Source organism: Streptomyces sp. NPDC005728 (genome assembly GCF_040630895.1).
Lineage (GTDB): Bacteria > Actinomycetota > Actinomycetes > Streptomycetales > Streptomycetaceae > Streptomyces.
Genome location: NZ_JBEXYL010000037.1, coordinates 1 through 55,763, shown reverse-complemented (window position 1 = coordinate 55,763; position 55,763 = coordinate 1). Strand labels below are relative to the sequence as shown.

At 71.3% G+C, this 55,763-nt stretch carries 51 protein-coding genes and 1 pseudogene; 28 read left to right on the top strand and 24 right to left on the bottom strand.

The features are described from left to right. The first annotated feature begins 147 nt into the window (after nucleotides 1-147). The gene (locus ABZ471_RS24605) at nucleotides 148-1,341 is read left to right on the top strand and encodes an RtcB family protein (protein WP_359068997.1); all 1,194 of its coding nucleotides are present in this window, start codon (nucleotides 148-150) and stop codon (nucleotides 1,339-1,341) included. On the opposite strand, the gene ABZ471_RS24600 is transcribed toward ABZ471_RS24605, so the two are convergent. From ABZ471_RS24600 to ABZ471_RS24585, 4 genes are all read right to left on the bottom strand, one after another. Next, nucleotides 1,313-2,977 carry an alpha/beta hydrolase gene (locus tag ABZ471_RS24600; protein ID WP_359068996.1) on the bottom strand — a complete coding sequence of 555 codons (1,665 nt, stop codon included), beginning with the start codon at nucleotides 2,975-2,977 and terminating at the stop codon, nucleotides 1,313-1,315. The genes ABZ471_RS24605 and ABZ471_RS24600 overlap by 29 nt on opposite strands. Nucleotides 2,978-3,114: 137 nt before the next feature. Then, the gene (locus ABZ471_RS24595; protein ID WP_359068995.1) at nucleotides 3,115-3,261 is read right to left on the bottom strand and encodes a hypothetical protein; all 147 of its coding nucleotides are present in this window, start codon (nucleotides 3,259-3,261) and stop codon (nucleotides 3,115-3,117) included. Next, nucleotides 3,261-4,037 carry an SDR family NAD(P)-dependent oxidoreductase gene (locus ABZ471_RS24590; RefSeq protein WP_359068994.1) on the bottom strand — a complete coding sequence of 259 codons (777 nt, stop codon included), beginning with the start codon at nucleotides 4,035-4,037 and terminating at the stop codon, nucleotides 3,261-3,263. Before ABZ471_RS24590 ends, ABZ471_RS24595 begins: the two co-directional genes overlap by 1 nt. Nucleotides 4,038-4,089: 52 nt before the next feature. Next, nucleotides 4,090-4,428, bottom strand: a complete 339-nt coding sequence (locus ABZ471_RS24585; protein ID WP_359068993.1) for a YnfA family protein — start codon at nucleotides 4,426-4,428, stop codon at nucleotides 4,090-4,092. Nucleotides 4,429-4,561: 133 nt separating this feature from the next. On the opposite strand from ABZ471_RS24585, the gene ABZ471_RS24580 reads away from it, so the two are divergent. Both ABZ471_RS24580 and ABZ471_RS24575 read left to right on the top strand, forming a co-directional pair. Beyond that, complete coding sequence (locus ABZ471_RS24580; RefSeq protein ID WP_359068991.1) at nucleotides 4,562-5,032, top strand: hypothetical protein; 471 nt, start codon at nucleotides 4,562-4,564, stop codon at nucleotides 5,030-5,032. A gap of 54 nt (nucleotides 5,033-5,086) precedes the next feature. After that, a complete protein-coding gene (locus ABZ471_RS24575) occupies nucleotides 5,087-5,566 on the top strand; it encodes a MarR family winged helix-turn-helix transcriptional regulator (protein ID WP_359068989.1) in 480 nt (159 codons plus the stop codon). A gap of 40 nt (nucleotides 5,567-5,606) precedes the next feature. Here the strand turns inward: ABZ471_RS24575 and ABZ471_RS24570 are convergent, their stop codons facing one another. Both ABZ471_RS24570 and ABZ471_RS24565 read right to left on the bottom strand, forming a co-directional pair. Next, the gene (locus tag ABZ471_RS24570) at nucleotides 5,607-7,013 is read right to left on the bottom strand and encodes an MFS transporter (protein ID WP_359068988.1); all 1,407 of its coding nucleotides are present in this window, start codon (nucleotides 7,011-7,013) and stop codon (nucleotides 5,607-5,609) included. Between the two features lie 139 nt (nucleotides 7,014-7,152). After that, the gene (locus tag ABZ471_RS24565; protein WP_359068987.1) at nucleotides 7,153-7,557 is read right to left on the bottom strand and encodes a helix-turn-helix domain-containing protein; all 405 of its coding nucleotides are present in this window, start codon (nucleotides 7,555-7,557) and stop codon (nucleotides 7,153-7,155) included. Between the two features lie 134 nt (nucleotides 7,558-7,691). Between ABZ471_RS24565 and ABZ471_RS24560 the strand changes: the two genes are divergently transcribed. From ABZ471_RS24560 to ABZ471_RS24530, 7 genes are all read left to right on the top strand, one after another. Then, entirely contained in the window at nucleotides 7,692-8,582 is an 891-nt protein-coding gene (locus ABZ471_RS24560; RefSeq protein WP_359068986.1) for an NADP-dependent oxidoreductase, read from the top strand. 33 nt (nucleotides 8,583-8,615) lie between these two features. Continuing rightward, nucleotides 8,616-9,044 (top strand): GNAT family N-acetyltransferase, encoded by a 429-nt coding sequence (locus ABZ471_RS24555; protein ID WP_359068985.1) that lies wholly within the window; start codon nucleotides 8,616-8,618, stop codon nucleotides 9,042-9,044. Between the two features lie 80 nt (nucleotides 9,045-9,124). Next, on the top strand, nucleotides 9,125-10,210 hold the full coding sequence (locus tag ABZ471_RS24550) for an LLM class flavin-dependent oxidoreductase (RefSeq protein ID WP_359068984.1): 1,086 nt from the start codon (nucleotides 9,125-9,127) through the stop codon (nucleotides 10,208-10,210). Further along, nucleotides 10,207-10,830 carry an FMN reductase gene (locus ABZ471_RS24545; protein WP_359068982.1) on the top strand — a complete coding sequence of 208 codons (624 nt, stop codon included), beginning with the start codon at nucleotides 10,207-10,209 and terminating at the stop codon, nucleotides 10,828-10,830. Before ABZ471_RS24550 ends, ABZ471_RS24545 begins: the two co-directional genes overlap by 4 nt. 117 nt (nucleotides 10,831-10,947) lie before the next feature. After that, on the top strand, nucleotides 10,948-11,682 hold the full coding sequence (locus tag ABZ471_RS24540) for a response regulator transcription factor (RefSeq protein WP_359068980.1): 735 nt from the start codon (nucleotides 10,948-10,950) through the stop codon (nucleotides 11,680-11,682). Then, nucleotides 11,682-13,133 carry a HAMP domain-containing sensor histidine kinase gene (locus ABZ471_RS24535; RefSeq protein ID WP_359068978.1) on the top strand — a complete coding sequence of 484 codons (1,452 nt, stop codon included), beginning with the start codon at nucleotides 11,682-11,684 and terminating at the stop codon, nucleotides 13,131-13,133. Before ABZ471_RS24540 ends, ABZ471_RS24535 begins: the two co-directional genes overlap by 1 nt. A 123-nt stretch (nucleotides 13,134-13,256) precedes the next feature. Beyond that, nucleotides 13,257-14,525, top strand: a complete 1,269-nt coding sequence (locus ABZ471_RS24530; RefSeq protein WP_359068976.1) for an ArgE/DapE family deacylase — start codon at nucleotides 13,257-13,259, stop codon at nucleotides 14,523-14,525. Between the two features lie 16 nt (nucleotides 14,526-14,541). Here ABZ471_RS24530 and ABZ471_RS24525 read toward each other — a convergent pair whose 3' ends face one another. Next, the gene (locus tag ABZ471_RS24525; RefSeq protein ID WP_359068974.1) at nucleotides 14,542-14,712 is read right to left on the bottom strand and encodes a hypothetical protein; all 171 of its coding nucleotides are present in this window, start codon (nucleotides 14,710-14,712) and stop codon (nucleotides 14,542-14,544) included. 195 nt (nucleotides 14,713-14,907) lie between these two features. Between ABZ471_RS24525 and ABZ471_RS24520 the strand changes: the two genes are divergently transcribed. Next, entirely contained in the window at nucleotides 14,908-19,377 is a 4,470-nt protein-coding gene (locus ABZ471_RS24520) for a hypothetical protein (protein ID WP_359068973.1), read from the top strand. Here the strand turns inward: ABZ471_RS24520 and ABZ471_RS24515 are convergent. Together ABZ471_RS24515 and ABZ471_RS24510 are read right to left on the bottom strand one after the other, a co-directional pair. Beyond that, nucleotides 19,346-21,130, bottom strand: coding sequence for a phosphatidylglycerol lysyltransferase domain-containing protein (locus tag ABZ471_RS24515; protein WP_359068972.1), 1,785 nt, complete (start codon nucleotides 21,128-21,130; stop codon nucleotides 19,346-19,348). The genes ABZ471_RS24520 and ABZ471_RS24515 overlap by 32 nt on opposite strands. A gap of 99 nt (nucleotides 21,131-21,229) precedes the next feature. After that, a complete protein-coding gene (locus tag ABZ471_RS24510; protein ID WP_359068971.1) occupies nucleotides 21,230-21,511 on the bottom strand; it encodes a hypothetical protein in 282 nt (93 codons plus the stop codon). Between the two features lie 79 nt (nucleotides 21,512-21,590). On the opposite strand from ABZ471_RS24510, the gene ABZ471_RS24505 reads away from it, so the two are divergent. Beyond that, nucleotides 21,591-22,415: a M55 family metallopeptidase gene (locus ABZ471_RS24505; protein WP_359068970.1), complete on the top strand. Its 825-nt coding sequence runs from the start codon at nucleotides 21,591-21,593 to the stop codon at nucleotides 22,413-22,415. Nucleotides 22,416-22,424: 9 nt separating this feature from the next. Here ABZ471_RS24505 and pstB read toward each other — a convergent pair whose 3' ends face one another. The 8 genes from pstB to ABZ471_RS24465 all read right to left on the bottom strand — a co-directional run bounded on the left by pstB (nucleotide 22,425) and on the right by ABZ471_RS24465 (nucleotide 33,833). After that, nucleotides 22,425-23,261 carry a phosphate ABC transporter ATP-binding protein PstB gene (pstB, locus tag ABZ471_RS24500; RefSeq protein WP_359068968.1) on the bottom strand — a complete coding sequence of 279 codons (837 nt, stop codon included), beginning with the start codon at nucleotides 23,259-23,261 and terminating at the stop codon, nucleotides 22,425-22,427. A gap of 25 nt (nucleotides 23,262-23,286) precedes the next feature. Beyond that, nucleotides 23,287-24,195 carry a sortase gene (locus ABZ471_RS24495; protein ID WP_359068967.1) on the bottom strand — a complete coding sequence of 303 codons (909 nt, stop codon included), beginning with the start codon at nucleotides 24,193-24,195 and terminating at the stop codon, nucleotides 23,287-23,289. Between the two features lie 74 nt (nucleotides 24,196-24,269). Beyond that, entirely contained in the window at nucleotides 24,270-26,267 is a 1,998-nt protein-coding gene (locus tag ABZ471_RS24490; RefSeq protein ID WP_359068966.1) for an Ig-like domain repeat protein, read from the bottom strand. A gap of 131 nt (nucleotides 26,268-26,398) precedes the next feature. Continuing rightward, nucleotides 26,399-29,041, bottom strand: a complete 2,643-nt coding sequence (locus tag ABZ471_RS24485) for a hypothetical protein (RefSeq protein WP_359068965.1) — start codon at nucleotides 29,039-29,041, stop codon at nucleotides 26,399-26,401. Continuing rightward, nucleotides 29,038-30,708 (bottom strand): phosphate ABC transporter substrate-binding protein PstS, encoded by a 1,671-nt coding sequence (locus tag ABZ471_RS24480; protein WP_359068964.1) that lies wholly within the window; start codon nucleotides 30,706-30,708, stop codon nucleotides 29,038-29,040. The genes ABZ471_RS24485 and ABZ471_RS24480 overlap by 4 nt, the downstream gene beginning before the upstream one ends. Next, a complete protein-coding gene (pstA, locus tag ABZ471_RS24475; protein WP_359068962.1) occupies nucleotides 30,708-32,009 on the bottom strand; it encodes a phosphate ABC transporter permease PstA in 1,302 nt (433 codons plus the stop codon). Before pstA ends, ABZ471_RS24480 begins: the two co-directional genes overlap by 1 nt. A 1-nt stretch (nucleotide 32,010) precedes the next feature. Further along, nucleotides 32,011-33,078 (bottom strand): phosphate ABC transporter permease subunit PstC, encoded by a 1,068-nt coding sequence (gene pstC / locus ABZ471_RS24470; protein WP_359068960.1) that lies wholly within the window; start codon nucleotides 33,076-33,078, stop codon nucleotides 32,011-32,013. Between the two features lie 149 nt (nucleotides 33,079-33,227). Next, nucleotides 33,228-33,833, bottom strand: coding sequence for an ABATE domain-containing protein (locus ABZ471_RS24465; protein ID WP_359068958.1), 606 nt, complete (start codon nucleotides 33,831-33,833; stop codon nucleotides 33,228-33,230). 93 nt (nucleotides 33,834-33,926) lie between these two features. On the opposite strand from ABZ471_RS24465, the gene ABZ471_RS24460 reads away from it, so the two are divergent. From ABZ471_RS24460 to ABZ471_RS24450, 3 genes are all read left to right on the top strand, one after another. Continuing rightward, nucleotides 33,927-34,709: an MBL fold metallo-hydrolase gene (locus ABZ471_RS24460; protein ID WP_359068956.1), complete on the top strand. Its 783-nt coding sequence runs from the start codon at nucleotides 33,927-33,929 to the stop codon at nucleotides 34,707-34,709. Between the two features lie 129 nt (nucleotides 34,710-34,838). Continuing rightward, entirely contained in the window at nucleotides 34,839-35,846 is a 1,008-nt protein-coding gene (locus ABZ471_RS24455) for an ATP-binding cassette domain-containing protein (RefSeq protein WP_359068955.1), read from the top strand. Further along, nucleotides 35,843-36,682: an ABC transporter permease gene (locus ABZ471_RS24450; RefSeq protein WP_359068954.1), complete on the top strand. Its 840-nt coding sequence runs from the start codon at nucleotides 35,843-35,845 to the stop codon at nucleotides 36,680-36,682. Before ABZ471_RS24455 ends, ABZ471_RS24450 begins: the two co-directional genes overlap by 4 nt. A gap of 34 nt (nucleotides 36,683-36,716) precedes the next feature. On the opposite strand, the gene ABZ471_RS24445 is transcribed toward ABZ471_RS24450, so the two are convergent. Together ABZ471_RS24445 and ABZ471_RS24440 are read right to left on the bottom strand one after the other, a co-directional pair. Then, on the bottom strand, nucleotides 36,717-37,214 hold the full coding sequence (locus ABZ471_RS24445) for a hypothetical protein (protein WP_359068953.1): 498 nt from the start codon (nucleotides 37,212-37,214) through the stop codon (nucleotides 36,717-36,719). 93 nt (nucleotides 37,215-37,307) lie between these two features. Next, a complete protein-coding gene (locus tag ABZ471_RS24440; RefSeq protein ID WP_359068952.1) occupies nucleotides 37,308-37,853 on the bottom strand; it encodes a hypothetical protein in 546 nt (181 codons plus the stop codon). A gap of 205 nt (nucleotides 37,854-38,058) precedes the next feature. On the opposite strand from ABZ471_RS24440, the gene ABZ471_RS24435 reads away from it, so the two are divergent. From ABZ471_RS24435 to ABZ471_RS24415, 5 genes are all read left to right on the top strand, one after another. Further along, nucleotides 38,059-39,024 (top strand): cyclase family protein, encoded by a 966-nt coding sequence (locus tag ABZ471_RS24435; protein ID WP_359068951.1) that lies wholly within the window; start codon nucleotides 38,059-38,061, stop codon nucleotides 39,022-39,024. A gap of 102 nt (nucleotides 39,025-39,126) precedes the next feature. Further along, entirely contained in the window at nucleotides 39,127-40,716 is a 1,590-nt protein-coding gene (locus tag ABZ471_RS24430) for a GMC family oxidoreductase (protein WP_359068949.1), read from the top strand. 164 nt (nucleotides 40,717-40,880) lie between these two features. Continuing rightward, nucleotides 40,881-41,720 carry an SDR family oxidoreductase gene (locus tag ABZ471_RS24425; protein ID WP_359068948.1) on the top strand — a complete coding sequence of 280 codons (840 nt, stop codon included), beginning with the start codon at nucleotides 40,881-40,883 and terminating at the stop codon, nucleotides 41,718-41,720. A 41-nt stretch (nucleotides 41,721-41,761) separates the two neighbouring features. Then, nucleotides 41,762-43,189: a cytochrome ubiquinol oxidase subunit I gene (locus ABZ471_RS24420; protein WP_359068946.1), complete on the top strand. Its 1,428-nt coding sequence runs from the start codon at nucleotides 41,762-41,764 to the stop codon at nucleotides 43,187-43,189. Continuing rightward, nucleotides 43,186-44,226, top strand: coding sequence for a cytochrome d ubiquinol oxidase subunit II (locus ABZ471_RS24415; RefSeq protein ID WP_359068945.1), 1,041 nt, complete (start codon nucleotides 43,186-43,188; stop codon nucleotides 44,224-44,226). Before ABZ471_RS24420 ends, ABZ471_RS24415 begins: the two co-directional genes overlap by 4 nt. Before the next feature lie 10 nt (nucleotides 44,227-44,236). Here ABZ471_RS24415 and ABZ471_RS24410 read toward each other — a convergent pair whose 3' ends face one another. Together ABZ471_RS24410 and ABZ471_RS24405 are read right to left on the bottom strand one after the other, a co-directional pair. Continuing rightward, complete coding sequence (locus tag ABZ471_RS24410; protein ID WP_359068944.1) at nucleotides 44,237-46,075, bottom strand: glycoside hydrolase family 15 protein; 1,839 nt, start codon at nucleotides 46,073-46,075, stop codon at nucleotides 44,237-44,239. A gap of 171 nt (nucleotides 46,076-46,246) precedes the next feature. Further along, on the bottom strand, nucleotides 46,247-46,774 hold the full coding sequence (locus tag ABZ471_RS24405) for a gluconokinase (RefSeq protein WP_359068942.1): 528 nt from the start codon (nucleotides 46,772-46,774) through the stop codon (nucleotides 46,247-46,249). A 273-nt stretch (nucleotides 46,775-47,047) separates the two neighbouring features. On the opposite strand from ABZ471_RS24405, the gene ABZ471_RS24400 reads away from it, so the two are divergent. Beyond that, a complete protein-coding gene (locus ABZ471_RS24400) occupies nucleotides 47,048-47,383 on the top strand; it encodes a hypothetical protein (protein ID WP_359068940.1) in 336 nt (111 codons plus the stop codon). A 23-nt stretch (nucleotides 47,384-47,406) separates the two neighbouring features. On the opposite strand, the gene ABZ471_RS24395 is transcribed toward ABZ471_RS24400, so the two are convergent. After that, a complete protein-coding gene (locus tag ABZ471_RS24395) occupies nucleotides 47,407-48,396 on the bottom strand; it encodes a CorA family divalent cation transporter (protein ID WP_359068938.1) in 990 nt (329 codons plus the stop codon). A 123-nt stretch (nucleotides 48,397-48,519) separates the two neighbouring features. After that, nucleotides 48,520-49,419, bottom strand: a complete 900-nt coding sequence (locus tag ABZ471_RS24390) for a LysR family transcriptional regulator (RefSeq protein ID WP_359069041.1) — start codon at nucleotides 49,417-49,419, stop codon at nucleotides 48,520-48,522. Between the two features lie 78 nt (nucleotides 49,420-49,497). On the opposite strand from ABZ471_RS24390, the gene ABZ471_RS24385 reads away from it, so the two are divergent. The 3 genes from ABZ471_RS24385 to ABZ471_RS24375 all read left to right on the top strand — a co-directional run bounded on the left by ABZ471_RS24385 (nucleotide 49,498) and on the right by ABZ471_RS24375 (nucleotide 51,829). Then, nucleotides 49,498-50,577: an EamA family transporter gene (locus ABZ471_RS24385; protein ID WP_359068937.1), complete on the top strand. Its 1,080-nt coding sequence runs from the start codon at nucleotides 49,498-49,500 to the stop codon at nucleotides 50,575-50,577. 23 nt (nucleotides 50,578-50,600) lie between these two features. Further along, entirely contained in the window at nucleotides 50,601-51,245 is a 645-nt protein-coding gene (locus tag ABZ471_RS24380) for an NAD(P)H-binding protein (protein WP_359068936.1), read from the top strand. A gap of 149 nt (nucleotides 51,246-51,394) precedes the next feature. After that, on the top strand, nucleotides 51,395-51,829 hold the full coding sequence (locus ABZ471_RS24375; RefSeq protein WP_359068935.1) for a hypothetical protein: 435 nt from the start codon (nucleotides 51,395-51,397) through the stop codon (nucleotides 51,827-51,829). A gap of 212 nt (nucleotides 51,830-52,041) precedes the next feature. On the opposite strand, the gene ABZ471_RS24370 is transcribed toward ABZ471_RS24375, so the two are convergent. Continuing rightward, on the bottom strand, nucleotides 52,042-52,479 hold the full coding sequence (locus tag ABZ471_RS24370) for a hypothetical protein (RefSeq protein WP_003974483.1): 438 nt from the start codon (nucleotides 52,477-52,479) through the stop codon (nucleotides 52,042-52,044). Between the two features lie 42 nt (nucleotides 52,480-52,521). On the opposite strand from ABZ471_RS24370, the gene ABZ471_RS24365 reads away from it, so the two are divergent. The 4 genes and pseudogenes from ABZ471_RS24365 to ABZ471_RS24350 all read left to right on the top strand — a co-directional run. After that, nucleotides 52,522-52,779, top strand: coding sequence for a hypothetical protein (locus ABZ471_RS24365; protein ID WP_359068934.1), 258 nt, complete (start codon nucleotides 52,522-52,524; stop codon nucleotides 52,777-52,779). Between the two features lie 276 nt (nucleotides 52,780-53,055). Beyond that, on the top strand, nucleotides 53,056-54,372 hold the full coding sequence (gene hemL / locus ABZ471_RS24360) for a glutamate-1-semialdehyde 2,1-aminomutase (protein ID WP_359069040.1): 1,317 nt from the start codon (nucleotides 53,056-53,058) through the stop codon (nucleotides 54,370-54,372). Between the two features lie 50 nt (nucleotides 54,373-54,422). Beyond that, nucleotides 54,423-55,070 (top strand): histidine phosphatase family protein, encoded by a 648-nt coding sequence (locus ABZ471_RS24355; RefSeq protein WP_359069039.1) that lies wholly within the window; start codon nucleotides 54,423-54,425, stop codon nucleotides 55,068-55,070. A 145-nt stretch (nucleotides 55,071-55,215) separates the two neighbouring features. Further along, nucleotides 55,216-55,763 (top strand): annotated as a pseudogene (locus tag ABZ471_RS24350) (hypothetical protein); the annotation flags it as partial.

Here is a 55,763-nt window from a genome sequence, read left to right as displayed (position 1 = left end):
GCAGCGGGGCGCTCCCTGGAGACAATGTGTATCGCACGCACTGCTGTGAACGCCGGTCCCCTGTCCCTTTTCGTAGACCTTGGCGTCGCTTTTGCGTTTTGATGTTTCTAAGCCATTTGTTGTCTTTTTCGGGGGAATGAGGAACGTATGTCGTACGTGGAGATGCCGGGTGCGAAGGTCCCGATCCGGATGTGGACCGACCCCGCGACCGTGGAGGACGTGGCCCTGCGCCAGCTCCAGAACGTGGCGACCCTGCCCTGGATCAAGGGCCTGGCCGTGATGCCGGACGTGCACTACGGAAAGGGCGCGACGGTCGGGTCGGTCATCGCGATGCAGGGGGCGGTGTGCCCTGCCGCGGTGGGGGTGGACATCGGGTGCGGGATGTCGGCGGTGCGGACGTCGCTGACCGCCGACGACCTGCCGGGGGATCTGTCACGGCTGCGCTCGAAGATCGAGCAGGCCATTCCGGTGGGGCGGGGGATGCACGACGATCCCGCGGACCCCGGGCAGTTCCACGGACTGGCGACCAGCGGGTGGGACGACTTCTGGAAGCGGTTCCACGGCGTCGCGGAGGCGGTGCGCTTCCGTGAGGAGCGGGCCACCAAGCAGATGGGCACCCTCGGCTCGGGCAACCACTTCATCGAGGTCTGCACGGACACCACCGGTGCCGTCTGGCTGATGCTGCACTCCGGTTCCCGCAACATCGGCAAGGAACTCGCCGATCACCACATCGGCGTGGCCCAGAAACTCCCGCACAACCAGGGCCTGGTCGACCGCGACCTCGCCGTCTTCGTCGCGGACACCCCGCAGATGGCGGCCTACCGCAACGACCTGTTCTGGGCGCAGGAGTACGCCAGGTACAACCGCACGATCATGATGGCGCTCCTGAAGGACGTGATCCGCAAGGAGTTCAAGAAGGCGAAGCCGACCTTCGAGCAGGAGATCTCCTGCCACCACAACTACGTGGCGGAGGAGCAGTACGAGGGCATGGACCTGCTGGTCACCCGCAAGGGCGCGATCCGGGCCGGCTCCGGCGAGTACGGGATCATCCCGGGCTCGATGGGCACCGGTTCGTACATCGTGAAGGGTCTCGGCAACGAGCTGGCCTTCAACTCGGCCTCGCACGGCGCCGGTCGCCGCATGAGCCGTAACGCGGCCAAGCGGCGCTTCTCCACGAAGGACCTGGAGGAGCAGACCCGGGGCGTGGAGTGCCGCAAGGACTCCGGCGTGGTGGACGAGATCCCGGGCGCGTACAAGTCCATCGACCAGGTCATCGACCAGCAGCGGGACCTGGTCGAGGTGGTGGCGAAGCTCAAGCAGGTCGTCTGCGTGAAGGGCTGACGACCGGCACCGGCACTCCTTCTGCCAGCGCCCCGCCACCGGCGGCGACGCCGCCGGTCGGCTTGGGCGCGGGGAAGGGTGGCTCGTCCTGCCGGCAGGTCGTCCCGGCCGGCGGGAGGGTGCCGTCGACGAAGTAGCGGCTCTCGTACGTCTTCACGCAGCTGCTGGGGTTGACCAGTGCGGTGTGACCGTATCCGTCGTGGGTGAGCAGGCGGGCGTCGGCCAGTTCCCGGGCCAGCGCCTGCGCGTCCGCGTAGGGAGTGGCGGGGTCGTAGGTGGTGCCGACCAGCAGGACCGGGTGGGCCGTCGGCCTGTTCCACGGGCCGCGGTAGCGGTCGGCCGCCACGGTCGGCCACGAGATGCACCCCACGGCGGCCCAGGTCCACAGGCGTCCGGCGTCGCCCGCACGGGCGGCGGCGGCCTCCTCCAGGGCGGGGTAGACGGCGGGGTCACGCGGATTGGGGCTGTCGCCGCAGAACACCGCACCGGCCTGTTCCTCTCCCGTGTACGGATGCGGATGCGGGACCGGTTGCGCGGGTGGGGGCGGGGACGGCTTCGGGACGCGGCCCTGCCAGAGGTCCTGCAGCCTGCCGGCGAGGTCGGTCCAGCCGGGGTGGACGACGTAGAGGCCGCTCACCACGTCGGCGACCGTACGGCCGTAGGTCCACGCGCCCACGGGATGCGCCCGCAGCCGCTGCATCAGCTGGTCGAACCTGTCCCGGGTCGCCTTCGGGCTGCCGGCGGAGAAGGCGCAGCCGGCGCTGGTCGTGGACCCGCACAGGGTGAGGAACCGGTCCAGTACCGCTGCCGCGCCGCCGTCCGAGCCCATGCGCAGGAACGTCGTGAGCCGGGGTTCAGCGTCGGAGGCGTGGTTCGTCCAGGCCTGCGGGTCGATGTTGCTGTCGAGGGCCATGGCGCGGACCTTGCCCGGGAAGAGGTTGGCGTAGGTGGCGCCCAGGAAAGTGCCGTAGGAGGTTCCGAGGTAGGTGAGTTGCGGGTCGCCCACCGCCCGGCGGAGCTGGTCGAGGTCGTGAGCGGTGTCGGCGGTCGACACATGGCGCAGCAGCTCGGGGTCACGCTGCCGGCAGCGCCGGGCCAGATCCTCGTACGCGGCGGTCAAAGCCGCCCGCTGCCGTTCGCCCACCGGGACGCCGGCCGGTTTGCCCGCGGTCCACGCGTCGGCTTCCCGGGGAGTCGCGAAGCAGTTCACCGAGGTGCTGCTGCCGACTCCGCGTGGATCCCAGCTGACGATGTCGAACCGCTCCCGCACCTCGCGCGGGAAGAACCCGTAGTTCTGTGGCATCTGCACGGTTCCGGGCCCGCCGGGTCCGCCGGGGTTGTAGAACAGGGTGCCTATGCGCCGTCCGGGGCCGGTCGCCTTCCGCTTGACGACGGCCAGTTCGATGGTGCGGCCGCCGGGGTTGCGGTAGTCCAGCGGCACCTTCGCGGTCGCGCAGTCGAACGGGCTGCCCTGGACGCAGGGCGTCCACTCCAGCTGCGGGGCGGGCACCGCGGGTGCCGGCGTACCGCCGGCCACGACGAGGTCCGGCCCGGTCAGTACCGTCGAGCAGGCCGCCACCGCGGCGACGACCGCGGCACAACGCCCGCGGCCCGATATGGGTCCGGCTGTGAGCACGCTGGGTCCCTTCACGGCTGAGCACCCGGTGCCGCCCGTGCGCTGCACGGGCGGCAGGTGTCCGGGTCCACCCCACCGCGGTCCGGCGCGGCGCGCGAGTCAACCGCGTCCGAACGGCTGGGCCACCAGCGCCCCGGTCACTTCGCGTGGCGCACCGCGTAGATCATCACGAACGCCACGAAGTGGATGCCGAAGAGGAAGTACGCGAGGAAGTACCAGACCTGGCGCTCGTTCTTCGTCTCCTGTTCCAGGCGCCGCTTCTCGAGGGAGTCCTCGTCCGGCATCACAGCTCCCGGTGGACCTTGGTGTTGGAGGCCTGGGCACGGGGACGCAGGACCAGGAGATCCACGTTGACGTGGCTGGGGCGGGTGACCGCCCAGGTGATCGTCTCGGCCACGTCGTCGGCGGTGAGGGGCTCGGCCACGCCCTGGTAGACCTTCGCCGCCTTCTCCTCGTCGCCGCCGAAGCGGGTCAGGGCGAACCCCTCCGTCTTGACCATGCCGGGCGCGATCTCGATGACGCGGACCGGCCGGCCGACGATCTCCAGGCGGAGCGTCTCGGCGAGGACGTGGGCGCCGTGCTTGGCCGCGACGTAGCCCCCGCCGCCCTCGTACGTGCCGTGGCCCGCCGTGGAGGACACCACGACCACCACTCCGTCGCCGCTCGCCTCCAGCTTCGGGAGCAGGGCCTGCGTGATGTTCAGGGTGCCGAGGACGTTCGTCTCGTACATCGTGCGCCAGTCGGCCGGGTCGCCGGTGGCCACCGGGTCCGCGCCCAGGGCTCCGCCGGCGTTGTTGACCAGGACGCCGATCGTTTTGAAGGCCGTCGCGAATTCGTCCACGGCCGCGCGGTCCGTCACGTCCAGCTGGTACGCCGTGGCCGAGTGGCCCGCCGTGGTGAGTTCCTTCGCCAGGGCCTCGATGCGGTCCTTGCGGCGGGCCGTGAGGACGACGCGGTAGCCGGCCTCGGCGAGCTGCCGGGCCGTGGCGGCACCGATACCGCTGCTCGCACCCGTGACGACGGCGATACGGGAAGCGGCGGACGGGGCGGCGGTGGCCATGGACTGCTCCTGGGGTCGGTCTGCGGTCGGCTCCGTCCAGCGTAGGCGAGGCTCAGGCGCCGTTCCGCGGCGCCCACATGATCACGGCCATCCCGGCCAGGCAGATCAGGGCTCCGGCGATGTCCCAGCGGTCGGGGCGGAAGCCGTCGGCGACCACGCCCCACAGGATCGACCCGGCCACGAAGATCCCTCCGTAGGCGGCCAGGATGCGGCCGAAGTGGGCGTCCGGCTGGAACGTGGCGACGAAGCCGTACGCGCCGAGGGCGAGGACCCCGCCGGTGATCCACAGCCACCCGCGGTGTTCGCGCACGCCCTGCCAGACCAGCCAGGCGCCGCCGATCTCGAACAGTGCGGCGAGCACGAAGAGGGCGGCGGAGCGGAGGATCGACATGGGCGCAGCTTCGCACGCGGGCGCGGTGCCGCCCGGTGGCGGGCGTGCTGTCACCTGTTGGAGGGCGCCTGGCGGGCTCGTCCTCGTGGCATGCATCCGTACGGCATACGGGACGAGGATGAGGTGAGGTGGCATGCGGATGAGAACGTGGGTACTGGGTGCGTGCGGTGCCGTGGCGGTGGCCGTGGGTGCGGCAGGGCCGGCCGGGGCGGCCGACACGCCCGAGGCCGATCTGGCCTTTCACGGGAGCGCGGTCATGAGCGGGGACCAGGTGGAGGTCCGGCTCACCCCGAGCAACAGCGGCCCCTCGGCCGTGCCGGACGCGACGGTGCTGCTGCGCTGGTCGGCCCCGCTGGCCGAGCAGCAGCAGTTGCCGTCCGGCTGCGCGCGGACGGACGAGCGGACGGTGGTGTGCGGGACCGGGACGCTGGCCGCGGCCGAGACGGGGGACCAGATCAAGGTGACGGTGCGGCTGAAGGGGAAGCCGTCGGAGGTCACGCTGGAGGTGGACACCGCCTGGAACGGGGGCGTGGTGGACAAGGACCGCGCGAACGACCAGCTGAAGGTGCTGGTCCTGGACACCGGGGACGCGTACGCCTTCTGAGACGCCGGGACCGTCGTACGATCTCTGCACCACGCAGACGAAGGAGAGTGCGGCATGGCCGGGAACGGGAGCGGGCGGTCCGGGCTGCTGGCGGAGCTGTCCGTGGTGTCCCGGCGGTACATGGCGTCGTACGCCCTGTTCAACCAGGCCGTCGCCGACCGGATCGGGCTGCACCCCACCGATCTGCAGTGCCTGAACCTGCTCACGCTGGAGAAGGGGCCGGTCACCACGGGCCGGGTGGCCGAGCTGACGGGGCTGACGACCGGGTCGGCGACCCGGCTGGTGGACCGGCTGGAGCGGGCGGGGTACGTCGTACGGCAGCGGGACGAGACGGACCGGCGGCGGGTGCTGGTGGCGACCGTGCCGGAGAAGATCGCCGAGTTCGGGCGGATGTGGGACTCGCTGGCCGGTGACTGGTCCCGCATCTTCGACGAGCTGGACGACACCGAGCTGGCCGCGATCGTCCGGCACATGGAGCGGACCGTGGAGTTCAGCGGGGAGCAGATCGCCCGGTTGCGGGAGGGGCGCGGCTAGGGGATGTCTCCCCCCGTCGGCATGATCCGGAGGACACCCCTCAGCGGGTGTCCTCCGGTGGGCGTGAGGCGTGGGCCACGAGGAGCAGCAGCAAGCCGCAGGCCGCGACGGTGATCCAGCCGGGCCGGGACGCGTGGGCGAGCCCCGCGGTGCTGGTCCCTGCGGCCAGGCCGCCGGCGATGGCGATGCCGAGCGCGGAGCCGAGCTGGCGGGCGGTGGAGGTGATGGCTCCGGCCACACCGGCGCGGGCGGGAGGCAGTCCGCTCACCGCGGTGTTGGTGATCGGGGCGTTGGCGAAACCGAATCCGGCGCCGATGAGCGCGTAGGCCGACAGGAGCAGCGGCAGGCCCGTGTGCTGGTCGAGCCCGACCAGGCAGAGGCCGCCCACCGTGAGGAAGCCGCCGGCCAGGAGAAGCGGCAACCGGGGTCCCGCACGCCCGACCAGGAGCCCCGACAGAGGTGCGCAGACGGTCGCGCCGAGTGCCATGGGCAGGGTCGCGATGCCGGCGGCCAGGGGGGTCCAGCCCCGGGAGTGCTGGAGGTAGAGGGTGTTGAGCAGCAGGGTCACGTTCAGGGCGACGAAGACCGCCACGGCGCCGAGGACCGCACTGCTGAAGGCCGGGCGCCTGAAGAGCCGCAGGTCCATGAGGGGCTCGCGGCGACGGGTCTCGACCCGCACGAAACCGGCCGTCGCCAGGGCGATGACCAGGTACGCGGCCAGTGCCGCGGGCGAGATCCAGCCGATGCGCGGTCCTTCGATGAGGACGGCGACGGTGACCCCGATGACCACGGTCAGCAGGGCCTGGCCCGGGAGGTCGAGCCGCCGCCCTCCGCGCGCGGCCCGGGACTCCGGCACGAACACCGCGCTGAGGACGAGGGCGGCCACGATGACCGGTGCGTTGATCCAGAACACCGACCGCCAGCCGAACGCCGCGACGAGTGCCCCGCCCGTGACCGGGCCGGCGGCCATGCTGAGGCCGAAGACCGAGGCCCAGACGCCGATCGCCTGCGCTCGCTCTCTCGGATCCGGCATGGCGTTCACGACGATGGCCAGAGCCACGGGGCTCAGCATGGAGGCGCCCACTCCCTGGACCGCGCGGGCCCCGACGAGCACGCCCGCCGACGGTGCGAGTGCGCACAGCAGCGAGGCGGCGCCGAAGACGGCCAGGCCGCACCGGAACACCCGTCGGCGGCCCAGCCGGTCCGCCAGCGCGCCGGAGGAGATCAGGAGACTGGCCAGGACGAGCGTGTACGCGTCGACGGTCCATTCGAGGCTGCGCGTGCCGATGCCCAGGCCCTGGCCCACGGCGGGCAGGGCCACGTTGACGATGGTGGTGTCCAGGCCCACCAGGAACATGCTCAGGCAGCAGACGGCCAGCACCGTCCAGCGTCTTCGTGCGCTGAGCAGGGGCGGCTGAACGGTCTGGGGCGCGGAGATCGCGGTCACGTCCTACCTCGCAGGTCGGGGAGCGTCTGTGCGGCCATGGTGTGGCCGGACAGCGACCGCGCCCCGGATCTTTTGCGAAGGCAGCAAATCTTTTGCGGAGACAGCAAAGGATCCGGGTCCGGACAGGCCCTGGGCGGCCCTAGGCGGGGTTCTCCTCGTCGTAGCGCTCGCGGGCCGCTCGTACGTCGTCGAAGTGGGTTTCCGCCCAGTCCTTCACCGCGGTCAGCAGGCCGGCGAGGCTGCGGCCGAGGGGGGTGAGTTCATAGTCGACCCGGACCGGGACGGACGGGGTGACCGTGCGGGAGATGATGCCGTCGCGCTCCAGGGTGCGCAGGGTCTGGGTGAGCATCTTGGGGCTGACGCCGGCGATCTTGCGGCCGATGTCGCTGTAGCGCCGGGGGCCGGGGGCCAGCGCGGCGACGACGAGGCTGACCCACTTGTCGCTGAGCCGGCCGAGGAGCTGGTTGGTGGGGCAGCTGCGCAGGAAGGCGTCGTAGTCGATACGGGCCTGCTCGCGCCGCTGGGTGGCGGTCATGGTCGCCATGGGGTCTCCTCCGGATCTCCTACGCACTCCCAGGTAACTACTTACGGATAGATAGTAGCTCTCCTAGGGTTGGTGCTGCGGCGGAGGAATTGCCGTAGAACCCATCAAATGCCTTGTGATCGAGGAGAGTTGACATGCGTGCTGCTGTGGTGACGACGTTCGGCGGTCCGGAGGCCGTGGAGATCGCGGACGTGGCGGTCCCGGAGCCGGGAGCCGGGCAGGTACGGATCAAGGTGGCGGCCGGTGCGGTGAACCCTGTGGACCTGGCCGTGCGGGCCGGTGTCTTCGGCGGGGCGGGGCGCACGCTGGGGCTCGGCTGGGACGTGGCCGGGACGGTGGACGCGGTGGGAGTGGCCGCGGCCTGGCAGGTCGGCGACGCGGTGGTGGCGCTGGCGGCGGGCGTGGCCGATCCGCTGGGCGCGCACGCCGAGTACGTCGTCGTGCCGGCGGATGCGGTGGCCAAGGCGCCGGCCACGGTGGACGCGGTGCACGCAGGCACCCTGCCGCTGAACGGGCTGACCGCCGTCCAGGCCCTCGACCTGCTGGACCTGGCGCCGGGTGCGTCGCTCCTGGTGACCGGTGCCGCGGGTGCGGTCGGCGGGTTCGCCGTCCAGCTGGCTGCGCAGCGGGGGATCGCGGTGACCGGGCAGGCCCGGGCGGTCGACGAGGAGCTGGTGCGGTCGCTGGGGGCCGCGGACTTCACGGCCGACGGGGTCGCGCCGGGCAGCGTGGACGCGGTGCTGGACGCGGCGATGCTCGGGGAGCCGGCGCTGGAGTGGGTGCGGGACGGGGGCGTCTTCGTCGGTGCCCAGCCCGGCCGGCAGCCCGCCCCGGTGCGCGGGGTGCGGACCACGGCCGTGGAGGTGAGCGCCGACGGTGCGCGGCTGGCGGAGCTGGTCCGGCTGGTGGACGAGGGAGCGCTGACCCTCCGGGTGGCCGAGACGTACGGCCTGGAGGAGGCCGCCAAGGCGCACGCACGGCTGGCTGAGGGCGGGGTGCGGGGACGGCTGGTGCTGGTGCCCTAGGGCGGGCCGGGCTGTCCCCCTAGGGTTGCCGGTATGAAGATCGTGGAGCTGGAGCCGGGGGATCCGCGGCTCGGTGCCGAGGTGCTGCCCGTGCTGCGTGAGCTGCGTCCGCATCTCACCGAGGAGTTGTTCGCCCGGGTGTATGAGGAGGGGAGTCCGCAGGGGCTGCGGTTCTCCGCGGCCTACGAGGGTGGCGGTGCCTGTGTGGGGGTGGCCGGCTGGCGGGTGCTGGTCAACACCGTCTCGCTGCGTCAGCTGTACGTCGACGACCTGGTGACCGCTCCCTCCGCCCGGTCCGCCGGGGTCGGCCGGGCGCTCCTCGTCCACCTGGAGGAGCGCGGCCGGGCGCTCGGCTGTCAGGAGCTGAACCTCGACTCCGGTACGCAGCGCACCGATGCTCACCGCTTCTACCTGCGGGAACGGATGGAGATCGGCGCCTTCCACTTCGTGAAGCCGCTGTAGCGGAAGCGGGGAATAGCCCGGGCCGGGTGGCTGTTCCAGGGGTATAGTTGAACAGTCAACAACCTGGAGGGTGAGCGACCATGCAGTTCGGGATCTTCACGGTCGGCGACGTCACGCCGGATCCCACCACGGGACGTACGCCGAGCGAGCGCGAGCGGATCAAGGCCATGGTCGCCATCGCGCTCAAGGCCGAGGAGGTCGGGCTCGACGTGTTCGCCACCGGCGAGCACCACAACCCGCCCTTCGTGCCGTCCTCGCCGACGACGATGCTCGGCTACATAGCGGCGCGCACGGAGAAGCTGGTCCTCTCCACCTCCACCACCCTGATCACCACCAACGACCCGGTGAAGATCGCGGAGGACTTCGCGATGCTCCAGCACCTGGCCGACGGCCGGGTGGACCTGATGATGGGCCGCGGCAACACCGGGCCGGTCTACCCCTGGTTCGGGCAGGACATCCGGCAGGGCATCAACCTCGCCGTCGAGAACTACGCCCTGCTGCACCGGCTGTGGCGCGAGGACGTCGTCGACTGGGAGGGCAAGTTCCGTTCGCCGCTGCAGGGGTTCACGTCCACGCCGCGCCCGCTGGACGGCGTACCGCCGTTCGTCTGGCACGGGTCGATCCGGTCCCCGGAGATCGCCGAGCAGGCCGCCTACTACGGCGACGGCTTCTTCCACAACAACATCTTCTGGCCCGCCGACCACACCAAGCGGATGGTCGAGCTGTACCGGACCCGGTACGCCCACTACGGGCACGGCACGCCGGAGCAGGCGATCGTCGGCCTGGGCGGCCAGGTGTTCATGCGGCGCAACTCGCAGGACGCGGTGCGTGAGTTCCGGCCGTACTTCGACAACGCACCGGTGTACGGGCACGGGCCGTCGCTGGAGGACTTCACCGAGCAGACCCCGCTGACCGTGGGCTCCCCGCAGCAGGTGATCGAGAAGACCCTGGCCTTCCGCGAGTACGCCGGTGACTACCAGCGCCAGCTGTTCCTCATGGATCACGCGGGGCTGCCGCTGAAGACCGTGCTGGAGCAGCTCGACATGCTGGGCGAGGAGGTCGTACCGGTGCTGCGCAAGGAGTTCGCGAACGACCGTCCGGCGAACGTGCCGGACGCCCCCACCCACGCGTCCCTGAAGGCGTCCCAGGAGGTGAGTGCCGCATGAAGCTCGTCGTCGTCTCGGCGGGGCTGAGCGTCCCGTCCTCCACCCGGCTGCTGGCCGACCGGCTGGCCGCCGCCGTGGACCGCCGCACGCCCGTGGACCTCCAGGTGGTCGAGCTGCGTGACCTCGCGGTCGAGATCGCGCACAACTTCACCAACGGCTTTCCCGGACGGAAGCTGGCGGCCGCGCTGGACGCGGTGACGGAGGCCGACGGTCTGATCGTCGTCACCCCGGTGTTCTCGGCGTCGTACAGCGGGCTGTTCAAGTCGTTCTTCGACGTGCTGGACAAGGACGCGCTGGCGGGGAAGCCGGTGCTGATCGCCGCGACCGGCGGTACGGCCCGGCACTCGCTGGTCCTGGAGCACGCGCTGCGTCCGCTCTTCGCCCATCTCCGTGCCGTGGTCGTCCCGACCGGCGTCTACGCCGCCTCGGAGGACTGGGGCGCGGAGGGGCTGCCGGAGCGGATCGACCGGGCCGCCGGGGAGCTGGCCGGGCTCATGGCCGGGCTGTCGGGCGCCCGTCCGGGCCCGTCCGAGGAGGAGCGGCCGGCCCCCGTCGAGGTCGCCGACTTCACCGTGGTCCCGTTCGCGGAGCAGCTCGCCGCACTGCGGTCCGCGGGGTGAGAGGACGGTAGGGGCATGTCCCCGGTTGCCCGTGCGAGGGTGAGAGGCGGGTAAAAAGGGTGATCGTAGGCCTGCTCGTCCCGGCCGAACCGCCGGAGGCCTTGGCAGACTGGTGACGTGCCCCAGACTGTGCTGCTCGCCGAAGACGACCGTGCCATCCGCCACGCCCTGGAGCGTGCCTTGACCCTCGAGGGGTACGCGGTGACGGCGGTCGCCGACGGAGTCGAAGCCCTGGCGCAGGCGCACCGGACCCCGCCGGACGTGCTCGTGCTCGACGTGATGATGCCGGGCATCGACGGACTCCAGGTCTGCCGGGTGCTGCGGGCCGAGGGCGACCGCACCCCGATCCTCATGCTCACCGCGCTGGTGGAGACCGCCGACCGGATCGCGGGCCTGGACGCCGGCGCCGACGACTACGTGGTCAAGCCGTTCGACGTGGAAGAGGTCTTCGCGCGACTGCGGGCACTGCTGCGCCGAACCAGCCCGGTGCCCGCCGGCGGCGGATCCGGTGCTTCCGGGGGCGAGAGCGCACGGGAGGTGCAGGTCTCCGACCGGCAGGTGGAGGCCGCCGGGGTCCGTATGGACCTCCAGGCCCGCCGGGCCTGGCGCGGCGGGCGCGAGCTGGAACTGACCCGCACCGAGTTCGAGCTGCTGGAACTCCTGGCGCGCAACACGGGCATCGTCCTCGACCATGCGACGATCTACGACCGCATCTGGGGCTACGACTTCGGCCCCGGCTCCAAGAACCTCGCCGTGTACGTCGGCTACCTGCGCCGCAAGCTGGACGAGCCCGGCGCCCCCCAGCTCATCCACACCGTGCGGGGCGTGGGTTACGTGCTGCGGGAGGACTAGTGAGCCGCCGCTGGCGGCTGCCGGCCGGGCCCCGGCCCAAGCTCGTGTCGCTGCGCACCACCTTCGCGGTGTCCTTCGCGGCCGTCACCGCGGCCGTGACCATCCTCGTCGGCATCCTGTCGTACAGCTCCGCCGCCCGTCTGGTCCGGGTCGACCAGCAGTCGGTGTTCACGCAGGTCGTGCAGGACGTGCAGGACGAGGTACGGCAACACGCGATGGTCCCCGAGGACTTCTCCTCCTCCCGCCCCGGACACGATCTGGTCCGGCCGGCCCGCACCGATGTGCAGGTGCTCGGCGCGCAGGGGCAGATCGTCGACCACGGCAGCCCGGTGCTGCCCGTCACCGCCGGGGACACGACCATGGCCGGCGCGCAGGCGGCCGGCAAGGTGGTCCAGCACAAGGACGTCAGGGTCGGCGAGGACCTGTTCCGCATCGCCACCGTCTCGCTCGGCCGCGGGAAGGGCGCCGTGCAGGTCGCCCAGGAGTTCAGCGACACCGAGGACCTGCTGCGGGCGCTCCAGCAGCGGACGCTGATCCTGATGGCGGCGGTCGTCGTCGCCGCGGGGCTGTTCGGCTGGTGGCTGGCCCGCCGGATCACCCGCCGCCTGGTGATCCTCACCTCCGCCGCCGAGGACGTGGCCCGCACCCGGCAACTGGGCATCGAGGTGCCCGTCGCCGGCCTGGACGAGGTGGGCCGGCTCGGCCGCGCCTTCGACCGGATGCTGGGCCGGCTCGCCCAGTCGGAGGAGGACCAGCGGCGGCTGGTCCAGGACGCCGGGCACGAGCTGCGGACGCCGCTGACGTCGCTGCGTACGAACATCTCGCTGCTGCGCCGGATCGACGAGCTTCCGCCGGCGACCCGGGAGGAACTCGTCGCCGACCTCGGCCAGGAGGCCCGCGAGCTGACCGACCTGGTCAACGAGCTGGTCGACCTCGCCGCCGGGCAGTCCGACGCCGAGCCGCCGCAACGGGTGGACCTCGCCGACATCGCCGAGGACGTGATGGGGCTGGCCAAGCGTCGTACGGGCCGGGAGATCGTGCTGCGCACCAGCGGCGACACGCGCGCCGACGGGCGGCCCGGGATGCTTCAGCGGGCCCTGTCCAACCTGGTCGAGAACGCGGCGAAGTTCGACCGCGACGGTACGGCGCCCATCGAGATCAACATCACCGGGCCCGCGCGGCCGGGCACCGTCCGGGTCGAGGTCCTCGACCGGGGGCCGGGCATCGCCGAGGGCGACCTGATCCGCATCTTCGACCGCTTCTACCGGGCTGCCGACGCGAGATCCCAGCCGGGGTCGGGGCTCGGGCTGTCCATCGTCCGTGAGGTCGCCATGGCGCACGGCGGGGCGCCGTTCGCGATGCGGAGGGAAGGGGGCGGGGCGGTCATCGGGTTCACGGTGTCACCTTCGGCGGCGGCGTCCCCACCCGCACCACCCGCGCGGCATGCGTAGCCGGGTGCGGATGGCCCCGTAGGGGTGCTCGTCGTCGGCGGCTTGTGAAGCGTCCGGGCCCTGTACTCGGTGTGTGGTGCCGGTCATGATCGGACCGGAAGTGCACCGAAGGAGGGAGTCCGCATGCTCACCGACCACGAGGCCGCCGCCCTCGCACAGATCGACGAGGCCGAGGTCGCGCGGATGCTGCTGGAGTTGATCTCGATTCCCAGCGTGACCGGGAGTCCGGCCGAGTCGGAGATCCAGCATCTGCTCGCCGGGTGGCTGGAGCGGCTCGGGCTCGAGGTCGATCTGTGGTCCATGGATCTGGCCGAGCTGCGCGCCGACCCGGGGTTTCCCGGGGCGGAGGCCGCCCGGGACGAGGCGTGGGGGCTGGTCGGGTACACGGCCCACGGGGGCGATGGGCCCACCCTCGTCCTTCAGGGGCATGCGGACGTCGTACCGCCCGGGGATCCGGGTGCCTGGGACGGGGATCCGTTCGTGCCGCGGGTGGTCGGGGGCGATGTCGTGTTCGGGCGCGGGGCCTGTGACATGAAGGCGGGGCTCGTCGCGCATCTGGCGGCGCTCGCGGCCGTCAGGGCGTCCGGCGTCCGGCTGCGAGGGCGCGTCGCCGTGCACTTCGTCGTCGGGGAGGAGGACGGCGGGCTCGGCGCCTTCGGGACCTTGCGGCGCGGGCACACCGGGGACGCCTGTGTGATCACGGAGCCCACGGCGGGGACGCTCATCACCGCCAACGCGGGAGCCCTCACCTTCCGCCTCACCGTGCCCGGCAAGGCGGCCCACGCCAGCTCGCGGGACGCCGGCGTCAGCGCCGTCGACGCGTATGTGCCCCTGCACCGGGCGTTGGCCGCCCTGGAGACCGCGCGGAACCGGGATCCCTCGCCGCTCATGGCCGAGCACCCGATCCCGTACGCCCTCTCCGTCGGCACCCTGCGCGCCGGTGACTGGGCCAGCAGCGTGCCCGATCTGCTCGTCGCGGAGGGGCGGCTCGGGGTGCGCCTGGACGAGGAACCGGCCGCCGCCCGCGCGGAGTTCGAGCGGTGTGTGGCCGAGGTCTGCGCCGGCGATGCCTGGTTGCGGGACCACCCGGTGCAGGTCACCTGGCCGGGTGGGCAGTTTGCGAGCGGACGGCTGGCGGACGGGCATCCGCTGCGGGAGGTCGTGGCGGATGCCGTGGCCGATGTGCGGGGTGGTGCGCGGCCGCGGGAGCGGGGGGCACCGTACGGGAGCGACCTGCGGTTGTACGCCGGGGCGGGGATACCGACCTTGCAGTACGGGCCGGGGGATGTGCGGGTCGCCCACAGCGCGCAGGAGTGCGTGTCGTTGCGTGAAGTGGTCGAGGTGGCAAGGGCGTTGGCGGTCACGGTGATGCGGACCGTCGGGGTGAGGTGAGCCGGGCCGGGACGGTTCACCGCTTGCCCCGCAGGGCTCGTACGACGTCGGCGACGCCGCCCAGGATCGACGCGCGGTCCTTCGAGTCGGCTCCGCCGAGCGCGGACCGGACGATCAGGACCGCGGCGAAGGCCACGATCAGGAGGGTGAGGACGCCGCAGAGGGCGGCGAGGAGGAGGGGGTCCATCGGGGGTCCTTTCGGCGTACGGGGCGACGCCGACGACCATGCCCGAGGTGCCCCGGCCCAGGGCCGGACGGATCTGCCCGTTTGCGGGTGATGTCGCAGGTCAAAGCAGTAGTGTGCGACTTCGCGAGTCGTACGAGTCGTACGAGTCGGGTGCTGGGTCGGTCCGAGCGGTGAGCACGGAGGGGGACGAGCGCGATGGTGGAACCGCTGCGGTACGAGGAGCATCTGAAGAGGCTGCTCACGGCAGCCGGAGAACCCACCTCGAACAGGCTGAGCCGGGAGATCGAGAAGAAGCACGGGCTGAGTGTTGCTCCCCAGACGATCGACGACTGGCGCGCGTGCAGGTTCTTCCCCCGTGATACGGGGAAACGGCATGCGTTCCTGGCCACGTTGGAGTCCCTGGCACGGGCGCGGAGCCGGGACCGGCTGCACTTCCCCGGGCCCGACGACTGGAACCGCCTTCTGGAGGAGGCGCGGAAGCGTCGCACAAGCCGAGCCGGGGACGACGCTCGAACCGTGTCGCCGCCACCCGTCCCTACCGCCTCCCGGCAGGACTGGCTCAGCGCCGTGGAGCAGTCGGAGGCCTGGAAGCTCGTCGTACGGGGGGCGGAGGACCGAGCCGGCGCACTCAAGGAGCAGACCGGCCAGATCGCGGGCCGACTCGCGGAACTGTACGACGAGAAGCGGAACTTATGCGCCGAGGACCCCTGGTACGACCCCGATCTGGCCCGGCGCACCACCCGTTGGGTCAACTACCGGCTGGCGGACATCAACTCCCGTCTGGGAACACGGACCTTGGCGGCGGCCGAGGCATCCCTGATCTCGCTTCTCCCGTTCCTGTATCAGGTACGAAACGCCTGGACGGTAGCCGCGCTCCGCCACGTCGATCCGACGAACCTGGACGAGCGGATGCGGGGCGGTCCGGAGCGTGAGAGCTACAACCGCCTGCTGCGCAACCACAAGCGGCTCCTCCGCCAGGCGCGACGCGGAGGCGAACTGCCGGACCGGCGTGACGGGCGCTCGGAGGTCGGTTGGTGGCTGTTCCACCAGTGGGTGAAGCAGCAGGTGGGACGGCCTGGACAGCTCGATGACATGCTGGACGCCCTGGACCTGGGCGCGACCGAGATGGGCACGGTGCTGGACCAGCCGTTGCTGTCCAGGCTGCTCTCCTGCGCGCACGTCGGACCGCGCAAGCTGTTCGCCGGAAGGCCGGAAGGACTGCTGCAGGAGACCCCGTTCGCCGTGGACTTCGACGGACGTGACGCGCAGCTGGTCCGGGAACCTCTGGTGGGTCCCCTGTTCGCGATCGCGCACGCCATGGCGATCGAGGTGACGGACCTGCCGTCGGCCGTCGTCAAGCACGTCGGCATTCCGGAACCGCTCGACCCGAAGCAGCTGCTGAGGAGGCTGAACAAGGCCAAATGGAACCCGGTCGGCGACACCCTGGCCCTGAACGCCGACTGTGATCACCCCGCCGCCGTGGCCGCGCTGACCGAACACGCCCGGCATCTGGACGCCCTGCTGCGCGAGGCGCGCCGCACGAGGCCGACCGAGGAGATCGGCGCTCTGCCCGTGTACGCGCACGCCGACGGGGTGCGCGAGGTGGACGAAGAGGGAGCGCCCAGGCAGGCCGGTGAGGTGATCCGGTTCCGGCTGGACGAGGAGCGGATCCAGGAACTCCTCATGGGGGAGAACCTCTACCGCGACCGCAGTCTGGCCATCCGGGAGCTGTACCAGAACGCGCTGGACGCCTGCCGGTACCGCCGTGCGTTCCAGCTCAAGCAGGACGGACGGGACACGTTCCAGGGCGAGATCACGTTCCGGCAGGGGTACGACCCGGACGAGCACCGGTACTACCTCGAATGCGAGGACAACGGCATCGGCATGGACGAGATCGTGCTGGCCGACGTCTTCTCCCGGGCCGGGGTCCGGTTCCGCGATCATTCCCGCTTCCAGGAGCAGGCACGGCGCTGGGAGGGCGACGGGATCACCGTCCACCCCAACAGCAGGTTCGGCATCGGCGTGCTCAGCTATTTCATGCTCGCGGACGAGATCCGCGTCACGACCTGTCCGTTGAACGCGGGTGAGGCACGGCCGGAGCAGCTGACGGTGCTGATCACCGGGCCGGGGCACTACTTCCGGGTCCGACGCACCGGGGAGCCGGGGAAGGTGGGCACCACGGTCCGCCTGTACCTGCGGGACGGCGACCGGGCGCCCTCCTGCGTGCGGGAGCTGCGTCGGCTGCTGGGCATCGCGGATTTCGAGACGAAGGCGGCCATGCGCGGGTCCGAGGATTCGGCGACGTGGCGGCCCGGTGTGCTCCGGGCGCGCGAGGCCACGGGGGGCCGGTCCGACGGCTTCGTCGCCCACGGGCGCACGGTCTCCTGGCCCGAGGGCGGCCGGCGCGTCGACGGTCAGGTGGTCTGGTGCGAGCACGGGGGCGGTCTCCTCGCCGACGGCATCTTCATCGAGCCCCGGGTGCGGCGTGGGGTGCTGGCCGGGCCGGGGGAGCCCGGTCGGCTGTGGGGAGTCGTGGTGAACCTGACGGGGGAGAGCCGGCCCAAGGACCTGTCGGTGGACCGTACGCAGATCCTGGACCCGGATGTGGGCATGGTGGTCGAGCAGTTGATCACGGCTGCCCTGCCGGCTCTGTTCGCCGCCGGTCCGCCCCTGCTGACGGGTGAGTGGCTGGCCGAGGTGGCCCGGCACAGCCCCCGGCTCGCGGACATCGTGACGAAGGCAGCAGGAGAGGCCGGCGTGGTCCTGGAATTGCACGGGCATCCTGCGCCGGTGGCGACGGTGGGGTTCTTTCCGCCCGACGTCACCCTGGTCCACGAGGCCGACAGGGGCGAGCAGTGGTCGCCTGCCGCCTACGTCGCCGGCCTGAACACGGACGACGCCACGTTGCTGTGGCGGCTGCTCGCTCACCGTCCGAACGCCGAACTGACGGCACTCGCCGGCGTCGTTCCGGAGTTGTCCCTGGTCCGGGCGGTGCTGCCGGCGAGACCGTCGGACGTACTGATGCGTTCCACGGACTCCGGGAGGACCTCCTCACGGGATTGGATCGATCCTGCGGAGGACGGGGAGCCCGTACGTCCGGGACACGTTCTCTCGGTAGCCGGCGCCTGCGGGGTGTCGTACGACGAGGCCTTGGCCCGCATGGACCGGCTTCGCCTGCCCGTTCCGGCGCGACCCGACGGCCCGGCGGTCGCCGTCGACGCCACCATGGTCGCGTTGCTGGACCGGGATCTTCGCGGAGTCGACGAGAGCTTCAGCGGACACCGCTGGCTCCGCGTCGCACCCCTGTTGCCGCCGGGGCACTTCGTCAAGGCGCACCTGATGCTGAACGTCGGTGTCGACGAGGCGGCAGGCCGCATGAAGGAGTTGGGCTTCTCCACGGCCGAGACGGAGATACGGACGGAATCGCCCGAGGACTGGGTGGTGCGCCTGCTCAGCGACAGCCTGGACGGCTCGCCTCCCTGGCTCACCCCCTCCGAACCGGTCCCCGCGGGACAGGTGCTGTGGGCCATGCGTGAGCTGGACCGTTCCCTGGAGGAGGTCGTCGGGCGACTGAGGGACTACGGGCTGCGCCCCGAGACGGGATCACTGGACGAGCGGTCGGCACGGGAGCTGCTGCGGCTGAGCGACGAGTGGGGCTGGCCGGACTCGGTGATGTGGCGCCTCGACGTCAGGGTGGACGTACCTCCCGGCTTCCTTGCCCTTGCATCCCTCCGATCGGGCGTTCCGCTGCACGACATCGCACGCCGTGTGGAAGAGCTGGGCTTCTCCACCGGCAGCCTGCCCGAGCAAGTCGCGGACACGGACGTGGTGTTCCTGGGCCTCCGCGAGCATGTCCCGTACACGCACGAGGCCGGAGCCGAAGTTTCCCTGGTGGCGCTGGTCGACCGTGCGGCGGACAGCGGGCTGCCGCCGAAGGCGGTGGCCGAACGGATGCGCGCATACGGGTTGAAGCCGCAGGACACAGGTCTTCCCGACCGTTTGGGGCCGGACGACCGGGAGATCCTCGGGGCGGTCTACAGCGCCCTGCCGTCGGGCGCAGATGATCTGACCGCCCTGACGATCCCCATGCTCGCGACGCTTGAGGCGGCCGAACGCACGCGGGTGTCCCCGCAGGCCGTCATCGACTGCCTGCACCGCTACGGCGTGCGCACCGCGCATGCCACCGCACCGGCGAGTCCGAGCAGGTACGACAGCGAGCTGGTCAGTCTCAGGACGAACGGCGCCTATCTCGACTGGAGCCGACCGGTGCCGCTGTTCCACCTGGTCACCGCCCCGCCCGCGCTCCTGATGTCGCAGGAGGATGTCATCGGCCGCCTGGTCGAGTTCGGGCTGGAGGTTCCCGCGCACGCACTCGAGGGCCTGGACGAGACCGATCTGAGCCTGTGCCGGGACGTCTTCGGGCAGCAACGTACGGAACTGCCGCTCGCGCTGGGCGACCCGATCGAGGACTTCCTGGCCATCGCCCGCCATGCCGCGCTGCCGCTCGAAGACCTCCTCCCCCGCCTCACCCGTCTCGACGTGGATCTCCCCCGAGTGGCCGAAGCAGTGCGGGCCGCCCTCCCCTACGTCCCCGGCCTCGTCATGGCCTCCGAGGGCGAGGACGACCAGGCCGCTACGACCGACGACTCAGCCCCGGCAACGTGAGAAACCCCTCCGCCCGGGCGCTCGCCAGCCCGATCCTCGGGATGTCGCTGCTCTTCGCGAAGAGCAGGAAGCGTGGCTCCCAGACCGGGCGGTACTTGGCGTTGGCGCGGTAGAGGGACTCGATCTGCCACCAGCGTGAGAAGAAGGTGAGGATCGAGCGCCACAGGCGCAGGACCGGGCCGGCGCCGAGGCGGGAGCCGCGTTCGAAGACCGAGCGGAACATGGCGAAGTTCAGGGACACCCGGCGGACGTCCAGTTCGCCGGCCCGCAGCAGGAGTTCCACGACCATGTACTCCATCAGGCCGTTCTCGCAGGCGCGGTCGCGGCGCATCAGGTCCAGGGAGAGGCCGTGCTCGCCCCAGGGGACGAAGCTGAGGAGGGCCCGGGGGACGTCGTCGGCGTCCCGGCACTCCAGCATCACGCAGCGGCCGTCGCCGGGGTCGCCGAGGCGGCCGAGGGCCATGGAGAAGCCGCGCTCGGTGGCGCCGTCGCGCCAGTGGTCGGCGCGGTCGACGAGGTGGGCCATCTCCTCGTCGGGGATGTCCTCGTGGCGGCGGATGCGGACCGTGTAGCCGGCCCGGCGGACGCGGTTGTGGGCCTGGCGGACCACGCGCATGGCGCGGCCTTCGAGGGTGAAGTCGGCGAGGTCGACGATCGCCTCGTCCCCGAGTTCGAGGGCGTCCAGGCCGTGGCGGGCGTAGATCGTGCCCGCCTCCTCGCTCGCGCCCATCACGGCCGGGGTCCAGGCGTGGCGGCGGGCCTCGGCCAGCCAGGCGTCGATGGCGCCGGGCCAGGCCTCGGGGTCGCCGATGGGGTCGCCGGAGGCCAGGCTGACGCCGCCGACGACGCGGTAGGTGACGGCCGCCTTGCCGCTGGGGGAGAACATGACGGCCTTGTCGCGGCGCAGGGCGAAGTAGCCGAGGGAGTCGCGTTCGCCGTGCCTGGCGAGGAGGCAGTGGAGCTTCTGCTCGTCCTCCTCGGCCAGCAGGCAGGCGCCGCGCGGGGCGCGGAAGCAGGCGTAGAGGACCAGGAGGAAGGTCGCCGCGATCAGGCTGTTGATGATCACGTCCGCCCAGCGGGGCGCGTCGACGGCGGCGACACGGTCGGCGAGCGGGCCGACGCTGATGCCGCGCAGCAGGGTGTAGGCGATCTCGTCCTTGAGGGTGGCGCCGGGGAGCTTGTTGGTCGCGTGCACCAGAAGGGTGCCGAGGGCGCCGCTGACCAGTGCGCCGCCCGTGCCGACGGCGAGGGCGAGACGCGGGTTGGAGCGGTCGCCGATCGCCTCGAACTCGCGCCGGCCGAGCAGCAGGGCGGCCACGAACAGGCCGGTCAGGGCGGCGGAGAGCCAGTTGAAGAGGTGCTCGCGGTAGGGGTCGCGGGTGAGGGCGAGGAGGTAGAGGCAGAAGAGCGGGCCGGCCAGGAGGAGATTGAAGACCCAGGCGGCGCGTTTGCGGCGGCGCATCACGACCGCGAGGAAGAGGGCGAGGGCCGCCGAGACCAGGCCGGCGGTGGCCAGGTACGGCGTGAAGAACGCGCCCGCGTTGTGCTCGTGCACCTCCTCGCGGAACGGCAGCGAGACGACCGCGGCGATGTTGAGCACAGCCTGCAGGCGCAGGTACCAGACGGTGGCCGCCGCCGCCCGCTTCCGCAGCCGGTCGTCGCCGGCGGGCAGGAAGGGGATGCGGGGGCGGGGGCGCGGGTTGCGCTGAGCGGGAACCTGTGGGGAGATCAGGGTCGACTGTCGTGCGGGCATGGTGACGGGCACCTTGGGGGAGGGGGACGGGGCAACGCTGACCCTACAGCTAGTAGGGTGATGCGCATACGGATGTGCACACACCCGGTGCACAGGTTCTCATCCCGAGCCCTCGGTGCCGCGCCGGGCCGCCGCCAGCGTCCAGGCCAGGTTGCCCACCGCCGCCCCGGCCGCCACCACGGCGACGATCACCCCGCCGGTCGCGAGGCCGTCGCTGAACAGGTGCGGGCGCCGGTCGAGGCTGTGCAGGCCGAATCCGCACAGCTCGTACACGCCGACGGCGGCGACGACGAGGCTGACGACCAGCACGGTCAGCGTCGGGGCGAGGCCGCGCACACCGTCCTCCGCCGATGGGCTCGGCTCCATTTCAGTGTCCTGCATGGTGTCCCCCGATGAACAGATGTGTGGCCGTTGGCGGTTGGGAACCTACATTACGTAGGGTCGGGTTAGGGTCGGTGCCGTGCGGATCTACATCAGCGTGGACATGGAAGGCATCACCGGACTCGTCGACGCCGACGACGTCCAGCCCGGCGGGCGGGACTACGAGCGGGGCCGCTCCATGATGGCCGAGGACGTGAACGCGGCCGTACGAGGCGCGCTGGCGGCCGGCGCCACGGACATCCTGGTGAACGACGCCCACGGCCCGATGCGCAACCTGCTGCCCGAGGCACTGCACCCGGCCGCCCGCCTGGTGCGCGGCAAGCCGAAGCAGATGGGCATGCTGGAGGGGCTCACCGCCGGGTACGACGCGGCACTGTGCGTCGGCTACCACTCCCGGGCCGGCGCCCTGGGCGTGCTCAGCCACAGCTTCATGGGCCACGAGATCGAGGACATCTGGCTGGACGGCCGCCCCGTCGGGGAGATCGGCCTCGCCCACGCCACCGCGGCGGCCCTGGGCGTCCCCGTGATGGCCCTCACGGGTGACGACGCCGCGTGCACGGAGATGACGGCATGGGACGCGTCGGTCGTCACCGTCCCCGTGAAGTACGCCCACGACCGGTTCGCGGCCAGGCTGCGTCCGGCGGACGAGGCGCGCGAGGCCATCGAGGAAGGGGTCGCGCGGGCGCTCGCCCAGGCGCCGGTGCGCCCGGCGGCCGCCGAGGCGACCCTCGCCGTGCGCTGGCAGTCCGCCTCGGTCGCGTCGACGCTGCTCGGCATCCCCGGGGTCACCGCCGACGACAGCCGGACGGTCCGGGCGAGCGGCGATCTTCCGTTCCTGTACCGGCTGTTCGGGGTGTGGATGCGGGTGGCGGCCTCGCTCACCAACCAGCCGCCGTACTGCTAGCCGCACCGCTCAGCCGAAGCGGCCCGCCACGTAGTCCGCCGTCCGCTGGTCCTCGGGAGCGTTGAACATCTGCTCGGTCAGGCCGTGCTCGACGATCCCGCCGGGAGTGCCCTGCTCGGCGAGGAAGAAGGCGCACTGGTCGGAGACGCGGGCCGCCTGCTGCATGTTGTGGGTGACGATCACGACCGTCACCTCACCCACGAGTTCGTGGATGGTCTCCTCGACCCGGCGGGTGGAGGTCGGGTCGAGCGCCGAGCACGGCTCGTCCATGAGCAGGACGCGGGGGCGTACGGCCAGCGCGCGGGCGATGCACAGGCGCTGCTGCTGGCCGCCGGAGAGCGCGCCGCCGGGCTGCCGGAGCCGGTCCCGGACCTCCTTCCACAGACCTGCCCGGGTCAGCGACTCCTCCACCAGCTCGTCCTTCTCGCGCCGGCCCACCCGCGTGCCCGTCAGCTTCAGGCCCGCCACCACGTTGTCGTAGATCGACATCGCGGGGAACGGGTTGGGCTTCTGGAAGACCATGCCGATCCGGCGGCGGGCGTCGGTCAGCCGGCGCTCGGGGGCGTAGATGTCCTCGCCCTCGAAGAGCACCTCGCCGCCGAAGGCCGCGCTCGGGATCAGCTCGTGCATGCGGTTGAGGGTGCGCAGGAAGGTCGACTTGCCGCAGCCGGACGGGCCGATCAGGGCGGTCACCCGGCCCGCGGGCATGGTCAGCGAGACCCGGCTGAGCACCTGGTGGCTGCCGAACCAGGCCGAGACCGAGCGGGCCTCCAGGGTGGCGGGCGCGGCGAAGGAGGCTGCGGCCGTGACGGGCAGGACGGCGGTGTCGGCGGTGTCGGTCGTCATGGTGGGCACCTCGGGTCGGAAGGAGTTACAGCAGGTTCGGGAGCAGTTCGGTGGTGCGCGTGGCGACCTGGAGGCCCAGCACCGCGACGACGGGCGCGAAGACGATCCACGTCTGATGGCGGCCCCAGCGGTGCCACGCCCACACCGCGGCGACCGCGGACAGGAGCAGCGCCTGCAGCCACATCACCAGCGGCCACGGCAGCCCGGAGGGGCGCGCCAACGGCTCCTCGGAACCGGGCAGCGTGCCGGAGCGGATCACGGCGGGCGGGGTCTGGAAGGCGGCGGAGACCAGGTCGGCGTCGACGCGCAGGATGCCGCCCGGCATGAAGTGCGGGCCGGTCGCGGTGATCAGCACCAGCCGGCCCTTGCCCGTGGCCAGGGCGGTGGGCGCCGGGTCGCCGGCCCGCCGTACACCGGTGACCTGGTACCGGGCCTTGCCCTGACCGGTGGTCACGGTGAACGTGTCGCCCGCGGCGAGGTCGGCCAGCTGCCCGAACGGGCCGCCGTACGCGGCCGCCCGGCCCATCAGCACGCTGGTCCCGGCCTGCCCGGGCAGGGGGGTGTCCCGGCGGTGACCGGGTCCGTCCGTCAGGACGGCGGAGTCGGTGCCCTCCAGCACCACCTGGCTCAGACCGAGCTCCGGTACGTCGATGAGCGCGACCGGGGTGCCCGGCGCGATCAGTTTGCCCTGCTGGTCGGTCTGGGACACCGGAGCGGTGCCCAGGGCGAGCTGCTCGCGCAGCTCGTCGAACGCGGCGTGCTGTGCGCTGTGCTGCTGGACGCCGCTGACCAGCAGCAGCTGGACGGTGATGCCGAGCAGCAGGGCGGCGAGGCTGAGCAGGCCGCCGCGGGCCAGGTGGCGGACGGCGGTGACGCCGCGGACGCGGCTGCGCGGTGCGGCCGGTGCGAGCGTGGTCGGTACGGCGACGGTCACGGCGGCCCGCCTCCTTCAGTGGTCGTAGGGGGCTGCCGGGGAGACGGGGCCGGTCTCCCCGGCAGCCGGGTGGGTCAGGTGGACTTGACGGTGAAGTTCGGGCCGCTCTTCGAGTTCACCGTCGAGGAGCCCGCGTAGAAGGCGTGCAGCGTGTGCTTGCCGCGGCTCAGCTTCGGCAGGGTGATGGTCACCTTGCCGCCGCTCAGCGTGCCGGTGGCGAGCACCTTGGAGCCCTCGTAGACGCGCACGGTGCCGCCCGGGGTGGTGCCGGCCGCGGTGACCTTCACCGTGACCTTGGCCCTGGCGGTGTGGCTGATGGAGGAGGGCGCGGTGGAGCTGACGGACGCCGTCGCCTTGGTGATCTTCAGGGTGGTCGTCGTCGAGGACGCGTTGAGCTTGGAGGTGCCCGCGTAGGAGACGGACAGCGTGTGTGTGGCGACCTTGAGGTGGTTCGACAGGCCGATGGTGACCTTGCCGGAGCCGTCCACGGTGCCGGTGCCGAGGACGGTGGAGCCCTCCTTCACCGTGACCTTGCCGGTGGGGGCCACGCCGTGCGAGCCCTTGACGGTGACGAGGACCTTCGGGGTCCTGCCGTACGCGGTGGTCGCGGCGGTCGCCGTGGTGGTGCTCGCGAACCTGACCGAGCCGCTCCACGTGGCGGCCGCGCCCTGGCCGTTGAGGTTGGCGCCGGCGACCGAGGCGGTGTAGCTGCCGGTGGCCAGGCCCGAGAAGGTGTACGAGGTGCTGCTCGCCGGAACGTCCTTGACGGCCACGACGGCGCCGTCCGAGCCGGTCAGCGTGACCCGGTAGTCGGTGAGCGGCAGACCGGTGGGCGCCGGGGCGGTCCAGGACAGCTTCAGGCTCGCGTCGCCCGGCGTGGCCTTCAGCCCGGTCGGCGCGGAGGGCGTCGAGGTGTCGATGCCCGACTCCTCCAGGCCGCCCAGCTTGGCGTGCTTGGCCACGCTGATCGAGCCGTTGTACGGCTCGTTCACGAAGCCGAAGGAGGCGATGACACCCTCGGCGGCGTCCGAGGCCAGCGCGGCGCTGTGGCTGCCGGTGGTCACGAAGACGTCGTAGAGGTCCTTGTCGAAGAAGATGCTGCGCGGGTCGATCGCCCGGGACGGCACGACGTTGTAGACGTCACGGCCGAAGGTGGCGTTCTCGTAGTAGGCGTTGACCGGGGCGAGCTTGCCGTTGACCGTCGTCACCGGGCTGGTGGCGCCGGAGTCGCCGGGCAGCTGCACGGCCGCGAGGTGGGCGCCGGCCGCCGCCGCGTCCTTGCTGTAGTCGGGGGCGACGTCGTTGTTCTGGGCGATCCAGCTGCCCACGGAGAACGGCACCAGCGCGCCGTCCTCGGCCAGCGCGCCGTCGGCCTGGTTCTCCTGGACCGTCGGGATGTTCGGGGAGATCGTGGCGTCGGTCAGGCCGATCGCCGACAGGAAGAACTTGCGGGTGCCCGAGCCGCTCTGCGGGATCTTCGGGTGCACGGTCTGGCCGCCCACCGAGGTGAGCGAGCCGGAGTAGATGTCGTGCAGCTGGTCCACGGTCAGGCTGCCCAGCGCCGAGCCCTTCGCCGCGACGCCGACCGCGTCCCGGGCGAACGGGATGTAGGTGAACGCGGTGCCGGAGGTGGACGGTCCGCTGGAGGAGCGGGCGAAGTCGATCTGGCCCTTGACGGAGACGCCGGAGGAGTCCGGGTACTTGTCGCCGGTCAGCGACTGGCTCAGGGCCAGACGGCCCTTGCCGGAGCCGTTGGGGCGCAGGAAGGACGGGCCGCCCGAGCGGGTGGTGATGTGCGAGGTGGTGGAGCCGGTGCCGGGCTCGATCGCGTCGTAGGAGGCGATGCCCGCACCGGTCGCCGACTTCACGGCTGTCCCGGTGTAGCTCTTGCCGTTGACGGTGTCACCGGCCAGGGCGTTGAGCACGTCCTGCGTGGTGTCGGAGCCCACGCCGACCAGCTGGCGGAAGGTTCCGGCGGGGGTGGGGTCGGCGTATGCGGGGCTCGCCAGAGCCAGGCCGCCGGCCACCACGGCGGCCGCGACGAGCGCCGCCGTAGAGCGCGTTCTGCGCATCGAGAGTCTCCTGAGAGTAGTGCGTGGGTGCGGGAGAAGGGATCTGGCAGGGTGGTACGGGCCGTCCGCCCCGACTGCCTTTCGGGGCGGGCGGCCGTCTGTGGGGGGCGCCCCGTGCGGGCGCCCCGGTCTCAGGGCAGCCGCCTGCGCAGCCGCTCCGGGAGAGTGAAGGCCGGGACGACCGTCACCGTGCGGCCGCCGGGCAGCGGCATCCGAAGGGGCAGCCGCAACCGGCCGCCGCCCGCGAAGGGCGCGCCGACGCCGGCGAAGGCGCCGAGCGCGGCACCGACCGGCACGGCGTAGCGCAGCGGGTTGGCCGGGTCGCCGGGCGTGTTCCCGGCGGCCGTGGTCGCCACGGCCTTGCCGCCGTCGTACGAGGGCCGGGCGCTGGGCGAGGCGCTGCTGCCGCCGTCCGGGCCCGTGCCGCCGCCGCCCGACGCGCCGCCGGAGCCGGTGCCGCCCGACCCGTCGCCGGTGCCGCCGGAGGTCCCGCCGCCGCCGGTGCCGCCCGAGCCCGGGTCACCGTCGGTGGAGGGCGACGCCTTGTAGTGCAGGAGCGCGTCGGCTGCCTGCAGCGCGCGCTTGCGCAGGGTGCGGGAGAGCGGGGCGTATCCCTCGGGCAGCCGGCCCGGGTCGGCGCCGCTGACCTGACCGGCGCCCGCCGCGTAGCGCAGCAGCGCCGCGTAGTCCGCGCGGGCGTCCGCCTTCAGCGAGCCCGGCCGCACGGCCGCGTACACCAGCTGGGCCAGCGGGTAGGCGCCCTTCGCCTTGGCGTTCGCCGGGGTGATCTCGGCGACGTCCTTGCCGGAGGCGCTCTTGGCCGCCTCGGCCAGGGCGGTGCCGGTGGGGGCGACGAACTTGCCCGCCGCGTTGCGCAGCTCGGCCGTCTGCAGGCCGTACCGGGCGGCGGAAGCCGCGTCGGTGACGGTGACGACGAACCGGGAGCCGACCGTCTGCGGGCCGGGGCTGCGGTACGCGGGCGGGTTGGACAGCGGGTCCCAGGTCGACTTCCACAGGGTGTCGGCGCGCCGGGTGTGCAGGGCGCCGGCGTGCAGGTCGTCGACGTACGGGTGGAAGTCGGTCATGCACTGCCGGGCGTCCTTGGGGGCGTCCGTGCCCGGCGGGACCGTGCACCAGGGGTCGCTCTTCGGGTAGTCGTCGACGTGCGACGGGTCGAAGGCGAGCCCGGAGGGGTTCAGGTCCGCGTTGGTGCTGTAGTACGGGTTGACCCGCATCCCCCAGTCGTCGGAGACACCGGAGAGGAACTGCCGGGCCTCCTTGTCCGACAGGATCCACTGCCACACCGCGCGGGCGCTGTCGCTGTGCCCGAGCGAGGTGAGCAGGTCGGTGTCGGTGGCCGGGGTCTCGGCGACCGAGAGATGCGCGAACTCGGGGTTCAGGGCGATGAACTCGGGGTCGCTCGCCAGACCGGCCGGGTTGTTCTTCGCCCAGCCGTAGCCCGGGGCCGCCTTGTCGCCGAGCACCGAACCCCAGGTGGAGTTGCGGTACGACTCGGTGAGCAGCTTGGTGACCAGCCGGGGCGTCAGCTTGATCGACTCGACCTTGGTGCCCGCGCGCCTCCTGACGTCCTCGGGCGCTCCGGCCTTGGGTCTGCGTTCGATCGTGAAGCCGATGACCGCTCCGGACAGGGCCACGGGCGCGTACGTCGTCGTACCGGAGGGCGCCGAGGTGCCGTCGTCGGCGCCCAGGGCGCGGGTGGTGAAGCCGAGGCCGAAGGTGTCGTCGGTGCCCAGCCGGCTGCGGGTGTCGGGCTCGCCGAGTTCCGTGTAGCCGTACACCTTGCCGGACGGGCACAGGGCCGCCTGCCAGCTGGTCACGGCGTCGGCGACCAGCTCGCTGCCGGTGGTGGGGCGCTCGTCGTTGCCCAGCGGGCAGTTGCTGCCCACCTGGTTGAAGTGCAGCGGGATCGCGATGCGGTTCTGCCAGTTGGTCGAGGAGACCGGGGAGCCCGCGTTGACCTGGCTGTGGTCCGCGTACGGCTTTCCGTCGAGGTCGAGGTGGCCCTGCGGGACGATCACCAGCCAGCAGGAGCGGGGTGCGGTCACGCCGTTCTGGGTGACCGGGGAGCCGCAGCCCAGGTGCGGGGCCTCGTTGGCGGTCTGCACCTCGAAGTACTCCTGGCCGGAGCCGCCGGCGCCGGTGCGGGCGAAGTCCACCTCGTTGGTGGTGTTGTGGTTGAAGAACCGGTTGTTCTGGGTGTCGGTGGTGACCGTCTCGCCGGTGACGGACTTGAACGGCACCTCGCCCGGGACGCCGGGGGGCTGGGCGGCCCCGTAGCGGTTGTCCTGGCCGTAGTTGGTGGGGTCGGCGCTGTAGAAGACCTGGCGGGTGTCGTCCAGCTGGTTGCCGGGCCAGTTGCCCCGGTCGGTGGTCGGGGAGGCGCCGTACTGGCACTGGGTGCGGGGCGGTCCCGGGTTGTCCGGGACGCTGTGGTCGTCCTCGCCCCAGCACTGCATGATCTGCACGAAGTCGGTGTTGAACCAGGTGCCCGCGAAGGTGGTCGGGGTGCCGCCGCTCCAGGAGACCTTGACGGCCTGGCTGGTGAGGTGGCTCGTCTGGTCGACGGTGAACTTCATGCCCTTGAACTCGCCCCGCCCGGAGACGGTGACCGCCGAACTCACGGGGGCGGCGGTCGCGGAGGGGGCCGCCTGGGCGACCGCGAGGCCCGCGAGGGCGCCCACGGTGGCGCCGGCGAGCAGGCGGATCAGGGCGCCGCGGATGCGGCCGTGCGGTCTGCCGGGTCTGCCGGTCATCGCTGCCCACCGTCCTTGGAGCCGTCCTGCGAGCGCGCGCCGACCAGGCGCGAGACGACCGAGGGCAGCAGGAGCAGCCCGAGCACCAGGAACGCGGCGAGCAGCATCAGCGTCTGCGTCGCGGTCCAGCCGTGGCCCGCGGCGACGGCGACCGGCTGGGCGAGGGCCACGGTGTTGTCGGTACCCGTGCCGGTGCCGCCCGTGGCGCCGCCGGAGCTGCCGCCGCCCGGAGCGAGGGTCTGGCCGGTGTCCGGGTCGACCGACGGGCCGCCGCTGCCGCCGGCGGCCGCCGTACCGGTTCCGCCGGCCGCGGAGGCCCCGCCGCTCGTCGTGCCGCCCGCCGCGGCTGCGCCGCCGGAACCTCCGTTGCCGTTGCCGGACTTGGCGCCGCCGCTGCCCGTGGTGCACGGCGGGGCGCCCTTCTTGTCGCAGGGCTTCGGGTAGGGCGCGGTGTCGGCGAGCCGGTTGTGGCCGTCCGGGGTGAACGTCGGGTTGTTGCAGCGCTTGATGTTGATGTTCTGCGCCTGCACGCCCGGAATCCGGCGGATCTGCTCGAAGCCCGCCCGGACCAGGTTGATCGGCAGCGGCGAGTAGCCGAGCTTGGGCGCCTGCTGCTGGCCCTGGCACATGAAGTAGTACGAGAACGCGCCCAGCGTCCTGCCCTTGACCTGGCTGAAGGTGCCCCGCACCTTCAGCGGCAGGATCATGTACGAGTAGCTGGACAGCGGGTAGTTGCGCCGGTCGGAGTCGTTGTAGACGCCGTCGAGCTGCTGGGAGAGGTAGTCCGGGGAGCGCTTGTTCGTGTTGATCCGCGCCTTGAGCAGCGAGACCGCCACGTTCTGCGGGGTGGGCTCGGTGTAGTAGCCCGCGTGGTTGAGGACCTTGGCGACCGGATAGTGCGCGTTGAGCGCGTAGGAGTAGTTGACGTAACCGATCCCGCCCTCGCCGTAGTTCTGGGCGACGTACCCGGCCACGCCGAGGTCGCCGGACTGGGCGATCATCCCGGGGACGGTCGGGTAGATCGAGGTCTGACCGCAGGCGCCGGAGCGGCCGACCTTGCGGCAGTAGGCCTGCCAGAGGGCCTTGTGCTGGTTGGTCATCCACAGCGTGAACTGGGCGGTGGAGCCGGAGCCGTCGGAGCGGACGACCGGGACGACCGTGCGGTGGGGCAGCTGGAGTCCGGGGTTGTCGGCCCGGATCGCCGGGTCGTCCCAGGTCTTGATGACCCCGGTGAAGATCTTCGTGACGACGTCGCCGGACAGGCGCAGGTTGGTGACCCGCTTGCCGTTGACGGTCAGGTGGTACATGAAGACGGTGCCGCCGGCGACGATCGGCATGTAGGCGTACGAGCCCTGCGCGGGCCGTTCGGCCGCGGAGCCGTCGGTGGGGTGGGTCTGGAACGGGATGTCGGAGACGGCGAAGTCGACCGTTCCGCTGAGGAACTGGCGGCGGCCGTCGGAGGAGCCGGTGCCGGCGTAGCTGATGCGCATGCCGTACTGGTTGACGGCGCGGCGCCATTCGTCGACGGCGTTCTCGGCCCAGGTGGAGCCGGCGCCGGAGATGGGGGTGTAGCTGTCTGCCGACGCGGGCGTGGCTGTGGTGAGGATGCCTATGAGTGCGGCCAGGATGCCCAGCCGGCGTAGGGCTCTGGTGAGGTGGCTGAGCATCAGTCGTCGCCTTCGTTGTCGGGTGCGGGTGCTTCGTGGCTGGTCGCGCAGTTCCCCGCGCCCTCGGGGGAGTTGCTCTCGCCGGTCTCGAAAAGCCGGAGGCCCGGTGCGTGCAGTTCGGCGTATCTCCGCACATCTCGGCGGGACGCCCTCGCCGCTCTCCGCGCCTGGCGCTTGCTCTGGTGGCCGGGGCCGCGGCCACCGATGAAGCGGGCGATCGCGAAGAGGACCAGGACCAGGGCCATCAGCACCGCCGCCGCGCCGAAACCGCGGGCGATCATCGTCGGCTGGGGCGACTTGACGAAGTTGAAGACGGCGAGGGGGAGGGAGACCATCGGGCCTTCGGTGGGGTCGGCGTTCAGCGAGGCCGTGAACCCGGCGGTGAGCAGCACGGGTGACGTCTCGCCGATGCCGCGTGCGGTGCCGAGGATCACCGCCGTGGCCAGGCCGGAGCGCGCGGTGGGCAGGACCACGTGCCACACCGTGCGCCAGCGGGGCGCACCGAGCGCCTCCGCCGCCTCCGTGAGTGTGCCCGGCACCAGTCGCAGCACCACGTCCGCCGCCCGGATCACGATCGGCAGCATCATCACGCTGATCGCGAAGCCCGCCGCGAGACCCGACTTCTGCATGCCGAGCCCGAGGATCCAGGTGGCGTACACCATCAGGCCGGCCACGATCGACGGGAGCGCGGTCATCGCCTCGACGATGGTGCGCACGAAGCGGGAGAAGCGGCCCGGTATCTGGTTCAGGTACACCGCGCAGGCCAGGCCCAGCGGGACCGTGATCACCAGGGCGATGGTGATCATGGTGAGGGTGCCGAGCATCGCGTGGGCGATGCCGCCGTTGGTGAGCGGGTCGAGCGGGCCCGCGGCCTGCATGTCCTGGGTGAAGAAGTTGCCGTGCGGCAGCGCCTCCCGCCCGCGCCATGCGGTGAAGCCGACGACCAGGGCGAGTGCGACGAACAGCAGCGTGGCCGCGCTCCACAGCACGACCGTCATCACCCGGTCCCGTACCGCCTGCCCGTCCTCCTCGAGGCCGGTGAGCACGCCGTAGACGAGGAGGAAGACGAGGTAGGCCGTGACCGTGAAGCCCAACTCGCCGGAGAACGGCGCGAGCCGGCCGAACAGCAGGACGGCCGTGCACAGTCCGGAGGCGGCGGCACCGGTCAGGGACAGGACGCCGGAGCGGGTGGGGCCGCCGATCCGGCGGGGGAGGTCGGGGGGTTCGGCCTCGGTCCGCGGGGTTGCCGGGGTCTCTTCGACGCCGTTGTCCCGCACGGTGCTGTCTTCCACGACGGTCATCTCAGGCCTCGCTCTGGGCGCCGGACCGGGAGCGGGCCACGATCGACGATGCGGTGAAGTTGACCGCCAGGGTCAGCAGGAACAGGGCCAGGCCCGCCGCCATCAGCGCCGACATGCCGAAGGTGGAGGCGTCGCCGTAGTGCAGGGCGATCAGGGAGGAGACGGAGTTCGTGCCGGTCTGCAGGATGTGCGGCTGGATGGTGAAGACCGGCGAGATGATCAGGTAGACGGCGATGGTCTCGCCGAGCGCCCGCCCGAGCCCCAGCATGGTGCCGCCGATGATCCCGCCCTTGCCGTACGGCAGCACGACCGAGCGGATCATCCCCCAGCGGGTCGCGCCGAGGGCGTAGGCGCCCTCCCGCTCGCCGGCCGGGGCCTGCGCGAACACCTCGCGCATCACCGAGCACTGGATCGGCGCCACCATCAGGGCCACGACGAGCCCGGCGATGAACGTCGAGGCGGTGTACACGCTCTCGGAGGCCAGCGGCTCCCCGGGCTGGGTGCCGTCCACCTTCAGGAGGGGGATCCAGCCGAACCAGTCGGACAGCCAGCGCGACAGCCCGATCAGGTGCTGCTGGAGGAAGAACAGCCCCCACAGCCCGTACACCACCGACGGTACGGCCGCCATCAGGTCGACCATGGTGACGAGCGTGCGGCGCAGCGGGCGCGGTGCAACGTCGGAGATGAACAGCGCGGTGCCCACGGCCAGCGGCACCGAGATGGTCACGGCGACGGCGGCGATGAGCAGCGTCCCGGTGAGGACGGCGGCGATGCCGAACCGGTGGACGTCCGGCTGCCATTCGGCGGTCGTGAGGAAGGCGAACCCTCTGACCCGCAGCGCCTGTCCGGCCCGCAGCAGCAGGAACAGGCCAACGCCTGCCATGACCGCGAGGACGGCGACGCCGGTGGCCGTCAACTGGTACCGAAAGATCCGGTCCCCGAGACCTCGTGCGGCGAACGCCCTTCGGGGCAGCGGCCGTTCAGGTCTTTCAGGATCTTCGGATCTGCTGGGATCCGTTCTGCCGGACCCCTCAACCGCGGACACCACGTACGGCCCCCCATGCGACATGCAGCGACATGTACGGGAACGGCGTCCCCGGCGGGGAGAGTCAATGGCCGGATGCTGTCGCTTCCGGGCGACGTAGACAGCGCGTAAGTGAACGGTCCATGTCAGTTCGGTGGGGGAGGTGTGTGTGCAACGACCATGCTTCTGGCGGGTCAGCCGGCCGTGGGCTGTGCGGCGCGGCGGGCGTAGGCGCGGGCCGCGCGGGCGCGGTCGCCGCAGCGGGTGGAGCACCAGTGGCGGCGGCCGTGCCGGAGCAGGTAGCGGTTGCACGGGGTGGAGCCGCAGGCGGTGAGGCGGTTGGCGTCGGGGCCGGTGAGCAGTTCGGCGGCGTCGGCGGCGAGGGCCGCCAGAGCGTGCTCCAGGATCTGGTTCGTGGGGTGGGAGGCCGCCCGGTACAGGCCGCGCTCCGGGTGCCAGTGCAGCAGGGCGGCCGCGGGGGCGCGGGTGAGCGCGTCGTTCAGGGCGGCCAGGGCGCCGGCGGGGGCGGGATGGCCGTCGACCCGGGAGGCGAGCAGGGAGCGGATCTCCTCGCGCAGCGCCCGCAGCCGGGCCGCGCAGGTCTCCCGGAGTTCCGCATCGGCCGGGGCCAGGCCGTGGGCCACGAGCCAGCGGTTCGCCGCCGGGGGTGTACCGAGCAGGTCGATGAACTGGCCGCCGGGCAGGGCGACGGCGCTGTTGGCGAGGTCGAGGGCGGTGTACTGGTCCGCGCCCGGCGCGGGGGGCGGTGCCTGCTCGTCTCTCACGGTCATGGTCCTCATGGTACGGCTTGCATCCATCCGTGAGAAAGGCTTAGTGTCATTTCACGGATAGACCTTCACCCATCCATGAGAAGATCCCGCGAGGTGCCCCTCATGACTGCTGCCGGCCCGACCCTTGATCCCACGAGCGAGCAGATACCCGTCCGCGTCCTCGGCGGCCCCACCGTCCTCATCGAGTACGGCGGCCTCCGCCTCCTCACCGACCCCACCTTCGACGCCCCCGGCGACTACCCCGCGCCCAGCGGCCGGGTCCTGACCAAGACGGCGCCGCCCCGCCTCGCCCCGGCCGGACTCGGCCCCGTGGACGTCGTCCTGCTCTCCCACGACCAGCACGCCGACAACCTCGACCACTCCGGCCGCGCCCTGCTCGCCGAGGTGCCCCGCACCTTCACCACCCCGAGCGCCGCCGAGCGCCTCGGCGGCACCACCCGGGCCCTCGCCCCCTGGGAGTCCGTCGAACTGCCCCGCCCCGACGGCGGCACCCTCACCGTCACCGCCGCGCCCGGCCTGCACGGCCCCAAGGGCTCCGAGCCGATCGTCGGCGAGGTCACCGGCTTCGTCCTGACCTCCGCCGACCTGCCCACCGTCTACGTCAGCGGTGACAACGCCTCCCTCGACCTGGTCCAGGAGATCGCCGACCGGTACGCCCCCGTCGACACCGCCGTCCTCTTCGCCGGCGCCCCCCGCCTGCCCGTCCTCGACAACGCCCTCCTCGTCCTGGACGGCACCGGAGCCGCCACCGCCGCCGGCCTCCTCGGCGCCCGCCGCGTGGTCCCGGCCCACTGCGACAGCTGGGCCCACTTCACGGAGACGAGGGAGGACGTGGTGGCCGCGTTCGCCGCGGCCGGTCTCGTGGACCGGCTGCAGCTGGACTGAGCGGCTCCTGCGACCCGCCCGGGGCTCCGTTCGGCCCCCGTACCGCGGAATCGGGGCGATTCGGACCTTAGCGTTGCGGATGAGGCGTCAGACGCGACGGGCGCCCGAGTCCGAGAGAAGGCGACGCGCATGATCGACGCACGGCAGCTGACCAAGAGGTACGGGGAGAAGACGGCCGTCGACGGGCTGGACTTCTTCGTGAAACCGGGGACGGTGACCGGATTCCTGGGGCCCAACGGCGCCGGCAAGTCCACCACCATGCGGATGATCGTCGGGCTCGACGCCCCGACGAGCGGCACCGTCACCGTCAACGGCCACGCCTACGCCCGCCACCGGGCACCGTTCCAGGAGGTCGGGGCGCTCCTGGAGGCGAAGTCCGTCCACCCGGGCCGCTCGGCCTACCACCACCTCAGGGCGCTCGCGCTGACCCACGGCATTCCGCGCCGCCGGGTCGACGAGGTCATCGGGCTGGCCGGACTCGGCAGCGTGGCACACCAGCGGGCCGGTGCCTTCTCCCTCGGCATGGGCCAGCGGCTCGGCATCGCGGCGGCGCTGCTCGGCGACCCGCAGACGGTGATGCTGGACGAGCCGGTCAACGGGCTGGACCCGGAGGGCGTGCTGTGGATCCGCACCCTGCTGACCTCGCTCGCCGCGGAGGGCCGGACGGTGTTCGTCTCCTCCCACCTGATGAGCGAGGTCGCGCTGGTGGCGGACCACCTGATCGTCGTGGGACGGGGGCGGCTGCTGGCCGACACCACCGTCGGCGACCTCGTCCGCGAGGCGGGCGGCGACACGGTGAAGGTGGCGACCCAGGCCCCGGCACGGCTGCGGGACGTGCTGGCCGGGCCCGGAGTCGAGATCACCGGCCGCGCCGGCTCCGAGGAACTGCAGGTGACCGGGTTGACCGCCCGTGAGATCGGGCTGAAGGCCGCCGAACACGGGATCCCGCTGTTCGAGCTGACCGCGCGGACCGTCTCCCTGGAGGAGGCGTTCATGGAGCTGACCCGCGACGCCGTCGAGTACCACGGCTCCACGACCGGCACCGAGACGACCGGCACCGAGACGACCGGCATCGGGACGGCCGGCATCAAGACGGCCGGCATCGAGACCCCCGAGACCGCCGGGAGGACCGCATGAGCACCCTCACCGGCACCACCGGAAGCCCCCGCACCTCACCCGCTCGCCCCGCCTACCGCGTGACCGGACGGCGGGTGCTGGCCTCCGAGTGGGTCAAACTCTGGTCGCTGCGTTCGACCTGGATCACCCTCGGCCTCGGCCTGTTCTTCCTCGTCGTCTTCGGGCTCATCGCCGCGAGCCGCTACAAGGCCCTGGTCGGATCCCCCCGCATGGACCGGGACTTCGCCCACTCGACGGCCGTGAGCCTGTCCCTCTTCGGCGCCAACTTCTCCCAACTGGCCCTGGGCGTCCTCGGCGTGCTGGTCACGGCGGGGGAGTACTCCACCGGCATGATCCGCTCGACCCTTGCGGCCGTACCGCGCCGGCTGCCCGTCCTGTGGTCCAAGGCGACCGTGTACGGGCTGGTCGCGCTGGTCGTCGGCACCCTCGGCGCGTTCGTCGCCTTCCTGTGCGGCAGCGGGATCGTCTCCGGCACACCCGCCGCGATGGGCCTGACCCACGCAGGGGTCGTACGCAGCCTGCTGGGCGCCGGGCTCTACCTCGGCCTGGTCGGCGTGATCGGCACCACGCTCGGCGCGCTGCTGCGGTCGGTGGCCGGCGGCATCTCCGTCCTGGTCGCCGTCCTGATGCTCATCCCGGGACTGGTCTCGCTGCTGCCCAGTTCCTGGCAGAGCGACATCAGCCCCTACCTGCCCAGCAGTGCGGGCCGGGCGATGTTCGCCCTGACCCACGACGCCACCGCCCTGTCGCCGCTGGCCGGACTGCTGGTCTTCCTCGGCTGGACGGCACTCGCACTCGCGGCCGCTGCGTACCGGCTGGTGCGCAGCGATGCGTGAGTGGGTGCGGGTGCGGGTGCGGGTGCGGCGTGCTTCAGTGGCGCAGGGCCGAGCCGACCTCGGCGCGCACGTCGCCGGTCAGCTTGCGGTTGCTGCGAGCCGTGGCCTCGCCGGAGGCGCCCGCGGCCACGTTGTCGACCGTCACCACGACCACGTCCAGCAGATTGCCGCTCGGGTCCGTGAAGTTGACCTGGACGGCGAAGGATTTGGCGGAGTCGGCGGTGTTCTTGGCGGTCACCTCGACCGTGGCCCGGTCGTCGCTGCCGGTGGTGGGGGAGCCGAGCGTCACGTCGTCCTTGGCCTTCACCCCGTCCTTGAACGCGTCGAGCTTCTCCCTGGCCTGCGCCGAGGCCGAGGCCAGCGCGTCGGCCCCTTTCGAGGCGAGGGAGGAGGCTGCGGAGGCGGCCGCCGAAGCCGCCTTGCTCGCGCCGCCTGACGCCTTGCCGGAGTCGTCGGAGCACCCGGCCGCCGCGACCGCGACGACCACGGCCAGGGCGGCGCCCGCCGCACTCCGTGTCCACTGACCTGCCATACCGACCTCCTGTGACTCCCGAACGGTTCCCTCCTCCCAGTGAAGGGGGCACCGCTCGGGCCTGCACGCCGGGCGGGCTGCCCGGGTCGGTGTTCAGCAGCCGGCACCGGCCGGTACGAACTCCAGCCGGGCGCGCTCGTCGGAGCCGACCGCGTCCTGGTAGGTCGAGTTGGTCACCTGGTACCAGACGTCGTCCCTGCCCTTGTCACCGTCGACGTCGTCCAGTCGCACGCACCACTGCTCCGGCCGGACGACCCTCCGGTACGTCTCCGTGCCGGCGCGGACCTTCTTGCAGTCCCGGTACTGCTCGGTGGTGTACCAGGTGCGGGTCTTGCGCCTGCTGCCCGTTCCGCTGCTCGACGTGTGCCTGACCCGGTGCGTGCCGGAGGTGCACTTGCTGACCAGGTGCGGACGGGTGGCCGGGGCGGTCTTCCTGGACAGGTGACGGACCGTGTCCCGCAGCCCGAAGACGGTGTCCGGCGTGGCGTCCGTGTCCGGCCGGGCCGTCCGACCGCTGTTCTCGTCCCCCTGGCTCGCCCCGACGTAGTCCGTGCCCTCGTCGGTCCCACTCGAGCACGCACCGAGCCCGGCTATCAGAGCCGCCGTCACCCCGGCCACCACCAGTCGCCTGCTGAACATGTCTTCTCCTTCATGATTGCCGGACGCGCCCGGCGCCGAGGCAGCGGTCAGGCTAGCCGATCACCGAACTGGATCACAGGTGCCTGGTATCGGGCTGAACTGCGGAAACTCCCACATCGGCGGATGTCTTCGATGTCCTTCGGACATGCGGGGCCTGGGGCCGGGTGGTGCAATGGCGGGAGGGGGTCCCGAGGAGGAGTCCCCGATGACCTCGCACCAGAGGCCCGCATCCTCGCGCCCCGCGGCACCGCGCACCCTGTCCGAGGCGTCCTTCCGGGACCTGTACCGCCGATTGCGGGACCAGGTTCCGGACGGCACGGAGCACCGGTGCGGCGCGCTGGACCGGCTGACGCCCGAGCGGGTGGTGGCCGCCGCCGCCGAGGTCCGGTGCGGACGCACCGTGTCGCTGGCCGCCCCCGTCGAGACCGAGGCCGGCCCGGACAGCCCGGAGCCCGCGGCGTACCGGATGACCGCACCGGCGCGGGGGGAGACCGGCGAACGCGGGCTGCACTTCGCCCGCGACCGGTTCGCCATGAACGTGCACGGGGACGTCGACAGCCACCTCGACGCGCTGTGCCACGTGATGTTCGACGGTGAGCTGTACGGCGGTGTCCCGGCGAGCACCGTGACGCCGGACGGCGCCGGAGCACTCACGCTCGACCTGGTGCGCGACGGCATCGTGGGCCGCGGTGTCCTCCTGGACATCCCGCGCCTGCGGGGTGTGCCGTGGCTCGAACCCGGCGAGCACGTGACCGCCGAGGACCTCGTCGCGGCCGAGACCGCCCAGCGGACGACGGTCGGACCGGGCGATCTGCTGCTGGTGCGCGTAGGGCACCGACGGCGCCGCCGGACGCTCGGTGCCTGGGACGTGACGCGGGCGCGGGCCGGTCTGCACCCGACGGCGATGCACTTCCTGGCCGAGCGGCAGGTGTCCGTCCTGGGGTCGGACGGCAACAACGACACGGCGCCCAGCGCGGTGGCCGAGGTCCCGTTCCCCGTGCACGTGCTGGCCGTCGACGCCCTGGGGCTGCATCTGCTGGACTACCTCGACTTCGAGGAGCTGGCCACCGTGTGCGAACAGCTGGGCCGCTGGCACTTCTTGTGCGTGGTCGCCCCCCTGCGGCTCCCGGCGGCCACCGGCTCTCCGGTGAACCCGATCGCCGTTCTGTGACCGTCCCGGCGCGCGACCCGCTCCGGGTGCCGCGTGGCCGCATGGCGCGTACGTTCGAAGGAGGGAAGTCGGCAACGGCCGAGAACCGCACGAGCGAGGACGGTGGTCGCCGTGGACGCCCTCCCCCCTTACGACGTCATCGTCATCGGAACCGGCGCCGGCGGCGGCACCCTCGCCCACCGGCTCGCACCGTCCGGCAAACGCGTGCTCATCCTCGAACGCGGCGGCTACCTGCCGCGCGAACGTGACAACTGGGACTCCACAGCGGTGTTCGTCAAGGCCAAGTACCGGGCTCCGGAGTTCTGGCTCGACAAGCACGGCAACGAGTTCCCGCCCGAGGTGAACTACTACGTCGGCGGCAACACCAAGTTCTACGGCGCGGCGCTGTTCCGGCTGCGCCCCGAGGACTTCGGTGCACTGCGCCACCATGACGGCATCTCGCCCGCCTGGCCCATCGGTTACGAGGACCTGGAGCCGTACTACACCGAGGCGGAGCACCTCTACCTGGTGCACGGCCGGCACGGCGAGGACCCCTGGGAAGGGCCGAGCAGCGCACAGTACGCCTATCCGCCGGTCGAACACGAGCCACGGATCCAGCAGTTGAGCGACGACCTGGAGAAACAGGGGCTGCACCCCTTCCACCTGCCGATCGGGGTCGATCTCACCCAGGACGAGCACGGCCGCGCCACCCACTCCAGTGTCTGCATCCGCTGCAACCGGGTGGACGGCTTCCCCTGTCTGGTCCGCGGCAAGTCAGACGCCCAGGTGATCTGCGTGGAGCCGGCACTGCGGCACCCCAACGTCGAGATGCTCACCCATGCCCGGGTGACGAGGCTGGAGACCGATCCCGCCGGACGCAGCGTCACCTCGGTCGTCGCCGAGCTGCCGGGCGGGGAAGAGGCCCGCTTCTCGGCGGACGTCGTGGTGGTGGCCTGCGGAGCGGTCAACTCCGCGGCCCTGCTGCTCGCTTCGGCGAACGACCGGCACCCGGCCGGTCTTGCGAACAGCTCGGACGTGGTCGGCCGGTACTACATGCGCCACAACAACCTTGCGCTGATGGCCGTCTCGAAGGAGCCCAACGACACCCAGTTCCAGAAGACCCTCGCCCTGCACGACTGGTACCTGGGCGCGGACGACTGGGACCACCCCCTCGGCGGGATCCAGATGCTCGGCAAGTCGGACGCCGAGCAGATCCACGGCGAGGCCCCGCGCTGGGCCGGAGCGGTGGCACCGGACATGCCCTTCGAGGTCCTGGCCCATCACGCCGTCGACTTCTGGCTGTGCGGAGAGGACCTGCCGCAGGCGGACAACCGGGTGACCCTGGACGGCGACGGCCGCATCCGTCTGACGCTCGACGAGACCAACAACACCGCCGGTCTCGAGCGTCTGCGGCACAAGCTGCAGCACATCCTCGGCCGTCTCGGCATGCACGAGCACCATCTGCTGTCCCGCAGCATCTACCTGCACAAGGGCATGCCGATCGGCGCCACCGCACACCAGGCCGGCACGGTGCGGTTCGGCACCGACCCGGCGTCCTCGGCGCTGGACCTCCACTGCAAGGCCCACGACCTGGACAACCTCTACGTCGTCGACACGAGCTTCTTCCCGAGCATCGGCGCGGTCAATCCGTCCCTGACGGCCATCGCGAACGCCCTGCGCGTGGGCGACCACCTGGTGGAACGGCTGAGCTGACCCGCCGCCCGCGCACTGCCTCCGACCGGGCGAAGATCCTCGGCCGGGCAGCGCAACGCCGTCCGCTCCGGCATGCCGACTCCCCTCCGCGGTGTTTGTCTGGCGGCTGAACCTCCGGGCCACGGCCCGGCCGATCCGGGCACGTAGTGGAGGAGCAGGGCATCGTGAGTTCCACCGAGGGCGCACTGCAAGGCGTGATCCCCGCACACCTGCTGAAGGGCCAGAAGGCACTGGTCACCGGCGCGAACTCCGGAATCGGCAGGGCGACGGCCGTCGCCCTGGGCCGGGCCGGGGCCGATGTCGTGGTGAACTACGTGGCCGGCCGTGAGGATGCGGAGAAGGTGGTCGAGGAGATCACCGCGTTCGGGGTCCGGGCCGCGGCCTACGAGGCGGACGTGTCCGACGAGGACCAGGTCGTCGCCATGGTCGACCGGATGGTCCAGGAGTTCGGCACGATCGACATCATGGTCGCCAACGCGGGACTGCAGCGGGACGCCGCGTTCACGGAGATGACCGTCGCCCAGTGGCAGAAGGTCCTGGACGTCAACCTCACCGGGCAGTTCCTCTGCGCCCGTGAGGCGACCAAGGAGTTCCTGCGCCGCGGCGTCGTCCCGGAGGTGTCGCGCGCGGCCGGGAAGATCATCTGCATGAGCTCGGTGCACCAGATCATCCCCTGGGCCGGGCACGTCAACTACGCCTCGTCCAAGGGCGGCGTACAGATGATGATGGCGACGCTGGCCCAGGAACTCGCCCCGCAGCGGATCCGGGTGAACGCGGTCGCCCCCGGAGCCATCAAGACCTCCATCAACCGCAGCGCCTGGGAGACACCGCAGGCGCAGGAGGATCTCATGCGGCTGATCCCCTACAAGCGGATCGGTGACCCGGAGGACATCGCCTACGCCGTCGTCGCCCTCGCCTCCGACCTCATGGACTACGTCGTGGGCACCACCCTCTACGTCGACGGCGGCATGACGCTCTTCCCGGGCTTCGCCACCGGCGGCTGACCCACCCCACCCCACCCGCGTCGGCCTCCGGAGAGACCCGCATGCACACGGTCCTGCTGATGGCGGACGTGCCGCCGCAAACCCTTCCGGCCAGATCGATGATGGCCTTCACCCTCGCCTCGCACATCATTCTCGTGCCCCTGGGCGTCGCCCTGCCGCTGATCACGCTCATCATGCACGGCTACGGCCTGCGCCGGGACGACCCGACCGCCCTCCTGCTGGCACGGCGGTGGTCGGCCGTCATGGCGGTCCAGTTCGCGATCGGGGTCGTCACCGGCACCGTCCTGTCCTTCGAGTTCGGGCTGCTGTGGCCGGGCATGATGGGCAGGTGGGGCGATGTCTTCGGCATCGGGTTCGGTGTCGAGGCCTGGGCCTTCTTCCTGGAGGCCGTCCTCGTCGCCATCTATCTCTACGGCTGGCGGAGGCTTCCCTCCCGGACCCACTTCCTGCTCGGACTGCCGCTGCCCCTCGCGGCCCTGCTCGGCGCCTTCGGGATCCTCGCCGCCAACTCGTGGATGAACACCCCGAGGGGCTTCACCCTCGACTCCGCCGGGAACCCCGTCGACGTGAAGATCTGGAAGGCGGTCTTCACGCCCATGTTCGGTCCGCAGTACTGGCATTTCGTCGTGGCGATGTTCGTGACGGCGGGCTACGTCGTGGCCGGCGTCTACGCCGTCGGCTGGTTGCGCGGCCGCCGGGACCGCTACCACCGGCTCGGTTTCACGATCCCCTTCACGCTCGCCGCGGTGTTCACACCGGTGCAGTTCATGCTCGGCGACTCCATCGCCCGGCAGGTCTTCCACAAACAGCCGGTGAAGTTCGCCGCCATGGAGATCGTCTGGAAGACCGACACGCACCAGCCGGAATACCTCTTCGGCCGGCTGCATCCGGACGGGAGCATCTCCGGCGGCATCCGGATCCCGCAGCTCGACTCCATCCTCGCCGGGTTCCGCCCGGACACCAAGGTGACCGGGCTGACCTCCGTGCCCGCGAGCGACCGGCCGACGGCCACCCAGGCCACCATCGCCCACTGGGCCTTCGACACCATGGTCGGGATCGGCTCCCTGCTGGCGTTGCTCGCGCTCTGGTACGCCGCGGTCTGGCTGCTGCGCCGCAGGATGCCCGCCTCACCCTGGTTCTTCCGGTGCGCGGCCGTGGCCGGCCTCGCCTCCGTCGTCGCCGTCGAGTGCGGCTGGATCACCACCGAAGTGGGCCGCCAGCCGTGGATCGTGTACCAGAACATGCGGGTCGCGGAAGCCGTGACGGCCACGCGGTCCACCAGTCTGTGGATCATGTTCGGTCTGGTCGTCGTCGTGTACGTCTTCGTCTTCGGGTCGTTCCTCGCGGTGCTGCTGAAGATGCGCTCCCGCTGGCGGCTCGCCGACGCGACGGGCGAACCGGAGACAGCGCAGGAGACGCCGGAGACCGACACACCGTACGGGCCGCGGTCCGCCGGGAGCCGGCGGTGATCGCCGGGGTCATCGCCGTCGTCCTGCTGCTCGCGATCGCCGCCTACGCCTGCGCGGGCGGCACCGACTACGGAGCCGGCTTCTGGGACCTGACCGCGGGCGGAGCGGAGCGCGGCAAGCGCCCGCGATGGCTGATCGACCACGCGATGGCTCCCGTATGGGAGGTCAACAACGTCTGGCTGATCTTCGTGCTGGTCATCATGTGGACGGGTTTCCCCGTCCTCTTCCAGCAGGTGTTCACCACGATGTGGCTGCCCCTGGCGCTTGCCGCCGTGGGCATCGTGCTGCGCGGCGCCGGCTTCGCCCTGCGCAAGCCCACCCGCCGGCTGGCCGGACGGCGCCTGTACGGAGCGGTGTTCGCCGTCTCGTCGCTCCTGACGCCGTTCTTCCTGGGTGCCGCAGCCGGGGGAGTGGCCTCGGGCCGAGTGACCTCCACGACGAAGGCATCGACGGACGCCTGGGCCAACCCCACATCGCTGCTGTTCGGACTGCTCGCCATCGCGACCACGGCGTTGCTCGGCGCCGTCTTCCTCGCCGCGGACGCCCGGCGCTTCGACGCGCCGGAACTCGACCGCTACTTCCGGCGGCGGGCCCTGGGCGCCCTGGCCGCCGTCGCCGTTCTCGCCGTGATCACGTTGGTCGTCACCCATGGCGACGCACCTCATGTCTGGCACGGGCTCACGCACGGCGTGGGGCTCGTCTTCGTCATCGTGGCAGCGCTGGGCACCCTCGCCACCGCAGGGCTGCTGACGCGTTCCTCCGCAGCCTGGTCCCGGGTCACAGCGGTCGGCGTGGTCGCGTCGGCCGTCCTCGCCTGGGGCATGGCGCAGCGCCCCTACCTGATCCCGACCTCACTCACCGTGGCCGAAGGGGCGGGGGCCCACACCACGCTCCGCTGGCTGGGTCTCGTCACCCTCGTCGCCGTCGTACTGATCATCCCCGCGGTCGCCCTGCTCTACTGGCTGGACACCCAGGGCGAGCTGGAGAGCCTCACCGACGCCGACCTGCGCCGCCGTGGCGCCGGTGACGAGGGCTGACCGGCCCGGACTACCGCCGGTCCAGAGCCTTGTTCAGGGTGAGGGCCGCGTCGATGAGGGCGAGATGAGTGAACGCCTGCGGGAAGTTGCCCAGCTGGCGGCCAGTCAGGTCGATCTCCTCCGAGTACAGGCCCAGATGGTTGGCGTACCCCATCATCTTCTCGAACACCAGCCTCGCCCGGTCGGTGCGCCCTGCACGCGCCAGGGCGTCGACGTACATGAACGTGCACAGGGAGAAGGTCCCCTCCGAGCCGCGCAGGCCGTCGGGCGAGGCCTCGGGGTTGTAGCGGTAGACCAGGCTGTCGCTGACCAGCTCCTCCTCCATCGCGTCGAGGGCTGACGTCCACATCGGATCCTCGGGGATGACGAACCCCACCGTCGCCATGCGCAGCAGCGAGGAGTCGAGTACGTCACTGCCGTAGTGCTGGACGAAGGCCTGCCGTCCCTCACTCCATCCCTTGGCCATGATCTGCTCGTAGATCGCGTCCCGTTCGGCGCTCCAGCGTGCGGCCGCCGCCGGCCGGCCGTGCGACTCGGCGAGCCGCAGAGCACGGTCGAACGCCACCCATGACATGACACGGCCGTACGTGAAGTGCTTACGGCCGCCGCGGGTCTCCCACAGGCCCTCTCCCGCCTGGTCCCAGTGGTCGACCAGCCAGTCCAGGTTCGTCAGCAGCGAGGTCCAGCCGTGGTGCCCGACCCGGATCCCGTGCTGGTGCGCGAAGTAGATGCTGTCCAGCGCTTCGCCGTAGATGTCCAGCTGGAGCTGTGTCGCGGCACCGTTGCCGACTCGCACCGGGGCGGAACGCGCGTAGCCCTCCCAGTGTTCGAGGATCTCCTCCTCCAGGTCGGAGGAGCCGTCGACCCGGTACATGATGTTGAGCGGGCCGGAGTCCCCTTCGCTGCCGGCCCGTTCCCCGACCCGGTCGCCCAGCCACACGATGAACGCCCTGGCCTCGTCGGTGAAACCCAGCCCCAGCAGGGCGTACACGGAGAAGGCGGCGTCACGGATCCAGGTGAACCGGTAGTCCCAGTTGCGCTCGCCGCCCAGTTGCTCGGGGAGCGCCGTCGTCGGGGCGGCGACCAGGGCGCCGCTCGGGGCATAGGTCATGAGCTTCAGAGTGATCGCGGAGCGCTCCACCATCTCCCGCCAGCGCCCCGAGTACTGGGACTGGCTCAGCCAGGAGCGCCAGAACCTGCGGGTGTCGTCGAAGAGTTCCTGGTACTCGGCGAGCAGGATCTGCCGCGGCGGTCCGTCGGCGGCCGACTCCAGGACCAGTCCGCGCTGCTGGCCCGCCTGCAGGGTCAGCGTGAAGTGCAGGTCGTCCCCCCGGCCGGTGAGGATGTCGACCAGCTGCTTGTCCTCCGGTTCGCGGATGGGGTGCACGGTGAGCGCCTCGCCGTTCTCCGCGGCGAACACCGCTCCCTGTTCGGGGATGTGCAACCGGTGGGCCGTCCGGCCGTAGTCGAACCGCGGGGCGACGTCGATCTCGAAGGTCATGCTGCCGCGCACACAGCGGACCATGCGGACGAGCCGGTGGCAGGGCGTGGCAGTCGTCCCCGTCACGGGCATGAAGTCGAGGACCTCCCCGGCGCCCGCCTCGGTCATGAACCGGGTCACCAGGATCGCCGTGTCGGGAAGGTACAACTGCTTGGTCGCGTACATCGTGTGCACCGGCCGGACGGAGCAGTGCCCGCCCTTGTCCTTGTCCAGCAGCGCGCCGAACACGCTGGGCGAGTCGAACCGCGGGAAGCAGAGCCAGTCGACCGTCCCCTCTGTGGTCACCAGTGCCGCGGTCTGCAGATCGCCGAGCAGACCGTGGTTCTCGATCAGCGGGTAGTCGTCCATCGGGGAGCCCCTTCCGGTGCGTGATTCACCCGGACGCACCCCCTCCGATCAGCGTAAGCCGGAGGTACGGCTCGGGCCCGTCGGGCCCGAGCCGTGCGATATGCGCAGGTCGCGGACGTGACCGGCGTCTGATGAGCCCGGCGATGACCAGGAAAGAAGGACGGAACCTCCTCACCGGTCCGGTGGGCACACGGCGCGCAGGGCGGCTGCCACGACCTGCTCCGCGCTGACGGACGCGTCGATGGTCACGCCCGGTTCGTCGGCGTGCAGGGGATCCAGAGCGTCGTACTGGGAAGCGAGCAGCTCCGGAGGCATGAAATGCCCCTTCCGGCGTGCGATGCGCTCCGCGGCCACCTCACGGTCAAGAGCCAGGTACACGAACCACACGTCCGCTCCCGTACGCCGGAACCGGTCGCGGTACGCGCGCTTGAGCATCGAACAGGCGGCAACACCCCCGTGCCCACTCGACGCGGTGGTCCGGATCCACTCCGTGAGCGCCGCCAGCCAGGGCCGCCGATCGGCGTCGTCGAGAGGGTGTCCGGACGCCATCTTGGCGCGGTTCGCCGCGGGGTGGAGGTCGTCGCCCTCCAGGAACGGCACGCCGAGCTGCTGCGCGAGCCGTGCTCCGACGGTGGACTTGCCGGACGCCGACACGCCCATCACGACGACCACCCGCGATCCGCCGCCCCTGCCGGCCAACGGGCCTCCCTGAGGTGACGGTGGAACACAGGAACACCGGTACGTGTCCACTATCGCCCGACATCCCGGAACACGCCGTATGCGCGAACCGTCCGCAGGGCGGCTGCCCGACCTGTGTGCGGCCCGCCGTCGAGGCCCGTCCGACGCCCTTCGAGTGCAGTGCCGTGCCTCAGCCCGCAAGGGTCGTCCTCACCAGGCGTGTCCGCCCGCTCTGACGGATAGTGGTGGCAGGACGACGTCCCAGCCAGCTCTCCGTCCCGCACAGGAGGCTTCATGCGCGCTTCACGGTCGCTGGCCGCGCTCACCGGCATAGCGGTGCTCGGCATCGCGCTGACCGCCTGCCAGGATCAGGCGTCCGGCACGATCGTCGCGCGGCACGATGCCAGGCTCGTGGAGACCATCTCGAACCCGCCGATCCACAGGTGTCACCGTTTCGTCGAGGGCGTGACCCGCGTCGACAACCACACGCAGAGCAACCTGCTCCTGTACACGACCCCCGACTGCACCGTGCCGCCGGGCGGGGCGAGCAACTACCTGGACATCGGAGGGGCGGACGAGGTGGTCAGGTCCACCGGCCTGTGGCGCAGTTTCTCCATCGCCCCTGACTGACGCCCCCGTCTGATGCAACGGGCTCAGCGGTCCTCCCGGCCGTCGTCGTCACGGAGCCTTCGCCAGATGTGGGTGCGGTGCAGCACGTAGAGCGCGACGAACAGGACGCCCGCCTGCAGCCCGACGGCGAGCAGCCAGAAGACGGCCTTGCTCTCCATCTCGTCCGTGAGATAGCTGAAGTTCATGCCGAAGTACCCGGTCAGGAACGACAGCGGCAGGAAGATCGTCGACACGATGGCGAGCCGGTTGATCACGCCGTTCTGCTCGCCCGCCACGAGGGAGGAGTAGCTGGCGAAGGCCCGTCGGGTGGCCTCCTGGAGGGACTCGATGTCGGTGAGCACCAGTCGGCCGGCGTGCTGGAACTCCCGGGCGAGCCGCTGGCGTTCCTCCGGGAAGCTGCGGTTCAGCATCCTGCGGGTGAGGATCTCGTCCGTCGCCTGGAGGTAGGGGAGGAGGAAGTGGTGCAGCACCGCGGCACGCCGCCGTAGTCGCGCCAGGCGATAGACCTGCGCGGGGCGGCGCTGCTCGAACATCGCGTCCTCCAGGTCCTCCACCACCAGGAGGTTTGCCACCGCGGCCCGGCGAAACGTGTCCAGCGCCTCCTGCAGCAGCAGGAACAGCACCGTCACGGTGTCGGCGGGCCTCTCCTGCTCCAGCCGTGCCATGACTCCGTCCAGCGGTCTGGCCGGCCCCCGGTGGAACGTGACCAGGTGCCGCTCCGTCACCAGCACGTGCACATGGACGACTTGGTCTCCCCCGACCACGGGCACGACGAACCCCGCTCTGTCGCCGAGGAACTCCGCCCTCGCCGGTTCTCCCGCCCTGCCGAACCAGTGCGGGCTCTCGGTCCCCAGGCCGAGCCGGCCGACGACCGACTGTGCATCAGCCGTCGGTTCGTCGGGCAGCTGGACGTCGACGAGCAGGAAGTCGGATGTGGAGAGGCGCTCACGTGCCTCCGACAGGCTCGTACGAGCGGTGGCCCCACCGGGCATCGACACCACGGATACGATCATCGTCCCTCACCGTCGTCCCAGGTCATAGGGGCCACGGTGCGCACATTCCGCTGTCCGCGCCGGTGGACACACACAGACGCGTCGACGGGTGCCCCGAACGAGTGAGCGTACCGACGCCTGACGTCAGGCCGGATCCGACGGCGGTCGGACTCCGAGGACGTCGAGCATCGCCCGGGTGGCGGGGCTGGGGTTGAACCGGCTCCACACCAGGTACTCGATGCGATGCGGCCCGTCGACGACCGGGACCAGCGCCAGTTCGGGGGCGTCGGCGGCCAGCGGCCGGATGAACGCCGACGGCAGCAGGGCCACGCCGAGCCCACGCGCGATCAGCCGGGTGATCAGCTCGACGACGCCGGTCTCGTACGCGACGTCGCGTACCAGACCCGCGGCGGCGAACGCCTGATCGGACTGGGCCCGGGCGGGTGTCTCGGCCACGAAGTCCACGAACGTCTCCGCGGCGATCTCCTGCAGCGTCACCCGGGAAGCCCCCGCCAGCCGGTGCCCGGCCGGTACCACCAGCACGTGCGCGTCGTGGTCGAGAACAACGGTCTCCACACCGGAGGGCCGCGCGCCTTCCGGCAGGCCGAGGAAGGCGATGTCCAGGTCCCCGCTGCGGACCGCCTCCGCCAGCTCGTCGCTGCGCCCGGAACGGAGGACGACGCGGACGTCCGGATGCTGGGCGCGATACCGCTGGAGCAACTCGGGTACGTCGACGGCGGCCGAGGTCACGATCACGCCGACCGCGAGCCGGCCGCGTACCACGCCGGTCGCGGCAGCGGCGTCGGCAGCCGCGCGGTCGGCAGCGGCCAGGCACTCGCGCGCGCCGGCGAGAAACGCCGCTCCCGCACTGGTCAGTTCGACGCGGCGGCTGGAGCGGGCGAACAGCCTCACCCCGAGCTCCCGTTCCAGGCTCGCGATCCGGTGACTGAGCGACGACTGCACCACGGAACAGCGCTCCGCCGCGCGCGTGAAGTTGCGGGTTTCGGCCACGGCGACGACGTATCGCATCTGCTGGAGGTCCACACAGCAATCGTTCTCATTCATGGCTGACATGACAAGCATGCGTTGGAATCATGGCGCGTTGTGCTGAGACTTCATCACATGCACTCCTCGACCGAGCGATCACCGGGTCGGCTGCGGACCTCGTCCCCACAGCAGGCGGCAACCGTCGTACTGACCGCACTCGCTCCCGCGTCCTGGGGCACCACGTACGTCGTGACCACGGAACTGCTGCCGCCGGGGCACCCGCTGTTCGCCGGGCTGATGCGCGCCCTGCCCGCCGGGCTGCTGGCGCTGGCGATCACACGGGTGCTCCCGCGCGGGGACTGGTGGTGGAAGGCCGTCGTCCTCGGCCTGCTCAACATGGGCGGGATGCCCCTGCTGTTCCTGGCCGCCGAACGACTCCCCGGCGGTGTCGCCGCCACCCTCGGCGCCGCCCAGCCGCTGCTGGTCGCCGGGTTGGCCACCGCGGTGCTCCGCGACCGGCCGACCGCCTGGCGACTGACCTGGGGCGTGATCGGCGTGCTCGGCGTCGGACTCGTCGTGCTCGGTCCGCAGGCCCGCCTGGACGCCGTCGGGGTGCTCGCCGGCCTCGGCCATACGGCCACCATGGCCGGCGGGGTCGTCCTCACCAAGCGCTGGGGCCGTCCGGCGGGGATCGGACCACTGACCATGGCCGGCTGGCAACTGACGGTCGGTGGCCTGCTGCTGCTCCCGCTCACCCTCGCGTTCGAAGGGGTACCGCAGCGGATCGACGCCGGAGCGGTCGGCGGCTATCTGTGGCTCGGCAGCATGGGCGGGCTGATCGCGTACACGCTGTGGTTCCGCGGGATCGGAAAGCTGCCGGTCGGCGCGTCCGCACCGCTGGTCCTGCTGTCTCCGCTGGTCGCGACCGTCATCGGCGTCGCGCTGGGCGAGTCGCTGAGCCCGCCGCAAACCCTCGGCTTCGTCCTCGCCCTGACCGCGTTGCTCGCCGCACAGCTCAGTGCCCCGAGCCTGTCCGGCCGCATCCGGCGAGGCGGGAGAGCAGGCGCCCACATTCCAGAGGACCGGACTGCAGAGGACCGGACTGCAGAGGACCGGACCGCAGAAGGCCAGGTTCGAGGAGACCAGGTCCGAGAAGGCCAGATTCGAGAAGGCCAGATTCGAGAAGGCCAGATGCGAGAGGGACGGATTCAATGACGACAGTTTCACCGAGGGCAGCCATGACGATCGCCGTGGTCGGCGCCACCGGGATGGTCGGCAGCCGGGTGATCGCCGAGGCCGGTGCACGCGGGCACCAGGTGCTCGCCCTGTCCCGGAAGCCGGCGAGCGGGGCCCCGAACGTGACACCGATCGCGGTCGATGCGAACGACCCGGCCGCCGTGCGCGAGGCGCTCGCGGGCTCCGCCCCGAATGCCGTCGTGCTGACCGTGCGGAGCTTTCCGGTCGACCAGGAGTTCTTGGTCGGTGCTACCCGCACGGTGCTGGACATCGCAGCGGAGTCGGGGATTCGCGTCCTGGTGGTGGGCGGCGCCGGTGCGTTGCGCAGCCCCGGCGACCACGATCTGCTGGTCGCCGACAACCCCGTGTACGTGCCCGCCGAATGGAAAGCGGTGGCCGCCGCCGGGACGGCCCAACTGCGGACCTGCCAGACCCATGAGGGTGCCGACTGGGTCTACCTGAGCCCGCCGGCCTTGCTCGCGCCCGGTGAACGAACCGGCCACTACCGGCGCGGCACCGACACCTTGCTCACGAGCGGCGACGGGCGATCGTGGATCAGCGCCGAGGACCTGGCCGTCGCCGTGGTCGACGAACTCGACACCCCCGGCCATGAACGCCTTATCACGGTCGTCCACCGCGATTCCTGAAGGCGACTCAGACCGCTTTGTCTGAATCATGCATGCGCCGCGGTCTCAGCTTCGGTCAATATTACTCAAAACCGATCGCACTCACGTGCGAGGCGCGTTACGATCTTGGTCGACCAGTAATACAAGTAATGCAAGTAATGGGGGGATAGATGCGCGTTTCTCTGCGCAAGCGCACCGCCGTCGCGTTCGCTGCGACCATGCTGATGACCGGCAGCGCCATGGCTCTGGGCGCAAGCAGCGCCTCCGCGGCTGTACCGCAGAACGTCACGTTCTGGCACGGGCCGATGGGGAGCGACGGGTCCTACAACATCGGTGTGTACGTCAACGGCAAGCTGGCCGGTGAGACCTACTGGAAGGCCGACGGGGACTCCCTCTCGGCGGTCGACCCCACGCCGGACGGATGGGGTGTCGGCGCCTACCTGAGCACCAGCCCCGTTCGTGAAGCGGGCACGTTCGGGCACGGCTCCCCCTACACGGCCACCAAGGGCGGAAACCTGCCCGAGGGCCACCACTACAAGATGTGGGCCTGTGTGGGTGGCAGCGGCGGGCTCATTTGCTCCGACATGTACGACGTCCACGCGTGAGCCGAAATCCGCGGATGACCTGCTAGCCGGATAGCCCGAATAACCCGGATATCTGGGATATCCCGGATAAAGAGGTCCCTGTACAACGCACGCAAGCGAGCCCCGGACACCTGGTCCGGGGCTCGCGGCTGTTCAGGGCGAGGATCCTGCGGGGTGCCCGCATGACGAGGGCGGAGCCCGAAAGCCCCGCCCGAACACCGTGAAATCCCAGCTCAGGGCCACACCAGGCAATACGGCTGATGCCCCGCCTCATGCAGCCGATGCGAGAAGTCCTGCCACTCGTGCAGCAACTGGTACACGTTGAACGCATCCCGCGGCCCACCCCGGTCCGGCACCGTCGACCAGATGAAGGCCGCTGCGCCGACCGCTTCCTCGCCGATGCCGCGGAGGGGGTCGACGACCGTCATGGGGAGTTTGACGACCGCGTAGTCGGGGTGCAGGACGACCAGCTCCAGGGGCGGCACCTTGTGCAGGGGCACGCCCTCGATGCCGGTCAGTACCATCGCGGCCATCGTCTCCGGCTTGATCTTGGTGAACATGCCGTTCATGCCAAGCTCGTCGCCGCCGAGTTCCTCGGGGCGCATCGAGATGGGGACGCGGGCCGCGGTCGCACCGTCCGGCGCGCCGAAGTATTTGTACGTCACCCCCACCCGACCACCATTCCTGCTCCCCGCCCGGAGACGGTCGGCCCGGTGCTCGAGCCGGCGGTCGCCCGGCCGGTCCAGCTGGTGGTCCAGCTGGCGGTCCGGCTGCCGGTCGGTCTGCCGGTCGTACCGCTCGGGCTCACTCGGTACTCCCTGTGCCTGACGTGCGTCGGTCTGACGTGTTTCGGTAGTTTCCTCCGCGTCGCGCCGGTGCCTTCCCCGCCGGGCACGTCGAGGACCCAGGTCATCAGTCCCCTCGCCCAGTCCGCCACCGCGATGCATATCTCCACCCGACTGCTTTTCTAGGACGCGTGGCCCCCGCCGCGCAACCCGATCATCGTGTCAGTGACCTCCCCCACGGCCGCTCGCCGAAACGTGCGGTGAAACACCAGTCCGCGGGATCTTCAACAGCCCCTTACTACTACGTGCCATATGAGCTGTGTGTATCAGGTACCAGTCTCGCAGATGCAACTGTTCCGATCTTGAGGTCGGCCGCTGGCGGAGCGAGGCGCGGCCTACCCTGAGGAGGTCACCACGCAACCGGAGTCCGAGAAGTCGGAGAATTCGCACGTCATGAGTGCCCTGAGCGAACTGCCCTATCCCTATGAAGCGCCCGCCTCGCAGGCGCTCTTCGACCGTGCGTCCGTCGTCACACCGGGCGGCGTGAACTCCCCGGTGCGCGCCTTCCGCGCCGTGGGCGGCACGCCCCGGTTCATGGTCTCCGGCAAGGGACCGTACCTGACCGACGCCGACGGGCGGGAGTACGTCGACCTGGTGTGCTCCTGGGGGCCGATGATCCTCGGCCACTCCCACCCCGAGGTCATCGCCGCCGTCCAGGAGGCCGTCGCCCGCGGTACATCCTTCGGCACGCCCGGTGAGGGCGAGGTCGCGCTCGCCGAGGAGATCGTCGCCCGGATCGAGCCCGTCGAGCAGGTGCGGCTCGTCAGCAGCGGGACCGAGGCCACGATGTCGGCCATCCGGCTCGCCCGCGGGTTCACCCAGCGGTCCAAGGTGATCAAGTTCGCCGGCTGCTATCACGGGCACGTCGACTCCCTGCTCGCCGCGGCCGGCTCCGGCGTCGCGACCTTCGCGCTGCCCGACACCCCCGGCGTCACCGGTGCCCAGGCCGGGGACACGATCGTGCTGCCGTACAACGACCTCGAAGCGGTGCACGAGGCCTTCCACCGGCACCCGGGCGAGATCGCCTGTGTCATCACCGAGGCCTCGCCCGGCAACATGGGCGTGGTGCCGCCGGGGCCCGGGTTCAACGAGGGGCTCAAGGACGCCTGCCGGAAGAACGGCGCCCTCTTCATCTCCGACGAGGTGATGACCGGGTTCCGGACGAGCCGGAGCGGCTGGTACGGCATCGACGGGGTCAAGCCCGACCTCATGACCTTCGGGAAGGTCATGGGCGGTGGGTTCCCCGCTGCCGCGTTCGGCGGACGCGCCGACGTCATGGCCCACCTTGCCCCCGCCGGGCCCGTCTACCAGGCCGGCACCCTCTCCGGGAACCCCGTCGCCACCGCCGCCGGGCTCGCCCAGCTGCGGCTCCTCGACGATGCGGCGTACCAGAAGGTCGACGCCGTCTCGGAGCAGATCCGCACGCTCGTCAGCGAGGCGCTGAGCAAGGAGGGCGTCGCGCACCGGCTGCAGACCGCCTCCAACATGTTCTCCGTGTTCTTCACCGACCGGCAGGTGCGGGACTACGAGGACGCCAAGCGGCAGGAGTCGTTCCGCTTCACTGCCTTCTTCCACTCGCTGCTGGCGAACGGCGTCTATCTGCCGCCGTCGTCCTTCGAGTCCTGGTTCGTGTCCACGGCCCACGACGAGCGGGCCATCCAGAAGATCGCCGACGCCCTTCCGGCGGCGGCCCGAGCTGCCGCGGAGGCCACCGCGTGAGCGCCACCAGCGCCAACAGTGCCAACAACGACATCACCGTCGTCCACCTCATGCGGCACGGTGAGGTCGCCAACCCGGACGGGATCCTGTACGGGCGGCTGCCCGGCTACCACCTGTCCGAGCTGGGCCGGCAGATGGCCGACCGGGTCGCGGACCACCTCGCCTCGCGGGACGTCACCCACGTGGTCGCCTCGCCGCTGGAGCGCGCACAGGAGACCGCCACCCCGATCGCCAAGGCGCACGGGCTGGACCTCGCCACCGACGAGCGGCTGATCGAGGCCGACAACGTCTTCCAGGGCAAGACCTTCGGGGTCGGCGACGGCGCTCTGCGCAAGCCCGACAACTGGAAGCACCTCGTCAACCCGTTCAAGCCGTCCTGGGGCGAGCCGTACATCGACCAGGTCGTACGGATGACGGGCGCGCTGAACGCGGCCAAGGACCAGGCCCGCGGTCACGAGGCGGTGCTGGTCAGCCATCAGCTGCCGATCTGGATCGTGCGGTCGTACGTCGAGAAGCGGCGGCTGTGGCACGACCCGCGCCGGCGGCAGTGCACGCTCGCCTCCCTGACGACTTTCACATATCAGGGGGACAGGATCGTCTCCGTCGGCTACACCGAGCCCGCCATCGACCTCGTGCCGGCTCATCTCCGCGCCGGTGCCAAGCCGGTGAAGGGCAAGAGCAAGGCCTTCGGGGCGTAACGGCTTTTCTGACGGTCCGTTTGGAATGACTTAGGTTCCCTTTGCCGGATCCGTTACGAAAAACATAAGTATCAACGGAACCTCCCCGATCGTCGCGCCCTCTGACTGGGTGACCACCAGCAGGCGTGACGAATCGGGGACTTCCATGCGCACCAACTCCCGGACCCTTTCCCGGAGGGGAATACTCGGCCTCGGCGCGGGTGCGGCGGCCGCCGCCGGGCTCGCCGGCTGCGGGTCTCTCAAGTCCTCGGACGGGGGCGGGCACCCGGACGGTTCCGGGGGCGGAAAGAACGGGCAGGGAGGCAAGGGTGGTACGCATCCCGCGCGCCCCCTCGGCGACGGCTCCACCTCCTTCACCGGCAAGCAGCCGCACCAGCCCGCCGAGCCCGAGCCGCTGGAGCCGGGCCAGACCCCGCCGCAGTTCGTGATCTTCTCCTGGGACGGGGCCGGCGAGGTCGGCAACGGGCTCTTCCCGCGCTTCCTCGACCTGGCCAAGGAGCACGGCGCGAGCATGACCTTCTTCCTCTCGGGGCTGTATCTGCTGCCCGAGGCGAAGAAGCGGATGTACGAGCCGCCGAACAACCCGCGCGGCGCTTCCGACATCGGCTACCTCAGCGATCCGCACATCAAGGCCACGCTGACCAACGTGCGCCGGGCCTGGCTCGAGGGACACGAGATCGGCACCCACTTCAA

Excerpts from the sequence above, each read along its gene's own strand:
- ABZ471_RS24605 (WP_359068997.1), top strand. The coding sequence starts at position 148 with ATGTCGTACGTGGAGATGCCGGGTGCGAAGGTCCCGATCCGGATGTGG.
- ABZ471_RS24595 (WP_359068995.1), bottom strand. The coding sequence starts at position 3,261 with ATGCCGGACGAGGACTCCCTCGAGAAGCGGCGCCTGGAACAGGAGACG.
- ABZ471_RS24590 (WP_359068994.1), bottom strand. The coding sequence starts at position 4,037 with ATGGCCACCGCCGCCCCGTCCGCCGCTTCCCGTATCGCCGTCGTCACG.
- ABZ471_RS24585 (WP_359068993.1), bottom strand. The coding sequence starts at position 4,428 with ATGTCGATCCTCCGCTCCGCCGCCCTCTTCGTGCTCGCCGCACTGTTC.
- ABZ471_RS24580 (WP_359068991.1), top strand. The coding sequence starts at position 4,562 with ATGCGGATGAGAACGTGGGTACTGGGTGCGTGCGGTGCCGTGGCGGTG.
- ABZ471_RS24575 (WP_359068989.1), top strand. The coding sequence starts at position 5,087 with ATGGCCGGGAACGGGAGCGGGCGGTCCGGGCTGCTGGCGGAGCTGTCC.
- ABZ471_RS24565 (WP_359068987.1), bottom strand. The coding sequence starts at position 7,557 with ATGGCGACCATGACCGCCACCCAGCGGCGCGAGCAGGCCCGTATCGAC.
- ABZ471_RS24560 (WP_359068986.1), top strand. The coding sequence starts at position 7,692 with ATGCGTGCTGCTGTGGTGACGACGTTCGGCGGTCCGGAGGCCGTGGAG.
- ABZ471_RS24555 (WP_359068985.1), top strand. The coding sequence starts at position 8,616 with ATGAAGATCGTGGAGCTGGAGCCGGGGGATCCGCGGCTCGGTGCCGAG.
- ABZ471_RS24550 (WP_359068984.1), top strand. The coding sequence starts at position 9,125 with ATGCAGTTCGGGATCTTCACGGTCGGCGACGTCACGCCGGATCCCACC.
- ABZ471_RS24545 (WP_359068982.1), top strand. The coding sequence starts at position 10,207 with ATGAAGCTCGTCGTCGTCTCGGCGGGGCTGAGCGTCCCGTCCTCCACC.
- ABZ471_RS24530 (WP_359068976.1), top strand. The coding sequence starts at position 13,257 with ATGCTCACCGACCACGAGGCCGCCGCCCTCGCACAGATCGACGAGGCC.
- ABZ471_RS24525 (WP_359068974.1), bottom strand. The coding sequence starts at position 14,712 with ATGGACCCCCTCCTCCTCGCCGCCCTCTGCGGCGTCCTCACCCTCCTG.
- ABZ471_RS24520 (WP_359068973.1), top strand. The coding sequence starts at position 14,908 with ATGGTGGAACCGCTGCGGTACGAGGAGCATCTGAAGAGGCTGCTCACG.
- ABZ471_RS24515 (WP_359068972.1), bottom strand. The coding sequence starts at position 21,130 with ATGCCCGCACGACAGTCGACCCTGATCTCCCCACAGGTTCCCGCTCAG.
- ABZ471_RS24510 (WP_359068971.1), bottom strand. The coding sequence starts at position 21,511 with ATGCAGGACACTGAAATGGAGCCGAGCCCATCGGCGGAGGACGGTGTG.
- pstB (WP_359068968.1), bottom strand. The coding sequence starts at position 23,261 with ATGACGACCGACACCGCCGACACCGCCGTCCTGCCCGTCACGGCCGCA.
- ABZ471_RS24490 (WP_359068966.1), bottom strand. The coding sequence starts at position 26,267 with ATGCGCAGAACGCGCTCTACGGCGGCGCTCGTCGCGGCCGCCGTGGTG.
- ABZ471_RS24485 (WP_359068965.1), bottom strand. The coding sequence starts at position 29,041 with ATGACCGGCAGACCCGGCAGACCGCACGGCCGCATCCGCGGCGCCCTG.
- ABZ471_RS24480 (WP_359068964.1), bottom strand. The coding sequence starts at position 30,708 with ATGCTCAGCCACCTCACCAGAGCCCTACGCCGGCTGGGCATCCTGGCC.
- pstA (WP_359068962.1), bottom strand. The coding sequence starts at position 32,009 with ATGACCGTCGTGGAAGACAGCACCGTGCGGGACAACGGCGTCGAAGAG.
- pstC (WP_359068960.1), bottom strand. The coding sequence starts at position 33,078 with ATGTCGCATGGGGGGCCGTACGTGGTGTCCGCGGTTGAGGGGTCCGGC.
- ABZ471_RS24465 (WP_359068958.1), bottom strand. The coding sequence starts at position 33,833 with ATGAGGACCATGACCGTGAGAGACGAGCAGGCACCGCCCCCCGCGCCG.
- ABZ471_RS24460 (WP_359068956.1), top strand. The coding sequence starts at position 33,927 with ATGACTGCTGCCGGCCCGACCCTTGATCCCACGAGCGAGCAGATACCC.
- ABZ471_RS24455 (WP_359068955.1), top strand. The coding sequence starts at position 34,839 with ATGATCGACGCACGGCAGCTGACCAAGAGGTACGGGGAGAAGACGGCC.
- ABZ471_RS24450 (WP_359068954.1), top strand. The coding sequence starts at position 35,843 with ATGAGCACCCTCACCGGCACCACCGGAAGCCCCCGCACCTCACCCGCT.
- ABZ471_RS24445 (WP_359068953.1), bottom strand. The coding sequence starts at position 37,214 with ATGGCAGGTCAGTGGACACGGAGTGCGGCGGGCGCCGCCCTGGCCGTG.
- ABZ471_RS24440 (WP_359068952.1), bottom strand. The coding sequence starts at position 37,853 with ATGTTCAGCAGGCGACTGGTGGTGGCCGGGGTGACGGCGGCTCTGATA.
- ABZ471_RS24435 (WP_359068951.1), top strand. The coding sequence starts at position 38,059 with ATGACCTCGCACCAGAGGCCCGCATCCTCGCGCCCCGCGGCACCGCGC.
- ABZ471_RS24420 (WP_359068946.1), top strand. The coding sequence starts at position 41,762 with ATGCACACGGTCCTGCTGATGGCGGACGTGCCGCCGCAAACCCTTCCG.
- ABZ471_RS24410 (WP_359068944.1), bottom strand. The coding sequence starts at position 46,075 with ATGGACGACTACCCGCTGATCGAGAACCACGGTCTGCTCGGCGATCTG.
- ABZ471_RS24400 (WP_359068940.1), top strand. The coding sequence starts at position 47,048 with ATGCGCGCTTCACGGTCGCTGGCCGCGCTCACCGGCATAGCGGTGCTC.
- ABZ471_RS24395 (WP_359068938.1), bottom strand. The coding sequence starts at position 48,396 with ATGATCGTATCCGTGGTGTCGATGCCCGGTGGGGCCACCGCTCGTACG.
- ABZ471_RS24385 (WP_359068937.1), top strand. The coding sequence starts at position 49,498 with ATGCACTCCTCGACCGAGCGATCACCGGGTCGGCTGCGGACCTCGTCC.
- ABZ471_RS24380 (WP_359068936.1), top strand. The coding sequence starts at position 50,601 with ATGACGATCGCCGTGGTCGGCGCCACCGGGATGGTCGGCAGCCGGGTG.
- ABZ471_RS24375 (WP_359068935.1), top strand. The coding sequence starts at position 51,395 with ATGCGCGTTTCTCTGCGCAAGCGCACCGCCGTCGCGTTCGCTGCGACC.
- ABZ471_RS24355 (WP_359069039.1), top strand. The coding sequence starts at position 54,423 with ATGCGGCACGGTGAGGTCGCCAACCCGGACGGGATCCTGTACGGGCGG.